At 54.2% G+C, this 57,032-nt stretch carries 56 protein-coding genes, 2 tRNA genes and 4 pseudogenes (2 of these 62 cut by a window edge); 19 read left to right on the forward strand and 43 right to left on the reverse strand.

The features are described 5' to 3' along the window. From QN399_RS15305 to ltrA, 6 genes and pseudogenes are all read right to left on the reverse strand, one after another. A protein-coding gene (locus QN399_RS15305; protein ID WP_330201144.1) for a TolC family protein crosses the window boundary here: on the reverse strand, positions 1-707 show its 5' portion. 550 nt of this gene lie to the left of the window's left edge; the window shows 707 of its 1,257 coding nt (coding positions 1-707); the start codon lies at positions 705-707; its stop codon lies beyond the left edge, outside the window. 100 nt (positions 708-807) lie between these two features. After that, the gene (locus QN399_RS15310; RefSeq protein WP_330201145.1) at positions 808-1,149 is read right to left on the reverse strand and encodes a hypothetical protein; all 342 of its coding nucleotides are present in this window, start codon (positions 1,147-1,149) and stop codon (positions 808-810) included. Between the two features lie 290 nt (positions 1,150-1,439). Then, a pseudogene (locus tag QN399_RS26840) lies at positions 1,440-1,589 on the reverse strand (DUF1289 domain-containing protein); the annotation flags it as partial. 42 nt (positions 1,590-1,631) lie between these two features. After that, the gene (gene dmeF, locus QN399_RS15315; RefSeq protein ID WP_330201146.1) at positions 1,632-2,912 is read right to left on the reverse strand and encodes a CDF family Co(II)/Ni(II) efflux transporter DmeF; all 1,281 of its coding nucleotides are present in this window, start codon (positions 2,910-2,912) and stop codon (positions 1,632-1,634) included. A gap of 7 nt (positions 2,913-2,919) precedes the next feature. Continuing rightward, on the reverse strand, positions 2,920-3,198 hold the full coding sequence (locus QN399_RS15320; RefSeq protein ID WP_330201147.1) for a metal/formaldehyde-sensitive transcriptional repressor: 279 nt from the start codon (positions 3,196-3,198) through the stop codon (positions 2,920-2,922). A 146-nt stretch (positions 3,199-3,344) separates the two neighbouring features. Next, positions 3,345-4,631 carry a group II intron reverse transcriptase/maturase gene (ltrA, locus tag QN399_RS15325; RefSeq protein WP_369125135.1) on the reverse strand — a complete coding sequence of 429 codons (1,287 nt, stop codon included), beginning with the start codon at positions 4,629-4,631 and terminating at the stop codon, positions 3,345-3,347. 668 nt (positions 4,632-5,299) lie between these two features. Here ltrA and QN399_RS15330 point away from each other — a divergent pair. From QN399_RS15330 to QN399_RS15345, 4 genes are all read left to right on the forward strand, one after another. Then, entirely contained in the window at positions 5,300-5,632 is a 333-nt protein-coding gene (locus QN399_RS15330) for a transposase (protein WP_330201148.1), read from the forward strand. Further along, positions 5,629-5,964, forward strand: a complete 336-nt coding sequence (tnpB, locus tag QN399_RS15335) for an IS66 family insertion sequence element accessory protein TnpB (RefSeq protein WP_330201149.1) — start codon at positions 5,629-5,631, stop codon at positions 5,962-5,964. Before QN399_RS15330 ends, tnpB begins: the two co-directional genes overlap by 4 nt. 81 nt (positions 5,965-6,045) lie before the next feature. Then, a complete protein-coding gene (locus tag QN399_RS15340) occupies positions 6,046-7,593 on the forward strand; it encodes an IS66 family transposase (RefSeq protein WP_330201150.1) in 1,548 nt (515 codons plus the stop codon). Positions 7,594-7,655: 62 nt separating this feature from the next. Further along, positions 7,656-8,408, forward strand: a complete 753-nt coding sequence (locus tag QN399_RS15345) for an alpha/beta hydrolase (RefSeq protein ID WP_330201151.1) — start codon at positions 7,656-7,658, stop codon at positions 8,406-8,408. A 397-nt stretch (positions 8,409-8,805) separates the two neighbouring features. Here the strand turns inward: QN399_RS15345 and copD are convergent, their stop codons facing one another. From copD to QN399_RS15375, 6 genes are all read right to left on the reverse strand, one after another. After that, positions 8,806-9,750 carry a copper homeostasis membrane protein CopD gene (gene copD / locus QN399_RS15350; protein WP_330201152.1) on the reverse strand — a complete coding sequence of 315 codons (945 nt, stop codon included), beginning with the start codon at positions 9,748-9,750 and terminating at the stop codon, positions 8,806-8,808. 3 nt (positions 9,751-9,753) lie between these two features. Continuing rightward, positions 9,754-10,137: a copper homeostasis periplasmic binding protein CopC gene (gene copC / locus QN399_RS15355; RefSeq protein WP_322181255.1), complete on the reverse strand. Its 384-nt coding sequence runs from the start codon at positions 10,135-10,137 to the stop codon at positions 9,754-9,756. A 473-nt stretch (positions 10,138-10,610) separates the two neighbouring features. Continuing rightward, positions 10,611-12,095 carry a multicopper oxidase family protein gene (locus tag QN399_RS15360; RefSeq protein ID WP_322181253.1) on the reverse strand — a complete coding sequence of 495 codons (1,485 nt, stop codon included), beginning with the start codon at positions 12,093-12,095 and terminating at the stop codon, positions 10,611-10,613. A gap of 11 nt (positions 12,096-12,106) precedes the next feature. Next, a complete protein-coding gene (locus tag QN399_RS15365; protein WP_330201153.1) occupies positions 12,107-12,517 on the reverse strand; it encodes a hypothetical protein in 411 nt (136 codons plus the stop codon). 313 nt (positions 12,518-12,830) lie between these two features. Next, entirely contained in the window at positions 12,831-14,219 is a 1,389-nt protein-coding gene (locus QN399_RS15370) for a heavy metal sensor histidine kinase (protein WP_322181249.1), read from the reverse strand. After that, complete coding sequence (locus tag QN399_RS15375; RefSeq protein WP_322182820.1) at positions 14,216-14,905, reverse strand: heavy metal response regulator transcription factor; 690 nt, start codon at positions 14,903-14,905, stop codon at positions 14,216-14,218. The genes QN399_RS15370 and QN399_RS15375 overlap by 4 nt, the downstream gene beginning before the upstream one ends. 352 nt (positions 14,906-15,257) lie before the next feature. Between QN399_RS15375 and QN399_RS15380 the strand changes: the two genes are divergently transcribed. The 3 genes and pseudogenes from QN399_RS15380 to QN399_RS15390 all read left to right on the forward strand — a co-directional run. Then, on the forward strand, positions 15,258-15,515 hold the full coding sequence (locus QN399_RS15380; RefSeq protein ID WP_330201154.1) for a DUF2933 domain-containing protein: 258 nt from the start codon (positions 15,258-15,260) through the stop codon (positions 15,513-15,515). 2 nt (positions 15,516-15,517) lie between these two features. Beyond that, positions 15,518-17,872 (forward strand): heavy metal translocating P-type ATPase, encoded by a 2,355-nt coding sequence (locus QN399_RS15385; RefSeq protein ID WP_330201155.1) that lies wholly within the window; start codon positions 15,518-15,520, stop codon positions 17,870-17,872. Positions 17,873-17,983: 111 nt separating this feature from the next. After that, positions 17,984-18,130: pseudogene (locus tag QN399_RS15390) on the forward strand (heavy-metal-associated domain-containing protein); the annotation flags it as partial. 840 nt (positions 18,131-18,970) lie between these two features. Here the strand turns inward: QN399_RS15390 and QN399_RS15395 are convergent. Continuing rightward, entirely contained in the window at positions 18,971-19,372 is a 402-nt protein-coding gene (locus tag QN399_RS15395; protein WP_330201156.1) for a DUF305 domain-containing protein, read from the reverse strand. A gap of 827 nt (positions 19,373-20,199) precedes the next feature. Here QN399_RS15395 and QN399_RS15400 point away from each other — a divergent pair. Then, positions 20,200-20,359 (forward strand): annotated as a pseudogene (locus QN399_RS15400) (IS5/IS1182 family transposase); the annotation flags it as partial. A 207-nt stretch (positions 20,360-20,566) separates the two neighbouring features. Here QN399_RS15400 and flgB read toward each other — a convergent pair. After that, positions 20,567-20,980: pseudogene (flgB, locus tag QN399_RS15405) on the reverse strand (flagellar basal body rod protein FlgB). A 386-nt stretch (positions 20,981-21,366) separates the two neighbouring features. Here flgB and QN399_RS15410 point away from each other — a divergent pair. The 5 genes from QN399_RS15410 (at position 21,367) to QN399_RS15430 (ending at position 25,432) form a co-directional block, all read left to right on the forward strand. Further along, positions 21,367-21,573 (forward strand): co-regulatory protein PtrA N-terminal domain-containing protein, encoded by a 207-nt coding sequence (locus tag QN399_RS15410; RefSeq protein ID WP_330201157.1) that lies wholly within the window; start codon positions 21,367-21,369, stop codon positions 21,571-21,573. Between the two features lie 218 nt (positions 21,574-21,791). Further along, the gene (locus QN399_RS15415; RefSeq protein ID WP_330201158.1) at positions 21,792-23,573 is read left to right on the forward strand and encodes a copper resistance system multicopper oxidase; all 1,782 of its coding nucleotides are present in this window, start codon (positions 21,792-21,794) and stop codon (positions 23,571-23,573) included. Between the two features lie 12 nt (positions 23,574-23,585). Beyond that, complete coding sequence (locus tag QN399_RS15420) at positions 23,586-23,816, forward strand: hypothetical protein (protein ID WP_330201159.1); 231 nt, start codon at positions 23,586-23,588, stop codon at positions 23,814-23,816. Beyond that, positions 23,788-24,798 carry a copper resistance protein B gene (locus QN399_RS15425; protein ID WP_330201160.1) on the forward strand — a complete coding sequence of 337 codons (1,011 nt, stop codon included), beginning with the start codon at positions 23,788-23,790 and terminating at the stop codon, positions 24,796-24,798. Before QN399_RS15420 ends, QN399_RS15425 begins: the two co-directional genes overlap by 29 nt. Before the next feature lie 166 nt (positions 24,799-24,964). Next, entirely contained in the window at positions 24,965-25,432 is a 468-nt protein-coding gene (locus QN399_RS15430; protein WP_330201161.1) for a DUF411 domain-containing protein, read from the forward strand. 383 nt (positions 25,433-25,815) lie between these two features. On the opposite strand, the gene QN399_RS15435 is transcribed toward QN399_RS15430, so the two are convergent. From QN399_RS15435 to QN399_RS15445, 3 genes are all read right to left on the reverse strand, one after another. Next, positions 25,816-26,781 (reverse strand): inovirus-type Gp2 protein, encoded by a 966-nt coding sequence (locus QN399_RS15435; RefSeq protein ID WP_330201162.1) that lies wholly within the window; start codon positions 26,779-26,781, stop codon positions 25,816-25,818. A 502-nt stretch (positions 26,782-27,283) separates the two neighbouring features. Next, complete coding sequence (locus QN399_RS15440; RefSeq protein WP_330201163.1) at positions 27,284-27,499, reverse strand: AlpA family transcriptional regulator; 216 nt, start codon at positions 27,497-27,499, stop codon at positions 27,284-27,286. A gap of 76 nt (positions 27,500-27,575) precedes the next feature. Next, complete coding sequence (locus QN399_RS15445; RefSeq protein ID WP_330201164.1) at positions 27,576-28,970, reverse strand: hypothetical protein; 1,395 nt, start codon at positions 28,968-28,970, stop codon at positions 27,576-27,578. Between the two features lie 136 nt (positions 28,971-29,106). Between QN399_RS15445 and QN399_RS15450 the strand changes: the two genes are divergently transcribed. Further along, positions 29,107-30,183, forward strand: a complete 1,077-nt coding sequence (locus QN399_RS15450) for a hypothetical protein (RefSeq protein ID WP_330201165.1) — start codon at positions 29,107-29,109, stop codon at positions 30,181-30,183. A 228-nt stretch (positions 30,184-30,411) separates the two neighbouring features. Here the strand turns inward: QN399_RS15450 and QN399_RS15455 are convergent. The 5 genes from QN399_RS15455 to dapA form a co-directional block, all read right to left on the reverse strand. Beyond that, positions 30,412-30,501: transfer RNA gene (locus QN399_RS15455), tRNA-Ser, on the reverse strand. Between the two features lie 93 nt (positions 30,502-30,594). After that, the gene (gene purC, locus QN399_RS15460) at positions 30,595-31,305 is read right to left on the reverse strand and encodes a phosphoribosylaminoimidazolesuccinocarboxamide synthase (RefSeq protein WP_219064249.1); all 711 of its coding nucleotides are present in this window, start codon (positions 31,303-31,305) and stop codon (positions 30,595-30,597) included. A 49-nt stretch (positions 31,306-31,354) separates the two neighbouring features. Continuing rightward, on the reverse strand, positions 31,355-32,113 hold the full coding sequence (locus QN399_RS15465) for an MBL fold metallo-hydrolase (RefSeq protein WP_322180339.1): 759 nt from the start codon (positions 32,111-32,113) through the stop codon (positions 31,355-31,357). Continuing rightward, positions 32,114-33,229, reverse strand: coding sequence for an outer membrane protein assembly factor BamC (bamC, locus tag QN399_RS15470; protein ID WP_322180341.1), 1,116 nt, complete (start codon positions 33,227-33,229; stop codon positions 32,114-32,116). 17 nt (positions 33,230-33,246) lie between these two features. After that, entirely contained in the window at positions 33,247-34,125 is an 879-nt protein-coding gene (gene dapA / locus QN399_RS15475; RefSeq protein ID WP_322180343.1) for a 4-hydroxy-tetrahydrodipicolinate synthase, read from the reverse strand. Between the two features lie 326 nt (positions 34,126-34,451). Between dapA and QN399_RS15480 the strand changes: the two genes are divergently transcribed. Both QN399_RS15480 and QN399_RS15485 read left to right on the forward strand, forming a co-directional pair. Further along, entirely contained in the window at positions 34,452-35,015 is a 564-nt protein-coding gene (locus QN399_RS15480; protein WP_322180345.1) for a glycine cleavage system protein R, read from the forward strand. Between the two features lie 10 nt (positions 35,016-35,025). After that, the gene (locus QN399_RS15485; protein ID WP_322180347.1) at positions 35,026-35,499 is read left to right on the forward strand and encodes a peroxiredoxin; all 474 of its coding nucleotides are present in this window, start codon (positions 35,026-35,028) and stop codon (positions 35,497-35,499) included. Between the two features lie 67 nt (positions 35,500-35,566). Here QN399_RS15485 and QN399_RS15490 read toward each other — a convergent pair whose 3' ends face one another. Then, the gene (locus QN399_RS15490) at positions 35,567-36,637 is read right to left on the reverse strand and encodes an AI-2E family transporter (RefSeq protein ID WP_322180349.1); all 1,071 of its coding nucleotides are present in this window, start codon (positions 36,635-36,637) and stop codon (positions 35,567-35,569) included. A gap of 66 nt (positions 36,638-36,703) precedes the next feature. Then, positions 36,704-36,955, reverse strand: a complete 252-nt coding sequence (locus QN399_RS15495) for a sulfurtransferase TusA family protein (protein ID WP_322180351.1) — start codon at positions 36,953-36,955, stop codon at positions 36,704-36,706. A 153-nt stretch (positions 36,956-37,108) separates the two neighbouring features. Between QN399_RS15495 and QN399_RS15500 the strand changes: the two genes are divergently transcribed. Next, positions 37,109-38,542, forward strand: coding sequence for a M48 family metalloprotease (locus QN399_RS15500; protein WP_322180353.1), 1,434 nt, complete (start codon positions 37,109-37,111; stop codon positions 38,540-38,542). 80 nt (positions 38,543-38,622) lie between these two features. Here the strand turns inward: QN399_RS15500 and nadA are convergent, their stop codons facing one another. From nadA to QN399_RS15585, 17 genes are all read right to left on the reverse strand, one after another. Beyond that, complete coding sequence (gene nadA / locus QN399_RS15505) at positions 38,623-39,681, reverse strand: quinolinate synthase NadA (protein WP_322180355.1); 1,059 nt, start codon at positions 39,679-39,681, stop codon at positions 38,623-38,625. A 126-nt stretch (positions 39,682-39,807) separates the two neighbouring features. After that, positions 39,808-39,883: transfer RNA gene (locus QN399_RS15510), tRNA-Lys, on the reverse strand. Positions 39,884-39,941: 58 nt separating this feature from the next. Next, a complete protein-coding gene (gene queC, locus QN399_RS15515) occupies positions 39,942-40,616 on the reverse strand; it encodes a 7-cyano-7-deazaguanine synthase QueC (RefSeq protein WP_322217727.1) in 675 nt (224 codons plus the stop codon). Positions 40,617-40,632: 16 nt separating this feature from the next. Next, positions 40,633-41,280 carry a 7-carboxy-7-deazaguanine synthase QueE gene (queE, locus tag QN399_RS15520; RefSeq protein WP_322180359.1) on the reverse strand — a complete coding sequence of 216 codons (648 nt, stop codon included), beginning with the start codon at positions 41,278-41,280 and terminating at the stop codon, positions 40,633-40,635. Between the two features lie 190 nt (positions 41,281-41,470). Further along, entirely contained in the window at positions 41,471-42,298 is an 828-nt protein-coding gene (gene ybgF / locus QN399_RS15525) for a tol-pal system protein YbgF (protein WP_322215332.1), read from the reverse strand. Positions 42,299-42,304: 6 nt separating this feature from the next. Further along, positions 42,305-42,805, reverse strand: a complete 501-nt coding sequence (pal, locus tag QN399_RS15530; protein WP_322180361.1) for a peptidoglycan-associated lipoprotein Pal — start codon at positions 42,803-42,805, stop codon at positions 42,305-42,307. A gap of 52 nt (positions 42,806-42,857) precedes the next feature. Beyond that, positions 42,858-44,108 (reverse strand): Tol-Pal system beta propeller repeat protein TolB, encoded by a 1,251-nt coding sequence (gene tolB / locus QN399_RS15535; RefSeq protein WP_322180362.1) that lies wholly within the window; start codon positions 44,106-44,108, stop codon positions 42,858-42,860. Between the two features lie 47 nt (positions 44,109-44,155). Next, positions 44,156-45,247, reverse strand: coding sequence for a cell envelope integrity protein TolA (gene tolA / locus QN399_RS15540; protein WP_322180363.1), 1,092 nt, complete (start codon positions 45,245-45,247; stop codon positions 44,156-44,158). Next, positions 45,247-45,702, reverse strand: a complete 456-nt coding sequence (tolR, locus tag QN399_RS15545; protein ID WP_219064274.1) for a protein TolR — start codon at positions 45,700-45,702, stop codon at positions 45,247-45,249. Before tolR ends, tolA begins: the two co-directional genes overlap by 1 nt. A gap of 23 nt (positions 45,703-45,725) precedes the next feature. Then, on the reverse strand, positions 45,726-46,421 hold the full coding sequence (tolQ, locus tag QN399_RS15550) for a protein TolQ (RefSeq protein WP_219064264.1): 696 nt from the start codon (positions 46,419-46,421) through the stop codon (positions 45,726-45,728). Beyond that, positions 46,411-46,878 (reverse strand): tol-pal system-associated acyl-CoA thioesterase, encoded by a 468-nt coding sequence (gene ybgC / locus QN399_RS15555; RefSeq protein ID WP_322180381.1) that lies wholly within the window; start codon positions 46,876-46,878, stop codon positions 46,411-46,413. Before ybgC ends, tolQ begins: the two co-directional genes overlap by 11 nt. Positions 46,879-47,018: 140 nt before the next feature. Then, positions 47,019-48,074, reverse strand: coding sequence for a Holliday junction branch migration DNA helicase RuvB (ruvB, locus tag QN399_RS15560; RefSeq protein ID WP_322180382.1), 1,056 nt, complete (start codon positions 48,072-48,074; stop codon positions 47,019-47,021). Continuing rightward, positions 48,075-48,683, reverse strand: a complete 609-nt coding sequence (ruvA, locus tag QN399_RS15565; protein WP_322180383.1) for a Holliday junction branch migration protein RuvA — start codon at positions 48,681-48,683, stop codon at positions 48,075-48,077. 115 nt (positions 48,684-48,798) lie between these two features. Next, positions 48,799-49,323 carry a crossover junction endodeoxyribonuclease RuvC gene (ruvC, locus tag QN399_RS15570; protein ID WP_219064268.1) on the reverse strand — a complete coding sequence of 175 codons (525 nt, stop codon included), beginning with the start codon at positions 49,321-49,323 and terminating at the stop codon, positions 48,799-48,801. Positions 49,324-49,451: 128 nt separating this feature from the next. Then, positions 49,452-50,198, reverse strand: a complete 747-nt coding sequence (locus QN399_RS15575; protein WP_322180385.1) for a YebC/PmpR family DNA-binding transcriptional regulator — start codon at positions 50,196-50,198, stop codon at positions 49,452-49,454. Between the two features lie 123 nt (positions 50,199-50,321). Beyond that, positions 50,322-52,097, reverse strand: coding sequence for an aspartate--tRNA ligase (gene aspS / locus QN399_RS15580; RefSeq protein ID WP_322180387.1), 1,776 nt, complete (start codon positions 52,095-52,097; stop codon positions 50,322-50,324). 238 nt (positions 52,098-52,335) lie between these two features. Further along, a complete protein-coding gene (locus tag QN399_RS15585) occupies positions 52,336-52,683 on the reverse strand; it encodes a ribbon-helix-helix domain-containing protein (protein ID WP_330201166.1) in 348 nt (115 codons plus the stop codon). Between the two features lie 1,259 nt (positions 52,684-53,942). Here QN399_RS15585 and QN399_RS15590 point away from each other — a divergent pair. Then, complete coding sequence (locus QN399_RS15590; RefSeq protein ID WP_219061295.1) at positions 53,943-54,548, forward strand: cold-shock protein; 606 nt, start codon at positions 53,943-53,945, stop codon at positions 54,546-54,548. Positions 54,549-54,622: 74 nt separating this feature from the next. Here the strand turns inward: QN399_RS15590 and QN399_RS15595 are convergent, their stop codons facing one another. Together QN399_RS15595 and QN399_RS15600 are read right to left on the reverse strand one after the other, a co-directional pair. Further along, entirely contained in the window at positions 54,623-54,829 is a 207-nt protein-coding gene (locus QN399_RS15595; protein ID WP_219061294.1) for a SlyX family protein, read from the reverse strand. Next, positions 54,826-55,257 (reverse strand): HIT domain-containing protein, encoded by a 432-nt coding sequence (locus QN399_RS15600; protein WP_322182771.1) that lies wholly within the window; start codon positions 55,255-55,257, stop codon positions 54,826-54,828. The genes QN399_RS15595 and QN399_RS15600 overlap by 4 nt, the downstream gene beginning before the upstream one ends. A 992-nt stretch (positions 55,258-56,249) precedes the next feature. On the opposite strand from QN399_RS15600, the gene QN399_RS15605 reads away from it, so the two are divergent. Continuing rightward, a protein-coding gene (locus tag QN399_RS15605; RefSeq protein ID WP_330201167.1) for an OprD family porin crosses the window boundary here: on the forward strand, positions 56,250-57,032 show its 5' portion. It continues 543 nt past the right edge of the window; the window shows 783 of its 1,326 coding nt (coding positions 1-783); it begins with the start codon at positions 56,250-56,252; the stop codon falls past the right edge of the window.

Genomic DNA, 57,032 nt, shown 5'->3' on the forward strand with positions numbered 1-57,032 from the left:
TAGGTGTCGACGGGCCATTCAGGCAAGCGGCCCACAGGCTTATCGTTGGCTGCGGAGCCAATCCAACGTTTGAGGGCCGCTCGGGCCTGTGTGCGCTGGCGAATCAGATCGTCCTGCTGCTCTGCCAGTTGAGCCGCTTCTTGCTTGGGCGTCACCGCATCGGCAGGTTGAGCGCGGCCACCGGCAATCTGGGCTCGGACGGTGTCGGACAGCAGGCGGTTTTCTTTGTACAAGTCCTGGAACAACGCATCTTTGCGCTCAACTGAATAGCTGCTGATCCAGGCCAACGCCGTGGACTGGCGTACCTTCAGGCGTTCGATCTGACGCTCTGCTGCCGCTCGATCAACGGCGGCATCGGCGACCTCAATGCGCGCTCTGCGTTTGTCGCTGTTGGGCATTTCCTGCCGGATCCCGACCATTTGCATGGTCATGAAGTCTTGGTCGAGGCTCCAGCGATCCGCACCGCCAATGGGATAGTTCTGCACGCCCAGCAGTAGTTTGGGGTCAGGCAATTCACCGGCTGGAATAGCTGCGCTGCTGACGGCCTGAATTTTGGCGTCTTGAGCGGTCAGTGACGGCGCATTGTTTTCGGCCAGCCGCAGCGCTTCGTCGAGTGTCAATGCGGCAGCGAGGCTCGGCAATGCCAGTACGCTTGCCGCCAGGCCGGCCACAAAGGACCAACCTGTGCAATAGCACGTGGAGTTCATGTTTACGATTCCTGTGATCATCCACTGCCCGCGTCAAAAGACATGCGCGCAGCTAGTCCATCCCGCTAACGCGGAATGAGGCTCAAATGTGGGACAGGAATCAAACGCGAGGGGGGCGCCATACCCCGGACGGGGTCTGTACGGGCTGGGAATCGCTGAAGAAGGAAAGCACTATGGGGCTGAATAAGGCAACAGGAGGCTTGAAGATCGAGACTTGCAGCATGCCGCCAGTTTTGCATTCCTGGCCCGGCTTACAAGGTTTGCCGTGCTCTATAGGGCTTTTCATATCGGTGCAGCAGTCCATGCCCATGTCATCCATCATCGCCATGCCCATCGACTTCATTGGGCAGGGTTCTGTCGGTGCCTGAACCCCCGCCATCCCGCTGAGGGGAAGCGCCAAGCTGATCATGAAGATGATGCAAAACCGCAGGTAGCATTTCATGGGCTGCAGTGTAGTCGCTGAAAATGGCACTTACAATTGGTCTCATGTCATCATCAGCGTGCCGAAAGGCGCCTACCCAGGCGATATCACCGAACCTAAATTAAGTCAGGATTACCTGCACAAAATAAAGGCGTATGACGAGCTTTTTCCATGTCAGTGATGACTTCGCGATTGGGTCAATTCCGGTCTTTCGTGAGCGGCGACTGCTGATCGTCAGAACGAAAGCGTGAGAACACATCGCCCCTCATTTACCGCGATTATCGACCAGTAGCAGCTGCAAACCAGCGCTGCTATCTTGAAATCGCTTCTCGCTGCAATTTCGCTAACCGCTTTGAACGCGCGTTGAATACCTGATGGCGGCGGTGATCCGTCATTTTTTTCCAGCCACGGATTTCCTCTAAAGTACGCAAGCAGCCTACGCAAAGAGTGATCTTGCCATCGAACTTACAGACTTAGGTGCAAGGGGATTTTAGAGCCATTGCTCAGACCGCCGCTTCTGGAAGCACTTCAACAGTGATATGGGATAACCCTTTGAAGTGGGCAAGATGCTGATGGTAAAACTGCGAGGTACGTTTCGGGTCGTGTGTCACAAGCGAAACTACTGCTCCGAGATGCCCAGGGCCTAGCCGCCAAACATGCAAATCCACCAGTTTGTCACCGGACTCGTCGATCACCGTCCTGATCTTACCTTCAATCCGACCATCTGCACTGGCATCCACCAAGATCGCACCGGTCTGACGTATCAGGCCGTAGGACCAGTTGGCGATCACGAGTGCTCCGACAATACCGGCCAACGGGTCCATCCAAAGCCAACCAAATGCCTGGGCCAACAGCAGGCCGATGATGGCCATAACTGACACGGCCGCGTCTGCCATAACGTGAATGTAAGCAGCTCGCATATTGTGGTCACGGGTATCCACCTCATGACTGTCGTGAGCGTGTTCCGTGAACTCGACGGTTTGTTCTCCAGATGGCAGGACAACGGCTACCTTGAAACCATGTGGCTCCGGAATGTCGCTGGTGGATTCCAGAAAGCCGGCTTTCTGCTGAAAGTTATAGACTTGCCGAGATCCGTCCGACCGTATCGTCGTAACCGTGACATCGCTTGGCGAGAGCGAGGGGGTTGAGCCTTCGCTGGAGAAGCGAAATACCGGTGGAACACCTTCTTCGAAAATCGACAGCTCGAACACCCCATCAGAAGTGACAATACGCTGCATCTCTTCATGATGGTCGTCATGTTCATCGCCTTCGGCATGCCCATGACTGTGTCCATGGCTGTGCCCGTGGTCAGGTCCATGACCTGCACCGCTCAGCAGCCAGGCACTGGCAATATTCACAGCCAAGCCAACGACGGCAATCGGAATGGCTTCGCTGAAATGGATGGGTACCGGGGACAGGAAACGGGAAACGGCTTCGTAGCCTATCAGTAAGGCGATCATCGCGAGGATAATGGCGCTGGTGAAGCCCGCTAGGTCACCGAGCTTGCCCGTACCAAACACGAACCGCCGATCATTGCCGTGTTTGCGCGCATAGGTGTAGGCCAGTGCAGCGATCAACATAGCACCGGCGTGTGTGGACATATGCAGGCCGTCTGCGACCAGTGCCAGCGAACCGTACAGGTTCCCACCGATGATCTCGGCCAACATCATGGCCGTGCACAGTGCAATCACAGCCCATGTCTTGCGCTCATTTTTTTCATGGCCAACGCCTAGAAAGACGTGGTCATGACCGACATTGAACGGTGCTTCGTATAGGTTGTTCATATTGAGTTCACTTGAAATAGCTGTGGACGATTTCGATCAGTTGCTCTTTGGCATCATTCGGCTCTTTGCCATCGGCAAAGTCCGCGTCAACCAAATGGGTGCGGATATGGTCCTCCAGCACCACGGTCAAGAGACCATTCATGGCGCCCCGGCAGCTGGTGATTTGCTGGAGTACCTCAATGCAATCACGTTCTTCGAGCAACGCACGTTCGATTGCTTCGAGCTGCCCACGAATGCGACTTACACGACTCAATAGCTTTTTCTTGTCCTGGATGGTGTGACTCATGAGTGCATCTCGGATTAAAATATACTGTAGGGGGGTATAGGTTACATGGTCATGATGTACGCCCGCCATAGAGATCTGATCCCCGGCGGGTCGCGGTAGGGACGGCAGTTACCTGCCGCCCCCCGCACAGATCCGTACGTGCGGAACTACCGCATACGGCTCCTGCCTTGGGTACGTGACGCGAAGCGATCCTCAGGGTAAGGATGTGCATTTCTGGGTCTAGGTATATAGAGATCGGCGAGGCGTCCGTAGCGTGACCACTGAAGCCGGTTACGCTGGCTGCGTCGCTTGAGAGCTTGCCGCCATAGACGGCATACCGCCAAACGAAAACCGCCAAGACGAATTAGGTTTCCCGGCACCGCGTGGTAATTGAAATACCCACTGACCACTCGGTTTAGCCATTGCCCTTGAACCCGGATGGGCTCATGACGTCGACGTTTCAGCTCGTCCCGAATGACCAGCAGCGCTGCACGCATTCGCTTCTTGACCGTCAGACGCAGTATTTGAAAGCCACCGCTCCTGTTGGTAGTACAACAGTGTGTGAAGCCCAGGAAGTCAAACGTCTCCGGTTTACCCAAGCCTCGGTCTCTACGATTTCTCGCAGCAAAACGACCAAACTCAATCAGCCGTGTCTTCGAAGCATTGAGCGATAAACCGAACCTAGCCAGTCGTTCTCGTAATTGCTCCAAGAATTTCTGGGCCTGCGATTTCAACCTGAAACCCACCACACTATCGTCCGCATAACGCACAACAATCACATCCCCACGGGCGTGGCGCTGGCGCCACTGCCTTGCCCACAGATCCAGTACGTAGTGAAGATAGATATTCGCCAGTAACGGCGATATCACTGCGCCTTGGGGAGTCCCCTTGGCCGCAGCCACCCTACGGCCTTCCTCCATTATTCCCGCCTGAAGCCATTTGCAGATAAGTCCGAGCAGGCGCCGATCTGCAATCCGGTGTCCCAGAAACATCAGCATCCATTCATGGTCGATCTCATCAAAGAACGACGTGATATCCGCATCCAATATCCAGTTCACCTTCTGGCCCTTGAGCGCGACCGTTAATGCATCCAGCGCATCGTGCTGGCTACGTCCCGGCCGAAACCCATACGAGAATCCTAGAAAGTCTTCTTCATAGATCGCATTCAGAACAGTGACAACTGCTTGTTGTACGATCTTATCCTCCAGAGAGGCAATGCCCAGCGGACGCAGCCTACCGTCGGCTTTGGGGATATAGACCCGTCGCGACGGCGTTGCCCGATAGGCACCACTATGAAGCCGTGCGTGCAAATCACTTACCCGCTGGAGAAGACCTTCCTCGTACTCTCGCCACGACATGCCGTCCACGCCCACCGCTGCATCCCGGCGCAGGGCATAAAAGCTCTGCGCCAGTAATTGCGGTGTAACGTGGTGCAGCAATGCCGTGAACTGCATGCCCTTATTCCTTCGAGCGGCTTCACGTACACCTTCAAGTCCCATCGACGCGCAACTGATCCGGCTCTGTGTCCGGGGCGCGGGGGACATGTCGGTGTTTCCCTTGGCTACGTCCCTTTCCTCCACCATCTCCGCAGGGCTTGGCCCCTTGTTCGACGGCCTCTCAGGTACTACGGACGTATCCGACTTCTCAGCAACGTAGACAGCAGGGTTACGGCTTCTGGCCTTTCCTGCTCCGCCCGGTGCTTGCGCACCGGGCATTGCCGAGATCTCCCAGTTTCTGTGCGAAGGACTTCCCGACGTGCACAGGGTCTCCGACCGCGCGGGATCAGAGCATGACAGGCGTGTAACGCCATGCTCCGTATTGCCTTCTGCTTCGCATAACAGCATCGGCATCCCGGATTCCTGATTACGCGGCTCAATGGCTGGCCCATCGGTTTCCCCTGTCAACGCTTCACCCTGCACCTCACGGTGCAACATGCATGACTCGGGGTCTGGTTGATTCGCCATTTCTTACCAGTATCGAACTTTCATCGACTATCCTCCGCCAGCTTTAACTGGCGCACTATGCGTCCGGCCAATACACCTTCCTGATCCCGAAGCCAAAGGCGATGGTGTGCACTTAAATTTAAGCGGACACCAGTTCTAGCCTTTTAAGCGGGTATCTCATGCAGCCAAAACGTCGTTCTTATTCCAAGTCCTTCAAAGTCCAGGTCATCCAAGAGTGCGCCCAGCCCGGTGCTTCGATTGCTAGCGTCGCACTGAGCCACAGCATCAACGCGAACATCGTCCATAAGTGGATTCGGCTGCAATCGCAGGCAAGTGTTGCCGTGCAACCAGCTTTCATTCCTCTGGCTCTACAGTCGTCCGCGTCACGATCAGATTCCACCCCAGCCACTATTTGCCTCGAAATTCCACACCCGCGTGGCACCGTAAAAGTGAACTGGCCAACCGACAACGCCGCGGCCTGTGCGACTTTTCTTCGAGACCTGTTGCGATGATCCGCATCGATTCCATCTGGCTCGCCACCGAGCCCATGAATATGCGCGCTGGCACCGAAACCGCGCTGGCTCGAGTGGTGGCGGTGTTCGGTGCGGCGGAGCCGCACTGTGCTTATCTGTTCGCGAATCGCCGCGCCAATCGCATGAAAGTGCTTGTGCATGACGGGTTGGGTATCTGGCTGGCGCCCCGCCGTCTGCACCAGGGCAAGTTCGTCTGGCCGGGTTCTCGACACGGTACTCAGGTGGATTTGGGTGCGGAACAGCTACAAGCTTTGGTGCTGGGCTTGCCTTGGCAAAGAGTCGGGCCAAGTGGTGCAATTTCCATCCTATAACGCCTGCCACAGCCAGTTGGGCCGTGCAATTGTCCGATGGATCTATCGTCGGTATTAGCCTGTTCTGGCAAAATCGGCGGCATGACTTCGCTCCCCAATCTCGACCAACTAAACCCTGAACAACTGCGTGCTTTGGCGGTGCAGTTGATGCAGCGTGTCGAGAGTCTTGACCAGACAGTCGAGACCATGGGTAAAAAGATTCACCGTGACCAAACGGTGATCGAGAAGCTGACCCACGAGATTGCACAGCTCAAGCGCTTCAAGTTTGCCAAACGCAGCGAGCAGCTAAATCCGCAGCAGGCCAGCTTGCTGGACGATCTGATCGATACCGATATCGCGGCGATTGAGGCTGAGCTTCAGGCACCGCAAACACCTTCAGTTGCTACCGAGACAAAGCAAAAACCTAAGCGCACGGCGTTGCCGCCGGAGTTTCCGCGCGCCCTGATCCATCACGAACCCGACAATAGCCACTGCCAGTGCGGCTGCGCCCTCAAGCGTATTGGTGAAGATGTCAGCGAAAAGCTCGACTACACGCCGGGCGTGTTCACGGTCGAACGCCACATCCGAGGTAAGTGGGTCTGTGATGACTGCGAAACGCTGATCCAGGCACCGGTTCCGGCGCACGTTATCGACAAGGGCATCCCGACCGCAGGGCTGCTGGCCCATGTCATGATTGCGAAGTTCGCCGACCATCTACCGCTCTATCGTCAGGAATCGATTTTTGGTCGAGCTGGCCTGGCCATCGCTCGCTCAACCTTGGCGCAATGGGTTGGCAACTGTGGTGTGCAGTTGCAGCCGTTGGTGGATGCCTTGCGTGATGCCGTTCTTGCACACGGCGTGATCCACGCCGACGAAACGCCGGTACAGATGCTCACGCCCGGCGCAAAGAAAACCCATCGCTCCTATGTCTGGGCCTACGCCACCAGCCAGTTTTCGGACTTGGCGGCGGTCGTTTACGACTTCAGCCCCAGCCGCGCTGGAGAACACGCCCGCAACTTCCTGGAAGGCTGGAAAGGCAAGTTGGTCTGCGACGATTTTGGCGGCTACAAGGCCAGTTTTGAACTCGGCGTGACCGAGATCGGCTGCATGGCCCATGCACGGCGCAAGTTTTTCGAGCTGCACGCCACGCACAAGAGCCAACTTGCAGAACAAGCCTTGCGATACATCCAGTTGCTGTATGAAATCGAGCGTGAAGTCCGCGACCTAGAGCCGGATTTACGCCGCCTGATACGGCAAGAAAAAGCCGTGCCGGTGATGGATGCCCTACATGCCTGGATGATCGCCCAGCGTCTGCTCGTGCACGATGGCTCGGCTATCGCCAGGGCTTTAGATTACAGCCTAAAACGTTGGGCGGCGCTATCGCGCTACCTCGATGACGGGGCCGTACCCATAGACAATAACTGGGCCGAGAACCAAATCAGGCCGTGGGCTCTGGGTCGCAAAAACTGGCTATTTGCAGGCTCACTGCGCAGCGGAAAACGCGCGGCGGCGATCATGAGTTTGATCCAATCTGCACGGTTAAATGGGCATGATCCATATGCCTATCTGAAGGACGTTCTCACGCGCCTGCCTACACAGCGTGCGAGTGAGATTACGAAGTTGCTGCCGCATATGTGGCGATCGGCATAGCCGAGCAAGATGCATTCGTGGCTTACTCGAATAGGAACTCAAGATCCTAATTGGAGAAATGGATGCTTCATTCAACCCGTATAGTTTTTATTCACGGCCTAATCGGCCCACTCAATGAAACCATCCTGATGGGTGGGGCAAAATCTACGCAAATCCTTGCTCCAGATATGCTCGGCTACGGCTCCTTGGCAGGAGTCGATCCGGAAATGATTAGCCTGAATGCCCAAGTCGAGTATCTGCATCAGGAAATCAATGCAGTCTCTTCGACGCATGACCGCTGGTACCTCGTAGGGCATTCCGTCGGTGGTGCAATTGCTGCGCTTTTTACCGCCGCTTATCCAAATCGAGTGGCAGCCGTAATAAGTATTGAAGGAAATTTCACATTAGATGACGCCTTTTGGTCGCAAAAACTGGCAAAAATGCCACTGAAAGAGGTCGAAACCAAACTGGCAAACGATCGATCAGAGCCGGAAAAATGGCTGGATGGCGCTGGAGTAAAACCTACCGAGGCCACTTTGTTAGCGGCGACAACCGCTCTTTCGTTTCAGCCGGCGAGCACGCTTCAGCAAATGGCAACCTCTGTCGTTGATATCACGGGCGACCCGGCCTACTTGGATGGAATCAAAGGTTGGGTCGATAACATTCCGCTCCATCTTATTGCAGGCGAACGATCAGCCAATGGATGGCACATTCCTGACTGGGTCAAAGAGAAAGCCGCGTCATACCGAGTAATGGAAAATTGTGGCCATCTGATGATGCTTGAGGATGCCCACCAATTTTCGTCTGCAATAACCTCCATCATCGAAAAAAACTAAAGCCACCCTAGATCGCCAGTAGCCTAAAGGCTGCTGTCGATGTGTTGCTAAGGTTTCTGGCCGTCACTGTAAAATCGCGAGATTTTCCTTCGTCTAGATGACTTCGCAAGACGCTTACCCCCGGCGGGCGCAAAAAACCACTGAAGTGGCTTTGGTGGGGTTGATTTAATGGCGCACCCGTGGACCGAGTGCATAGGGCGATGCTAACAGGAGGGTAAATCCAGTCTTGATCGAGAAGGTTGCCAGACATCTCCCGAGCGCTTTGAGCAGTTGCTTCGTTCCGCAACGATACAACGAATATTTCCCCTGGAGGGAGATGGGGCATACGCTAATTTATCGACTTTGACCGCGCAATGAACAGGCAATGTCATCCTCGGAGTCTGGTATAAGAGTCTGACTACCCAGCCGCAGCTGACATGTCCATCTCGGGGCTCAAGGTTCCTAGCCAGGCCACAAGGCACACAATGACTGTCGCGATGGAGAACTCCAGGGTCATGCTGCGTCGCAATGCATTGACGGCAATTGCGTAGTGTCCTTTCTTAATTGATCGCTCTAATAATGGACTCAAATGGAAGCGATTAAGGGATGCCAATACAATCATTCCTGCAAACAATAGGATTTTTAAAAATAGAAGTACGCCATAGGTACTGAGCATCACTTGGTCTAAGTTAGGTCCGACGATGAAAAGATAGTTTACTATTCCGGACAGACCTATAGTTACTACGATCAGCGCCCCAGCTGACTCGAACCCGGTCAGGGCTCTTGCCAGAATCCGCACCTCCTGTTCGCCTTTAAGCATCCTCGCTCGCAGCAGTAAAGCGAATCCAGCGAGAGCACCTAACCAGCCACCTGCTGCCAAAAGGTGAAAAATATCGCTGGTGAAATGCATATAACGACGACTGCCCTCATCCATGGCGCCGTGTCCTGTCCACGCGAGAGTAGCAAGGGCGACAGCACTCAATATCGACACCGCCCATAAACTTGGCGTCGGGAAGCGTTTGTTCAGGGTGGCGGCTATGCACGCCAGTACAAGGGCTATTATCCGGACCATCCACGTCAGCCCAACATCTGTCCCCATCAGTACCATTTGAAAAATGTGATGATGAAGCTCCATAAAATCTGAAACACCACTCATCATCTTTGCAAGTAATAACATAGCGAAAAGTGATAGGGCTAAGGCGGTAATTGCCGTACCTAAAAGCAGCGACTCAAAGTTTAGAACAGAACCGGACACTCTCTCTTTGCCCCTTAGGCTATACAGGCCAAAAGTTGCCAGGCCGAATAGCAGCATCAGGTCCATATAAAGAGCGAAGCGAAGGACTATGTTGATTGAGTCGCTCATGGATCATTTCACTTTGAAAGAAAAATTGCCTGTCATGGGGTGAGTGTCTGAAGAGACCGCTCGCCACTCGACTTTATAAGAACCCGTGGTGAGCGGAGAGGCGGGTGTGATGACCATCGTTTTCGGATCATCGCTGCCTGAAATACTCGCCTTCACACCCATGGGTGAATTAGGCATGCCCGGCATGTCTGTCATTATCAGTTTCGCTCCCGAAAACTGAGTAGTGAGGTTTTCCGAGAAGTGCAGCTCGATCTTGGAAGGAGCTACGGAGGCCGAGCCGTCCGCAGGGTTTGAGGAGGTTAACTTTGGATGCGATTGGGCTACAGCGCTCAAGAGCAATCCGGCAGTAAGTGCAGCCGCTAAAGTTGTAGTTTTAAAAAATGACATGCAAGACTCCTCACAGCATAAGCTGTCGGTTCGAAGTTTGGTGGGGGCGATCTAGCTTTCTACTTATCGATTCCGGTTAAAACGGCATGCGAATACCCAGCGTCTGCTGCGTTATGTAAGGACTGACTCAGGCAATAGATTAAATATTCTCGTGTGCTAGAGCTGGGACACGATGCCACATGACAGCGGGCCGGTCGATTACAATTCAGTAAGCTTTGTGCCTGCTCTTGGGTTCAGCACTGAGGATGGCTTTAGTCACTTTCACTCGCGCGATCGCTTACCCGTTGGATCAGAGAGTGTGTTTCCCATGTGTAAACGCTACCTAACCTACAGTCAGGCCCCGTCGGCTCCTCAATTTGATGGGGGAACGCGCTAACCGACGAGGAACGTCGCGCCCTCTCCCGGCCCGAGCAATTTTTCAGTTTGTTCGAGTCAGGAGAGCATGCGGCCTAGGGCGATATTGTCGCTCTTGATCAAACCACCTTGAGCTGCCCCATCATGCCCATCGCTTCGTGTTCGAGGATGTGGCAGTGAAACATGCGCAGGCCGGGCCAACGCTGTACCGTTTTAATGCGTACGATTTCACTTGAGCGCAGATTGACCGTGTCTTGCCAGGCACGGAAAGATACCGGTGTGACTACGCCGTCAAACTCCCGCTCAACCACTTGGAACTGAGTACCGTGCAGGTGAAAGGGATGGTCCATGTCAGAATGATTGACGATTTCCCATAGCTCGACCTCGTTGACTCGGCTCACCAGATCGATACGTTGCATGTCGTATTCCTGGTCGTTGACCAGAAACTGCACGCCATGGCGACCATTGGCCATGCTCATTTTTTCGCTGAACACCACCTGTTTGCGTACTGCGGCCGCACCAAGGTCGGGCACTGAGCCGAGCTTAAGCGGCAGGGCTGCCTGCTCTGTGGCTGTGACCGTCGTAAAATCAACCGTCAGCAGAGGCATGATGTGATCAGGCGTCACATCGCCCATTTTGCCGCGCGCGTAGATATTGGCGCTCAATTCCACGCGGTCGCGACGGCGGCCTGCGTCGATTATCAGTTCGATCCGCTGACCCGGTGCCAACAGGTATTCGGTCAACCCAGACTGTGGCTCTTCCAGCAGACCACCGTCGGTGCCGACCAGAGTCAGCGTGCTACCGGGCAGAGCGAGTTGCAGGTAGCGGGCACTACAGGCGTTCCAAATGCGCCAGCGCTCACGACCTCCAGAGGCGAATGGCAAGACGGGTTGGTGCTGGGCATTGACCAAGGCGAACTGACCTTCGCGACCGTTCATCCAGTCGTTGGCTTCGTTCGGGGCGATGGCAGCGTAACGGTCTAGTTTGAGATCGGAGACCACCAGCAATCGCTCTGGCAACCCGGCCAAGGGGTCATGCCGCGACCTTACCACCAGTGGGCCTGCCAAGCCTCGGAACGCTTGTTCCGCTGTGTTTTGGTGAGGATGCGGGTGATACCAGTAGGTGCCGGCGCTGCCCTCGGGCAAATTGAAACTGTAAGTACGGCGTCCGCCTGGTGGTACCGGGTCATGCGGATTGCCGTCTTGCTCTGGCGGTATCGGCAAGCCGTGCCAGTGGATAGTAGACGGCTGTTTGAGATTGTTGACGAAGGTGATTGCGACCGTGTCGCCCTCAAACAGCTCGATCAGGGGGCCAGGCAGGCCACCATTATATGCCCAGAATTCGGTTGCGGCCTGTCCAGGGATAAAGGGAACCGCTAGTGGCGCAGCGGTCAGGGTCGCCTGAAAGTGGCCTGGCACGCTGCTGGCGTTGGCCAGTTTGGGGATTTCGCGCAGTGAGCCGCCAGCCGGTAGCATATCTGATGCCAGCAAAGGCAATCCAGGAGGTGTCGATGAGGAGGTCATGGTGTCTGCCGACCACGCTTGTAACCAAGGGCCAGCCAGCCCTGTCAACGCCAACCCTCCAAGGAAGGTGCGCCGTTGCATCAAGTGCACCTTCATTTGGACATCTGCATGTTCATCATGCTCGACTGCTGATCCATCATCTTCATCATCATGTCCATCATTCCCGTGCCGCCATTTTCTGAGCCAGACATGCCCATTTCTTTACAGCCCTTGCCTGCGTGCATGTCACGCATCATCTCCATGGAGCCCTTCATAGTCTGCATGCTCTCCTGCATAGCGGCCCGGCGTTCGGTTGGCGTCTTGGCGGCGGAGACCTTGTCGCGGGCGGCTTGCATCTTTTGCATATGCTCAGTCATGGCTTGATTGCTGGCAGGCTGGGCCTGAGTGCTTGTCTCGGCGGCGGGTGGCGTGGCGTCATCCGGATGATGAGCTTCCGTGGCATTGGCGAATAAGGCAGTGCTCGTGAGTAGAGCGGCTAAAACCAACTTCAGTGGTGCTTGCATGACAAATCTCCAGACGAAGGGGAAAAGCTCGCACGGTTGAACCGCGCCGAATCAGTATGTAGTCGAGCAGTATGCAAACAGGGCGTCTGGCAACCAACTACCAACGGTAAACCGCAACGGCATCTGCAAGAGAGGAGGTCACTACCCACGGAACATACTCCGGTTAATTGACCACCCTGCCATGTGTAATAGTAGCGCTCGCCTAATGGGGGTTGTTGACATAGGTCAAACATAACCGCACTCCCGTTACTACTATTGGTATTGCAAGAGTGGGCTCTTGGACTCGGCGTTGATTCGAGGAACATTTCCAAGCTTAGGCGCGTTTCATGCTGGCACTAGGGAGTTCAATATGAAAGTCAGTTGTTCCATTGGATGAAGTGCACCAGATTCTGCCCTCATGAGCTTCAATGATCGACCGGGTAATCGACAGCCCCAGTCCTGCGTTGCTAGGGCTCCCTTCGCGCCTCGCAGGGTCTGCGCGGTAAAAGCGATCAAAAAGTTTCTCAAGGTGTTCGGGCGCAATGGTCTTCCCAGGGTTTTGCACCGTCACCACCGTCGACGTATTTGTCTGACGGATATCCACACGGATGGTTTTCCCCTCTGGCGTGTACCGTAGCGCATTCGAAAGTAAGTTCGAGATGGCTCTGCGCAGCATCAATACGTCACCGCTGACACTTCCGACACCTGAAACGCAAAGCTCAATGCCTCGCTCGTCAGCCAGCAGGCGGTAGTATTCGAGCAGTTTCCCCACCACCTCCCGCAGCTCTATCTGGCTGTTCTCTGGTTTGATCAACTTATTGTCGGACTTGGCCAGGAAAAGCATGTCATCGATCATGCGAGACATGCGCTTCAAATCCTCAAGATTTGAGAACAGATTGTCTTCGTAGTCCTCAATGTTCCTTTTTCGTGAGAGCACTACCTCAGTGTGGGTCATCAGGTTACTGACAGGCGTTCGCAGCTCATGAGCAATGTCTGCGGAAAAATTCGAAAGCCGGACAAATGCATCGTCCAGACGGGACAACATTGCGTTGAACGATGACACCATCTGCTGGAGTTCTTTTGGCACGGGCGCCAACGGGATGCGTTCTTTCAGTGAGCCGGCAGACATCGAGGCCGCGACCATCGTCACCTGCCGAATAGGGCGCATACCGCTGCGTGCAACCATCCACCCCAGCCCGGCACTGACTAGCGCGCTGATCACCAACCCTATCCAAAACCATCGCTGAAGGGTCTCGAAGAAATACATATGCTGCGTCACATCAAAGATCAAGATCACGGTCAGCGGCTTATCCTGCCCGGGAACAATTGCCGGGGCCATGACGCCTCGGTAAATCTGCTCATGGTCCTGCCACTCCAACATCGCGTTGCTTTCGAGCGTGCGGAGCTGCTCTGGCACCCTGACCGGCCTTGGGCTAGCGAAAAACAGCTTTCCATCGCTATTCAGAATGATAGCGGTCAAATCACGGTGTGCCCCCAGCAAAGCCTCTAGCTGTGGTTTTAACTCACTGAATTGATCGACGCTGTGCAGCTCTCCCAAGATCCTTTGGGTTGAGCTGAGTTTTTCGTTCAGGGTTTGCTGATCCAGCATCTTGAAATGACGCTGGCTGAGGTGATTAAAACTAACGCCGGCAACGGTAAGCACGACGGTCACCGAAAGCATGAACATCAAGCTCAGACGTGTTGTAAGGGATAGGCGGTTCATTCCTGATCCGAGTCTGGTGAGTCCAGCATGTAACCCATGCCTCGAACGGTCTGGATCAGTTTGACCTCGAAGTCGTCATCAATCTTCGCCCTGAGCCTTCTTACCGCCACTTCTATCACGTTAGTATCGCTGTCGAAGTTCATGTCCCAGACTTGAGAGGCAATGAGCGACTTTGATAGCACTTCGCCTCTGCGGCGCAGCAGTAGCTCCAGCAGCGCGAACTCTTTAGCCGTCAGGTCTATGCGTTTTCCTCCCCGAATTGCCCTGCGTTTGAGTAGGTCGACCTCAAGATCGGCCACTTTCATATGGGTTTGCGCGGGAGCGCTATTACCGCGACGCAGCAAGGTTCTGACGCGAGCCAGCAATTCAGAAAAAGCGAAAGGTTTGATCAGATAATCGTCTGCCCCCAGCTCTAGTCCCTTGACCCTATCTTCAATGCTGTCTCGCGCCGTCAGGAAAAGCACCGGCACCTCTTTACCCGACCTACGCACCTTTTGAAGGAGTTCCCACCCATCCATGCCTGGCATCATCACGTCCAGAATCAGCAGGTCGTATGCCTCGCTTAAGGCGTGTTGAAGGGCCTCACTGCCGTCGGTGAATCGATCAACAGTGAACCCGGTCTCGGTCAGGCCCTGCTGTAAATAGATACCTAATGTCGGTTCGTCTTCAGCAACCAAAAGTTTCATGGGGTGAATCTCAATATGACCATTAGGCTGAGTGTGCAGCAAATAAGTCTCTCTGATCCGAAACTGACATAAATGTAATCTTGGCGTCAGGTAAATGTTAACCCGCATGAATACTTACCTGTTTTCACTCGACACGTTCGTCACCGAACAGCAATTTGATCAGGCAAGTGTTACAACAGAGTCGAGACCTTCATACAAGTACCGGCCCTACTGAGCCAGTATTGGACTCAATGGTTGCTCCGCTGAAGTGAGTACGCATGACTTGATCGAGATCACAGTTTTAAAGTGAGCGTGGGCTACTCTCAAGTATCAGACTTATGGCAACTTTTGCCAAAAAAATGGGAGATAAATCATGAACCCTCATCAGTATTCGGTTGAAAATGCCCCGCTACCCTTCTGGAGGAGCAAAACAGGTGTCGTACTCATCATGCTGGTTGCGATTGGCGCCTTCTATCTGATTAGGGAACACTTCAGTCATCTTTCACCTTATCTGACTTACCTGCCCTATCTGATCCTGTTCGCCTGCCCGCTGATGCATATTTTCGGACACGGAGGGCACGGTCAACATGTCGATCCGTCAGAAACCAACAAGGATGAGAAAGGAAAATAGCCATGCCTAGTGCCATAAGTCACCAAGACCAAACCCTTCCTGCGAAGGTCCTGGATGAAGGTCTACGCGATCCGGTGTGTGGCATGGCTGTTACCCCGCCGATCAAGTTCAGCGAGACTTATCAGGGGCAGACCTATCAGTTTTGCAGCCTGAAGTGCCAGGAGAAGTTTAGAGCAGAACCCCCGCGCTATGCCGCTGCCCTGTCGGATACCGATCACTCTAGCCACACCGTTCCAGCAGCTGAAACACAGGAAGTTACCGAGTTCACCTGCCCTATGCACCCGGAAATACGCCAGCCTGGGCCTGGCAGTTGTCCTAAATGTGGTATGACATTAGAACCGGTCATGCCCGCGCTCGATGAAGAGGAAAACCCCAAACTCCGGGATTTCACCCGCCGCTTTTGGTGGTCGCTGCCATTAACCGTGATAGTGACCGTGCTCGCCATGGCTGGACACTCGTTACAACTCTTCCATGGCTCGATCCAAAACTGGATCGAGCTCGCTCTAGCGACGCCAGTGACCTTATGGGCAGGTTGGCCCTTTTTTGTAAGGGGCATCGCCTCCATTAGGAATCGCAGTCCAAACATGTGGACTCTGATTGGTTTGGGTACCGCCGCAGCCTATCTTTACAGCGTCGTGGCAACGCTCTTTCCCCAAAGCTTTCCCGCCACCTTCATGCAAGATGGGCGCATCGGCGTCTACTTCGAAGCCGCGGCGGTCATCATCTCGCTCACCTTGCTTGGGCAGATTCTTGAGCTCAAAGCCCGATCCCAAACCTCCGCCGCCATTAAGTCCCTTCTCGGCCTATCTCCCAAGACTGCACGAAGAATCAACGCCGATGGTCAGGAGGAAGACATTCCTCTCACCCATGTTCACCTAGGAGACCACCTGCGTGTCAGACCAGGTGAAAAGGTACCCGTTGATGGCTCAGTACTGGAGGGTGAAAGTGCGGTGGATGAATCCATGCTTACTGGCGAGCCAGTGCCGGTAATGAAAAGAGCTGGAGATAGCTTGATCGGCGCCACGCTCAATACCCATGGGAGCTTGGTAATGGAGGCGCAGAAGGTCGGCGCAGAGACCATGCTTTCACAGATCGTACAGATGGTCGCTCGGGCTCAGCGCTCCAAAGCACCAATGCAACGAATGGCCGACTCGATTGCCGGCTACTTTGTGATGGGTGTGATCACGATTGCGGTGCTAACACTCATAGGCTGGGGGCTCTTCGGCCCTGAACCCAGCTGGGTCTTTGGTCTGATCAACGCTGTCGCAGTGCTGATCATCGCTTGCCCCTGTGCGCTGGGTCTCGCAACGCCTATGTCGATCATGGTTTCGACGGGTAAGGCAGCTAGCATGGGTGTGCTGTTCAGGGATGCCAGTGCCATCGAAAACCTTTGCAAGATCGACACACTGATTGTCGATAAAACAGGCACCCTGACAGAAGGGCGGCCGGTATTTCACAGTGTGGAGGCCACACCCAGTTTCAACCCCCACGATGTTCTTCAACTGGCCGCCAGTCTTGATCAAGGCAGCGAACATCCGTTGGCTCATGCAATTGTCGATCACGCCCGAACCGAGAACATCGAGCTCACCAAACCTGAATCCTTTGAGTCCGGTTCAGGTATTGGGGTCAGCGGTCTAGTTGATGGCAAGAAGATCCAGCTGGGCAACACTGCGTTGATGGAAGCCGCCGGCGTTAGCACTAAGGCCATACAAGACCGTGCAGAGTTGTTACGCCTTGAAGGCATCAGCATCATCTATCTCGCAGTTGACGGAGTATTGGCAGGGTTACTGGCGGTGTCAGACCCGATAAAACCGACCTCCAAAGAAGCAGTCACCAAGCTCAAAGCTGATAACGTAAAAATCATCATGGCCACCGGTGATGGGCTCACCACCGCTCGGGCTGTCGCCAGGGAGATGGGGATTGAAGAGGTCCATGGTGAAGTGAAACCTCAGGACAAGGAACGCCTGGTTGCAGACCTCCAGCAGCAGGGCCGGAAGATTGCCGTGGCTGGCGACGGAATCAACGACGCGCCAGCCCTGGCGCGAGCAGATGTCGGCATCGCAATGGGAACAGGGACTGACGTTGCGATGAATAGCGCGCAGCTCACACTTGTAAAAGGCGACCTAATGGGCATTCTACGAGCACGGGCTCTTTCGGTTGCAACAGTAAAAAACATGCGGCAAAACCTGGGCTTCGCCTTTCTTTACAACTCGATGGGTATTCCCCTCGCCGCAGGCCTGCTCTATCCCCTGACAGGGCACCTCCTATCGCCAATGATCGCCGCCATAGCCATGAGCGTCAGTTCTGCGTCTGTAGTTTTCAATGCATTGAGACTGAGAAATACCCGAATAGATTGAACTTCAGCGATGCTCGCAACCCGAAACAGAGAACTCTTGACCTTACCGCCGTGTCAACGTTGATGCTGTAGTTGCGATGAAAAGAGACCGCTCAGCACGAGAGGAATAAACATGTTTGTCTTAGATGTATCAGGCATTGGTTGCGGCAGCTGTGTCAGCAAAATTACCAAAGCGATTCAATCACTGGACAACGAAGCTACGGTTTCCGTGGACAGGGCGGCCGGTAAGGTGAGCGTTGAAAGCAGCCAAAGCCCAGAGTAGGTTCGTAAAGCTGTCGAGGCGTTAGGTTTTCCTTCCCAGATCAGCGCCTGAGAGCGCTGATTCCTCGCTTTGATAGCGCTTTCACGGTGGTTCGTCGGATATAAACATTGTAGCGTTCGGCCTGCTTGCGCAGCCTTCAACAACTTGGCCCCCGAAACACCCTGAGGAACCCCCCGCTAGTTATGCGTGATCGGGATCAGCTCTGCACGGCTCTTGCCGGCGTTGACCAGTAGAACCTGTCGACGATAGCGTGCCAAATAGATAGCCGCTGTCAGCCCGGCAGGGTCTGCACCGACGATAAGGCAATCCACCACATGATATTGAGCCTGGTTGCTTGTCTTCTGGCTCTCCAGGTTTTGCCTATGCTGTCTGACGCCAGAGTCACCGCGCAGTGAACTGAGGGCTTTCGGTTCGCGCGGAACCAACGGCCATATCCAGTGCCGCATCGGGGCATGATTACTCGGCGAACCACGCGGCACTCATCCGAAGGTTGAAGAGTGGTGCTGGCAGGGTAATATCGACCATCATGCTGTCATCGAAATTAGCTCGGACAGAACCCTTTTGGCCAAGTTCTGATCACGCAATGTTTCTACCACCCCCATGCGATTGGGCTTCTCCAGGCACAGTGACAGAGCACCGTCTCGGGCTAAGATCCGTGCCTCTGCTTGCACCTTTGACCTAGCTCGAATGGCTCTGGAAATCCATGGTCCAAGCGGAGCTTGGTTTTCGTCCAGTACCCGTTCAAGGTGGTGTGCGCCGGCGAGAATCACCGGCCAAACCGGTACGGCTTTTTCTGTCAAAGATGCAGCGCACAGATCGACATCACTATCACCATAGTTATGGTGATGGTTTTTTATTTGCTTTAATCCACTGATCGAATACGACGATTTCCTTTTCCTGTGCGGCAATTATGTCCTTGGCCATACCGAGCATCTCTGGATTTTTTCCGTTCTTGAATTCGGCTTGCGCCATCTTGACTGCCATCTGGTGATGCATCCGCATGTTGGCCGCGAAGTCATAATCCACATCGCCGGTCTTGGACGTGCCACCCATTTTTTTCATGCCATCCATCTTCGAGTGATCCATCTGCTCAGAAGGCATCGGCATCATTTCGCTTTTCGCGGGTTCTGCGGCATTAGTCCACGTCGGCGCTGTTGCCATGACCGCGACAGCCATCGCTAACGCCCTCACCGACAAAGTGAATCGGCCAGAGCTATTGTGCTTAATATGCTTTGACATTGTGAATCTCCTGTTAGAGGGCGGAAGATTGGCATATACATACCATTGCCCCCGCGCACGGAAATCGCTATTTCTGTACCTACATAGGGCTCGACTAACCTTGGCCACCAGCCATTTTTCGGCAGCTCTCTGCGCATTCGCGACAGGCTTTGACGCAATCGTCCATATCACCGACCTGTTCGCAGCTCTTGACACAGGCCTCACAGATCTCGGCGCAAATCGCGCATACGTGGTGGTGGAAAGTGGAATCACTCAATAAAAAATTGGCCGCCGTTTGACAGATTTCGGCACAATTGATCATCAGCCTAAAATGTTCGGCCTCAACGTGTTTACCCCCTACCTCAAGGCAATGGTTCATCGCTGTATTCAGGCAAACTCTGTGGCAGTGGCTACACGCCTCAACGCAAGGCAGCAGGTGTTGAGGCGGCGTGTGAGAGGGCATCGGGGTGTTAGTCATAGCTATGTTCTCCATTGTATCCAAGGAAAGACAACGCAAGCAGTGGTGTTAGGGCCATCTATATTCGACAGTTTCGATTAAAAAACTGATCATTTCGGACAGATGGTGAATGAGGATATTGCAGATAAATACCAAGCGTAAAGGGAGCAAGATATTGCTTCATGGCTGTCAGGTAAGTGCGTACTCACGGGCGCATATTTCACCCTAGACCACGCTTGGCGGACAGTCGACAGAAATTAATATTACATTCCTGTCAGCTTCTAGTCGGTTAGCATTTCGTTGCGAATAGCCTAAATTCTGAAAAAGTCTTCCATCTCTGGTGGAGTACCCGCCTCACACGAACTGAACGGTTGAGCCCTGATAAAAACAGATGGCCTTCGCCAATGCAGAGTACGCCGGTAAACCCAAGCAGACCCAAGACCGCTTCCTGATTCAGATGGATCAGGTCTTGCCGTGGAAGGGTTTAGCCGCACTATCCGAAGAATGAAGGCGGCCGTTCAGCGTATACGTTGATGATCAGGTTGCAGGTAATATCAGTAATCGTACGGCCAATACGCCTTCCTGATACCAACGCTTATGAGCGTTAAAATAGTGTCCGCTTAAATTGCGCAGCCCCCTTAGCGTTAGCGTTAGCGTTAGGATCATTTAGACACAAATCTGAGATTCAAAGATAAGCCACTTCGAGTCTGAGAATTGCACTGTACATAGCTGTCAGCAAGCCCTTGCCCCTTTGCTTATTAGTCACCTCGCAAAACTTTAAGCAAACCTTTAAATACTCCATTCAACCTAGTAAAAGCGGCATCGAAATGAATTTCATTTTCTGCGTACTTTGCGACCTCGACCTGTTGATCGACTGTATTTTGATCAATGGAAGGTTGATCCGGTGTGCTGTGAAGCAAAGTATCTCCGTAAATATCACCTGCTGATTCTTTTCCGGAAATATGCTTTAGGTTTGTTGTTTTCAAAGAAAACGGAGTCGCAATAGCTACTTTTTTCTGGTCTACAAGTACAGCAGAAAAGTCTGAATCTTAGGCCTTAAAGTTCGGCGTATCGGCGTTAGCGATATTATTGCTCAGCACCTCAGCTCTTTGGCTACGATAAATTAACGCTTTTTCTGCGGAGCCAAGCGCGTTCTCAAAATTAATACTCACACCCAATCACCCTCAGTAGCGCTACTATTCTCACGGATATCGAACACTCAAATGTGAACGCACTGCGTTCACGTCGACTTATTCAATTCCATTGCAGGTGCCAAAAAAGCGTCAAGTCCTCGTAAAAGTGACCGGAAGCTTAAGAAATCGCATAGCTAAAACTTTTAATCGGTAAATAGCGGTATGTGACGCTGGATGATCGAGACCTTACTGATTAAGTAGTGTGTTCCTCAAGAGAAATATCGCAACCTGACACAACTGTAATATTTGCCTAAGCTAACTGACAGGGGATGAGTTTTATAGTCCTGTTGAGCCTTAAGCTCACCCCTAAGAATCATCACGTGATGTGGATTTGGGGTTACCAACACTGATCACAGGAAATCCAAATGTCCCCTATCAAAGCTTTGTTCGTTATCGCAGCCCTGACCGTCTCTTCTTTGGCTATGGCTGAAGGCGGTGGTGACCGGACTTTCGCACGCATGGAGGCGGCTAGGCATAAGTCAATGGAATCGTACCAAGTAGCCCAAAAGCATAGCGCCCAGCCTCCCATCGCAGAAGGTAAAGCCGAAGCGATGAACCACAACAATGGCTGAATAGCCTGCCGCGCTCCCAAGCTGACAGAAATGTAATCACTGTGGTGGTTTAAATGTGGCAATTTCTGAGCTCGCTTGCCGTAAGAATTCGTCTTTAGTCACGGCGGGCGAAGCTCACCTGGGCTCATTAAAACCCCGAGAGAGTGCCTTCAACCTGGATGGGCAACGCATTGGTTGTTTCGCACGGCTTCCCTTTTGACTGATTGGACTTAAACGGTATGCATTCCAAAACCTCTAGGCGGACTTTCGTTAAAGGCCTGGCCGCTGGTGGCATTCTCGGCGGCCTTGGTCTATGGCGCACTCCCGTATGGGCAGTCACCAGTCCTGGTCTGCCGAGCGTTCTCACCGGTAACGAATTTGATCTATTTATTGGTGAAAGCCCTGTAAACATAACTGGCTCGCCACGCACAGCAATGACCATCAATGGCTCATTGCCCGGACCTTTGCTGCGCTGGCGCGAAGGAGAGACGGTCACACTGCGGGTGAAAAACCGCCTAAACCAAGACACCTCAATCCATTGGCACGGGATCATCCTGCCGGCCAATATGGACGGTGTGCCCGGCTTGAGTTTCCATGGCATCGCACCGGATGGCATGTACGAGTACAAATTCAAGGTTCATCAGAACGGTACGTACTGGTACCACAGCCACTCTGGCCTACAGGAACAGGCAGGCGTTTACGGCCCAATCGTTATCGACTCGAAAGAGCCTGAACCTTTTCAATACAACCGCGACTATGTGGTGATGTTGACTGACTGGACCGATGAAGATCCTAGCCGCGTCATGGCCAAGCTCAAGAAGCAATCGGACTACTACAACCACCACAAACGTACCGTTGGCGACTTCATCGACGATGTCAGCAAGCAAGGCTGGTCTGCTGCCGTGGCCGACCGGAAGATGTGGGCTGAAATGAAAATGAACCCCACCGATCTCGCAGACGTCAGTGGGGACACTTATACCTATCTCATGAATGGCCAGGCGCCTAATGGTAACTGGACCGGTATTTTCAAACCGGGCGAGAAACTGCGCCTGCGTTTTATCAACGGCTCAGCCATGAGCTATTTCGACGTCCGTATTCCTGGTTTGAAAATGACCGTTGTGGCCGCTGACGGACAACATGTCAAACCGGTCAGCGTCGACGAATTCCGCATCGCCGTGGCAGAAACGTATGACGTGATCGTTGAGCCTGCCAGCGAAGAGGCTTACACCATATTTGCCCAGTCGATGGATAGAACCGGTTATGCACGCGGAACCCTGGCAGTTCGCGAAGGATTAAAGGCACAGGTGCCTGCGATCGATCCCCGACCTCTTTTGACCATGGATGACATGGGAATGGGCGGTATGGCCGGTATGGACCACAGCAAGATGGCAGGCATGGACAAAGGCGACATGTCCAACATGGCCGGTATGGACCACAGCAAGATGGCAGGGATGGGCAGTGGTGATATGTCAGGGATGGCTGGCATGGGCGGAGAAATGCAGACTCACCCAGCCTCCGAAACCAACAACCCGTTGGTTGACATGCAAGCCATGAACCCAACGCCAAAGCTAAACGATCCTGGCATCGGTTTGCGGGACAATGGTCGTCGAGTGCTCACCTACTCTGATCTGAAAAGCACTTTCCAAGACCCTGACGGCCGCGAGCCCAACCGCACCATCGAGCTTCATCTGACCGGTCACATGGAGAAGTTTTCGTGGTCCTTCAACGGTATCAAATTCTCTGACGCCGAGCCGCTTCACCTGAAGTACGGCGAACGTCTACGCATCACTTTGGTGAACGACACCATGATGACCCACCCCATCCACCTTCACGGCATGTGGAGTGACCTTGAGGATGAGAACGGCAAGTTCATGGTGCGCAAGCACACGATCGATATGCCGCCAGGTACCAAGCGCAGCTATAGAGTCACCGCTGATGCCTTAGGTCGCTGGGCCTATCACTGCCACCTGCTTTTCCATATGGAAATGGGCATGTTCCGTGAAGTACGGGTTGATGAGTAAAGGAGACGATCTGTGAGCACATACCTAAAACGTAAATCGCTGGTGGGTTGCCTCTTTGCCGTTGGCCTGCTGGGCGGACTCTCGTCCACGGTGCTGGCAGGGGAAGACACTAGCGATCATTTACCTGCTACTCCTGCGAAAGCAACGGACAAGCCTGCAACTATGACAAACGGGTCAATGGACCACGGCAAGATGAGCCATGAGTCGATGGATCATGATCAAAAAACCAAAAAGGCAGATTGAGATCATGAGGAGTAAGTTTTTAGGCCCAACGCTGATGGCACTGGCAGTATCTACCAGTCCTGCTTTCTTTGTGATGGCCCAAGCCGTGGAAGAGATGAATCCTTCGATGGCAATGCCATCAAGTGCTGGCTCAAAGCCTTCGACTGCGCAAAAGACCAAGTCTGCCAAAGCGAAAGATGGCGCGATGGATCACTCCAAGATGGACCACGGTTCAATGGCAGCTATGGACGATGGTGAGATGGACGGTATGGATGGAGGGGCGACTACCGCCAGTCGAACTCCAGTCCCCGTACTTACCGACGCTGACCGTGCAGCTGCCTTCCCAGATGTGGCGGGTCATGGTGTCCACGACAAAAAACTCAACTCATTTATGCTGCTGGATAAGTTTGAGTACCAAGACGCTGACAACGGTAGTGCGTTGGCCTGGGATGCAAAAGGATGGATCGGCGGTGACGTTGATCGTCTGTGGTTGCGCTCGGAAGGTGAACGCACCAATGGCGTAACGAAAAACGCTGAACTCCAAGCACTTTGGGGGCACGCCATCGGTCCATGGTGGGATGTCGTTACCGGCGTACGACAAGACTTCAAGCCTGGGTCGCCACAAACGTGGGGAGCGCTCGGTATTCAGGGCATGGCCCTCTATAACTTTGAAGCCGAAGCGACTGCTTACATCGGTGAGAACGGTCAAACCGCTGCTCGACTTGAGGGTGATTACGACATTCTGCTGACCAATCGCCTGATCTTGCAGCCAACAGCCGAAGTAAATTTATACGGAAAAAATGATCCCCAGCGGGGCATTGGCTCTGGATTGGCAAACACCGAAGTAGGGCTCCGATTACGTTACGAGATTGATCGCCAATTTGCCCCCTACATCGGGGTTACCTGGAACCGCTCCTACGGCAAGACGGCCGACCTGGCCAGCGATGAAGGAGAAAAGACCAACGAGGCTCGATTTGTAGCCGGTATTCGGATGTGGTTCTGAGTGGTGAGAGCAACGCCATTACGAACTTTGAACGATCGGGGAGTCGGCTCTCCCGACTCAAGCGTAAGACCTTCAACCAAATCTAAGTAGTGGTATTGAACGCTCGGGTGAGAGTTCTGCTGCTTCGCCGGATATCCCAACGCTGCCAAGGCAAAAGGAAATATTCATGACAGGTAGCTTCCGATTCTCAAGGCGATTTCTGCGTATCGCAACGTTTGCAGCGCTTTTCATTGCTTCAACCGCTCAAGCGGCACAAGCCCTGACAATCGATGTTCATCGAGATGCAAACTGCGGATGCTGCAAGAAATGGATTCAGTACCTTGAAGCAAACGGCTTCACCGTCATTGATCATGTAGAAACCAACATGAGCGCTGTCAAACAAGATCCCGGTGTCGCTCCACGACTCTCGTCCTGCCACACCGCGATGATCAAGGGCAAGTTTGTTGAGGGCCACGTGCCTGCCGAGCAGATGATTGCAATGACTAAACGTGACGACCTTGTCGGGACCGCTGCTCCTGGCATGCCGGCAGGCTCTCCAGGAATGGAGGTCGAAGGAAACCATGGTGCCTACCAGGTAATAGGCCTTACCAACGCGGGCATAGATCAGGTCCTTGCGGTATATCCTGAAAACTAACCAAAAAATTCTTGACCGTATAACGAATAAAAGCCGCAACGCAAACAAAAAACTCAAGTGAAATATGGCCAAAACCGAAAACAATGCCGGCGACAGGCCGTATCCATAAAGCTGTAGCCCTCTCTTCCAGCAAAACAACACGGCCCAGCACGAGATTGGCAATCTCCAGTTCTTCACCAAATACCACCGCAGGCTCATGCACGCCTCAGATCTGCGGACGATCCAACAAACTAATGCTGCCAGGACAGCGGCGATATCTGCGCCGATAAAGCCTGTCTGCCAGCCCATCAAGCTAGTGGGGAGCATGGTTGAACTATTGGTAATATCGAAAGGCTCTGCAATAAAGAGCCTTTCGAATGCCAGCCTATCTTCGCAGGCGAGAACTACAGCGTCGGCTTGCGAAGCTGCCCCTTACGTAGGCACCGAGCCCCTTCAGGTTTCAGACGAAGGTGCTGGGTGTCCTCATCCTTAGCCAAGTAATGCATTGCCTTGTGCACCTTGCTGCGAATGCCCGGATCATTGCGATCGACACGACCAATGCCTAGATTATCCCCATAACGCTCCTTGTTTGCGTTGCAGTTGAAGTAGTAGCCCTGACCACGGGTAATGTCCTCCCACAGCCGACCGAGCTGACGGGCCTTGTGGACATCGCAGTCGACCTTTGCCCCATCGAAGAATAATGCGGTGTGAATGTGATAGCCCCGATCCTCCCCCTGCTCAACGCTACAGATATGCCAAATGAGATCATCGAAGATCTCATTGCGCTCAATCTCTCTGCGCAACCGATCCAGATCCGCAAACACATCTTCCACACGCTGCCGATACTGGAACGCAGACGAGTAATGAAGATCCACACGCACCACTATTGTTGAGGGAACACTGTCCAGCACCCGGTCCACTGTCTCAGTGATCGTGCTCTGTTGGTCTCTAGCCTGGAAACGCCGATTCACTGCTGCGCGCCGGTACTGCTTAGAGCTCGTCAGATGACGGATACGATCAGTCAGTGCATTGAGCATCTCTTCAGTTCTTAGATAGCGGGTCTCGTCGTCACTGAGGCATGTGAGCCCTACAGGACTACGTTCCAGCCCAATGTACTGACATGCATCGCGAAACACCTGAAGGTGCTCACTGAAGTCGTAAGATGGGTCTTCGTCGAACAGTGACACCATTCTCTGTATGTGCTCGAAGTAGCGGGAGACACAGGTTGCCTGTAGGCGTTCCTGGCCAAGTGCTGATTTGATGAACTTGAATGCCGGACTGCGTGTTCTCTGAATAGCCTTTACAAGACGTTCAATCTGAATGGCGATATCAGACTGGGAGAGAAGGTGACGGTTGATGCGAGTAGTCATGATGGGGTACCTGGTTGATTAAGACATACCAGATACAAAGAGAGTATTTTTTAATCTGTTACCCGCTGATTGACTCATCCATAGGTGGTTGGTAGCGGTTAGGCATGTATGGAGTTGCCTACTGAGGGGTATGAGTGTTGCTTAATCTGGCGTCTAGGTATCCCTTGATCTAATGCCCTTATACAGCCTATACCTAGGGTCATGAGCATCGGTTAATCATTGGATCTATGGGGAGCATATCTAAGGCTCATGTATACTTAATCCAAGACTTCTATAAAACCTATATGAAACCTATATTAATACAGCCTTCCAAAACGGGATGAATAAAACCCCGACCGCACTGGGTAACGGACAGCAACATCATCGAGCCAGCCGAAGATTTTATGGTTTTTAACATAGGGGAGTTAGCTGACTTATTACCTACTAAAAGCCAACCCTCATAATCACCCTGACCGAGTCATCCGGTCAGGGTGATTATTGTAAAAGGCCGGACCTCTTCACCTTACATGACCGGTTGCACGCTCCTCGCTTCGGCAGTATCACGCGCCTTGATACGTGCATCAATCCAAGCCACCACCTCACTCTCCACCCACGCGACTGCTCGCTCTCCCAGTGACACCGGTTTCGGGAACCTATCCTCGGAGATGTATTTGTACAGCGTCGAGTTCTTAAAGCCTGTAGCCGCGAGTACATCTTTCTTACGGATCAATTTCTTCATGGCCGCAGCCCTCTGATTGGTTCAGAGGATGGGGAGAGTCAATTAAAAAAAACTGACGCGACTCGAGCTACTAGCTCTATTGTCTAACGATACAAACATCCCCTCTAACGGAACCAACAGTCAGTTGCCCCGCTGGGGGAGTTAACAACCCGAAGCAATATCGATCTTCAAGCGGGATGTCCTGTTCCGTTGAGAAAAACATAGGAGATGGCATTCTTAGATCAACGACACTACATCCAGTTTCCTTAATCTCAGTGCGAGAAGCCGAAAGCACGGACACGAACGGAAAAATAGGGTGCATCCCATTTAAAACGACAGGGCTCGGTAAAATCATGTGATCCATTGAGTGAAAACCTGAACCAGCGACTGACTGCATTGCCTCTTTAATCCTTCGAGCCTTCCGCAATGCAGCTGAATACAGTGATTTCATTAGCTGCGTCGACTCACTGATATTAGGGAAAGTATCAGCTTCACTTTTAGTAGCCGATTGAGGCGGCTGAAAATCCTCTCGAATCTGCTTGATCAAACCAGAATGAGGCTTATGCGGTTTGTCGTTGAGAGAACACCAGTTCGCAGACAATAAGCAGGATGCATACTCATCAATTCTGACTTGAAAAACACGCGAAACTGCTAGCCGATGTTTATCATGAAAAAAGGCTAAGAACCTATCATCCAAATACTCCTTCTTTCTGAACCGAGCGGCAGCCTCCCCCTCGATCTCTTCACCCTCCCATGGGTAAGGGAACACTATTGAAGTCACCATTTGCTGAGGATCGGCCAAATCGGGGTGGCCTAGATTTAGGAAATAAAAACTCTTCGTCGGTCTGAAAAGCACTTTGCTAGTTGCACCAGGCACAAATGCCCGGATCAGTCCGCCTGACAAAAGCGTCTTCATCCGATTACTCAGGTGCTCACTGGTAAGTCCGGTCAGTTTCACTAAATCAGAATGCCCTAGAGTACGAACAACGCCAAGGCGGTCAGCCCGGCATAGCAGCACGGCCATAATCAGACGATTTACATTACTCAGGCGGCCAAGCTGTCTGGTCTTCCTGACGGCTCTTCCACGAACCTTAGCCCTTTCCAACTGGGTATCCTCACAATCCGACTGTGGTGGATAATCCACTGGGGGACTTTCCATAATAGCTCGCGACCGTTGCAATAGTTCGGCGACAACCTCCGAGTGACAGCTGTCAGGGTCACCTTTAACCCACTCTTTTGGCACCCGATAAAATCGGCCCGTGCGACCTTTTCTCCCAGTGAGTTCAGAACGGCAAATCAGAGCCCCCGCATCAACTAGCGCCTTCAAAGAAGCAGACATCACCGATTCCGATACGCCAAAGCCATTCGCCATTTCCTTAGTCGAAAGCCCCTCAGACTCGCGATCCCCAAAGCACAAAACGAAACGTGCTAAGCAATATCTCGCATCCGGCCCAAGCTCGCTGGATCGGGTGGTAAGGGTATCTAGAAGCATAAGTCTTCCGTATGAACGCCTGAATTCCGCAATATTACATTAGAAATTACACCCTGTATTTAGAAAGTAAATTATTCGTAGCCCTATGAATAATTGATTATGCTAAAATGACCAAAACATCCACTAGAGTCACTCAATGAGCAACCATCCCCATTACTTGGCTTGGATCGATGAAAGCGAAACTGGCCTCGCGGCTTGGATACGCAGATATCTGACAAAGAGAGGGGAAAGTCTTCCAGACCGTCTTCTTAAGGGCAGTGAACTGGTACAACTCAAAAAAGAGATCGAGAGGTGGGCGACAACCGGCCCAGACGCTGATACGACATGGAAGCGCTTACGGCAAATGAACGAGGCCTGGACTCAGCAAAAGATCAGAGACAAGCGAAAGAAGAACAAGCAGAAGGCCTGTAGCTTTGTCTTATCTTCTGCCGCACAGAAAAAGCTTCAGCAGCTAACCACCGCGAATGAGCATGGCACTGCTGCTGACTGCCTTGAATGGCTACTGCAGAACAGCGCCGCTCAGCTCAAGGCCGCCGGCGAGGAAAGAAAAGAGACAAAGGAACGACATAACGAGGAGTTACAGGGAACACAGAGCGAGATCGACGCTCTAGGCCATCTCTTAGGCCATGTACTGTATGAGTTCGCCATATTATCCAGCACGACACTGACTGATGGTAAGAAGACGCGTCAGACACTCATGGAGCCCCAAGAAGGTGAAATCGAAAACGCGTACGAAATAGTGCGCAAGAATGCTTTAGTGCGGGTCTCCGGACTAACGCACCTATCCCAAAAGCGTTTGACTGGACTCATTAAGCGACCAAGCAATGAACAAATTGCAATCAGCGTGGCCCTTATCGTGAAAGTCGATCCCACACAAACTTGCACGTCAAATATCGAACCTTCCAACTCTTCAGAGCTCAACCCCCTAAAAATAGAGAATTACGGAGCCAGAACTACTACCTGGGTACAGCCAGACGCCCCTCCAGAAGGGGAATGCGCCGCTGACTATGCGCCAAGCAGCATTACAGGCATGGCTAGCCCCAATGATGCGGTGAACCTTCCCGGAGAGCCAGAGACGATTGAACTGCACGGACTTCAGCATCAGAAAGATTTCTTTTCGAACATGCGCTTGCAACGCAAGAGGCTTTCGACTGTTGTGCTAAAGCTGCCTCCGGAACTTGGCTCTGCGTCCGAGTTCGAGGGACTCATTTAGCTGAATATCATTGAGGGCGATATTTGACGCCACATCAAATAATGTTCGATCAGCCTCTTCTTGCCATCAGTACTCACTCGCTCGATACTTTGGGCGACAGGCGGCTGACCACGGGGCCTGCTTATGCCGGCATGGCTATCACGAAAAACGCAGTGGGGGGACAAATGGGGGGACAAAAACCATCAGACAAAAAAAAGCCCCGAAGAACGGGACTTTTTTAGCTTAAAATGGCGGAGAGATAGGGATTCGAACCCTAGGTACTGTCGCCAGTACAACGGATTTCGAATCCGTCCCATTCGGCCACTCTGGCATCTCTCCAACGGCGCGCATGATAACAGCTCAGGTGCAGAAGGCGAACCCCCTGCGAGGGAAATTTTCGCGTGCTATCAGGCGCTTGCGTAACTTTTTACGTTAAAGCGGTACGCCGAGGCGTTTTGCGACTTCTTCGTAGGCTTCGATAACGTCACCGAGGCCCTGGCGGAAGCGGTCTTTGTCCATTTTCTTGCGGGTTTCTTTGTCCCACAGACGGCAACCGTCCGGGCTGAATTCATCGCCGAGGACGATCTGGCCGTGGAATACGCCGAATTCGAGTTTGAAGTCGACCAGCAGCAGACCCGCGTCGTCGAACAGCTTGCTCAGGACTTCATTGACCTTCAGGGACAGCTCTTTCATCCGAACCAGTTGTTCGGCGGTGCCCCAACCGAAAGCCACTACGTGGGATTCGTTGATGAACGGATCGCCCTTCGCGTCGTCCTTGAGGAACAGTTCGAAGGTGTAAGGGTTGAGCTTGGTACCCTCTTCGATGCCCAGGCGTTTGACCAGGCTACCGGCGGCGTAGTTACGCACGACGCATTCGACCGGGATCATCTCGAGTTTTTTGACCAGGCATTCGTTATCGCCCAGCAGCTTGTCGAATTGGGTTGGGATACCCGCCTCTTCGAGCTTTTGCATGATGAAGGCGTTGAACTTGTTGTTCACCATGCCTTTGCGATCGAGCTGTTCAATACGCTTGCCGTCGAACGCCGAGGTGTCGTTGCGAAACAGCAGGATCAAGCGGTCTGCGTCGTCGGTGGTGTACACCGATTTGGCTTTGCCGCGGTAGAGTTCTTCACGTTTTTCCATGATGGGCTCCGCTTGCTAAAGTAGTTGGGCCAGGCGCCCGTTTGGGACACTAGGCGATATATCGCCAGTCGAGCCCTGAATCTTGATCGGCCACTTGCAGCCAGTCCGGATCGCACCCAAGGGTGTCGACAAAACATTGCCGGGCCAGCTGCGGCAGGTTGTTCTTGCTGCTGAGATGGGCCAGCACCAGGTGCTGTAAATCCTGCCATCCCAATTCGCTCACCAGGTTGGCGGCCTGATGATTGTTCAAATGTCCCAGTTCGCCGCCGACCCGTTCTTTCAAAAAATACGGGTAACGACCTCTGGCCAGCATATCGCGGCAGTGGTTGGCTTCGATCATCAAAGCGTCCAGGCCGTGATAGCTCTGTAGCACCGAGGCGCAGTAAGAGCCAAGGTCGGTCAGCAGACCAAATCGACGCTGACCGTTACTGAACACAAACTGAGTCGGCTCAAGTGCGTCGTGGGCAACCGACACCACATTGATGTGCAACGCCCCCAGCTGCAAGCCCTGACCGCCTGACAGAAACCCTGCGGCTTCTACAGGTTTACGCATCCCGCGAAGGGTGCCAGTGCTGAGGTACACCGGTAAATTGTAGCGCCGCGACAGCAAACCCACGCCATGCACATGATCGGCATGTTCGTGGGTCACCAGAATGGCACTCAACTGATGGGGACTAACACCCAGACGAGCCAGACGTCGCTCGGTTTCTCGCAAGGAGAAACCGCAATCCACCAGCACATATGTGTCGTTACTCGCTACCAGCGTGCCGTTCCCTCGGCTGCCGCTGCCTAGAACAGCAAAGCGCACTTAACCGAGGTTATCTTGAATGACACCCAATATGCGGCGCGCTACATCGGCAGGCGCTACGGTACTGATGTTCTTCTCGACAGTAACCTGCACGTTGTCACCCACTTTGCTCAAGCGGACCTGATAACGCTCGGCACGGGCTTCGATTTCTTCCTTCGCCGGTTTGCTACCTAACAGGCGACCAAAGAAACCAGGCTCGTTTTCAGGCTTCTGTGCCTTCTCTGCCAGGTTGATGTAGTAAAGACCCAGACTACGGTTGATGTCTTCCACACGCCACTCGCCATGATCCAGCGCACGGCCGACACTCGACCATGCACGGTCCAGATCGGCACCGAGGTTGAGTACCGGGTTACCGCTGCCGTCTACGCTCAACGCCACGCGGTTCGGCGTATCAAAGTCACGTGCGGCCAGCAGGGAAATAGAGCCACCCTTCGCGGCGCTACGGCTCATGCTGGCAAGCATGTCATCGGTCAGAGCAGAATCGAGGCCCAGATTGGTGGTACGCGCCGGAAAATCTGTATTGGCAGTGCTGCCGGCAGGACGATCAACGCTTACGACGTAGATTTCACTGGTATTGCGCTGCACGCCTGGCTCGATACGAACACGTACACGCGTTTCCGAATCGGTGGACGCACCGCTGGCAGTCAGGCGCTTGGCCATCGTGGCGGAAAGTTCGTCGATACGCTGCCAGGTGGTGTTGAATTCACCCGTCTGCGGACGATCTTCGGCAATGCGGAAACCGTTGTCTTCGAAATACTGATGCGCTACCGGCCAGACTTCGGCAGGCGCACGCTGAGCCAGAATCCAGCGAGAGTCACCGCTTTTTTGCAGGCTGAAATCGCTGGAATCGGCAGCAACAGACAAAGCCTGCGGACGAGGGACTACATATTCGCCCTTGGCAGTGTCGTCAGCCACGTTACGCGGAATCGGCAGCAGTGGGTCCAGACGCTTGGCGGCGGCGAGATCAGGTGGCAATTGCATGGGCGCCGTTTGGGACGCCTCCAGATAATCACTGCCGCGATCACGGAAGTAACCATCTTGACCCCACAGCCAACCGCAACCGCTGGTGCTGGAGATAATCAAGGCAAGTGCAGAAAGTCCGGCCATTCGCTTCATTGCGTAATACTTCCTCATTAAACCAATACGCCGGACTGGCGCAGGGCCTGACGCAGCGGTTCGTGGCAAGGCTCGCTGAGCCAGGTGAGCGGCAGACGAATACCGTCTGGTATCAAGCCCATCTCATGCAGCGCCCATTTCACGGGAATAGGGTTGGACTCAATAAACAGGGTTTTATTGAGCGGCATCAGTTTTTCGTGAATCGCCCGCGCCGTGACTGCATCGCCACGCATGGCCGCCGCACACAAATCACTCATGGCACGCGGAGCCACGTTAGCGGTCACCGAGATATTGCCTTTACCGCCCAACAACATCAGTTCGACCGCCGTGGCGTCATCACCGGAGTACACCAGAAAGTCGCTACTGACGCGTGCAAGGATGTCTTTGGCGCGCTGCAGATCGCCTGTGGCTTCCTTGATGCCGATGATGTTCGGCACTGTGGACAAGCGCACGGCGGTGTCCGCCAGCATGTCGCACGCCGTACGGCCTGGGACGTTGTAAAGGATCTGCGGGATGTCGACCGCTTCGGCGATGAACTTGAAGTGCTGATACAGCCCTTCTTGCGTCGGTTTATTGTAATAAGGCGTTACCAGCAGGCACGCGTCGGCGCCAGCGTTTTTCGCATTATTGGTCAGCTCGACCGCTTCGCGAGTGGAGTTCGCGCCTGTACCCGCTATGACCGGGATACGCCCTGCAACCTGGGCTACCACGCGACGAATCACTTCGATGTGCTCGCTGACGTCGAGTGTGGCCGACTCACCAGTGGTGCCGACCGCCACAATGGCGTTGGTGCCCTCTTGCAGGTGGAAGTCCACCAGTTTGCTCAGGCTGTCCCAGTCGAGACGACCATTTGCATCCATGGGTGTGACCAGTGCCACCATACTGCCCGCAATCATGCAACCGCTCCTGCCGGAAAAAGAGAGCGGTAATGGTACTGGCGCCATCAGCCTTGTACAAGCGAAGTACCATGCTACGAGCATTCCCCTGAGCGATGCTTTTCGCTACCCTTCTGTCTTTGGTCGGTACTGGTCACCTGCGAAGCGCATTCAATCAGTCGATTTTGCCGCCAGAACCCATGCTCCAGCGTGGTCGCAACCCCCCATGGCTTTGCCATGAGGGCAAGCAGCGTCGGGGCTCGGGTCGAGGTTAGGGGCGAAGAGGCTGTCGAATCGGCCGTGCAAGCCAACGTATGTACTGACCGCTCATCGCTTAGGAATGTTGCATGTCGTCCATCCCCACAGTTCGCGAACAATTCCTTGTCATCAGTGCCCTTGGCGCAAACCCAATGGAGCTGACCAACGTGCTGTGCCGCGCCAGTCATGAAAACCGCTGCTCAGTGGTGAGTTCACGTCTGACTCGTCACGGCGAATGCAGCGCGCTGATTCTTCAGGTTTCAGGCAACTGGGATGCATTGGCTCGCCTGGAAACGACCCTGTCCAGCCTGTCGAAGAAACACGCCTTCACCGTCAGCGTCGTGCGTAGCGCCAGCCTCGAAACCCGTCCTGAGGCCCTGCCTTATGTGGCTTACGTCAGCTCGGTCTATCGCCCGGATATCATTAATGAGCTTTGCCAGTTTTTCATCGACCATAACGTCGAACTGGAAAATCTCATCTGCGATACGTATCAGGCGCCTCAGACAGGCGGCACCATGCTCAATGCGACCTTCACCGTCACATTGCCTGCCGGTATCCAGATCAGCTGGTTGCGTGATCAGTTCCTCGATTTCGCCGATGCATTGAATCTCGATGCGCTGATCGAACCTTGGCGCCCACAAGCTCCCATGTAAGGAAACACTAATGGCCGTCGCCCTAGACCAACCTGTCGCCGACTTTCAGGCGCAGGCCACCAGCGGACAGACCATCAGTCTGGCCGGGCTCAAGGGCCAGCAGGTGGTGATTTATTTTTACCCCAAAGACAGTACGCCGGGCTGCACCACAGAGGGTCAGGGGTTTCGTGATCAGCACGCCGCGTTCGAAGCGGCCAACACCGTGGTGTTCGGCGTCTCACGCGACAGCTTGAAATCTCATGAGAACTTCAAGCTCAAGCAGGCGTTCTCGTTCGAATTGATTTCGGACAAGGACGAAACCCTGTGCCGACTGTTCGATGTGATCAAACTGAAAAAACTCTACGGCAAAGAATACCTTGGTGTAGATCGCAGTACGTTTTTGATCGACAAAGACGGCGTACTACGCCAAGAGTGGCGCGGCGTGAAAGTACCTGGCCATGTAGCTGCGGTGCTTGAACAAGCCCAACGGTTGAATAACAGCTGATTGCCGCAGAAGACATTCGCTGCCAGCACACATTGAAGTAGCTTGCAGCGAAAGCGTCACCGCCCCCTTACAACAGCGGCGACACAGTAGGCTCTTTGCGCGGCCAGGCATCGATCACAGCCTTGAACAGGGTAGCCAGCGGAATCGCAAAGAACACGCCCCAGAAGCCCCACAGCCCGCCAAACAGCAACACGGCGCAGATGATCGCGACCGGGTGCAGATTGACCGCCTCGGAAAACAGCAGCGGCACCAGCACATTGCCATCAAGCGTCTGGATCACGCCGTAGGCCGTCATCAGGTAAATGAACTGATCACTCCAACCCCATTGGAACAAGGCGATTAACGCGACCGGTACTGTAACCACCACCGCACCGACATAGGGCACCACCACCGACACACCCACCAACATCGCCAACAAGGCCGCATAATTGAGCCCCAGCGCGACGAACGCTATGTACGTGACACCTCCGCAGACGAATATCTCGATCACCTTGCCGCGAATGTAATTGGCGATCTGCCTGTTCATTTCCTGAGCCACTCGGGTAATGAGGGCCCGTTCACGCGGCAGATAACCACGAAACCAGCTTCCGATCATGTTGCGATCTTTGAGGAAGAAGAACACCAGGATCGGCACCAATACCAGGTAGATCATGATGTTGACCAACAAAGGCAGGCTAGAAAGCGAGAATGTCAGCGCCCACTGACCGAACTTGCCGATTTCACCGCGCGCAACCTCGATAGCCTGGAGCACCTGTTCATCCGAGACCAGATGAGGATAACGCTCTGGCAGCAACAGCAGCAGCGATTGCCACTTGGCGAGCATGCCCGGCAACTCATTGAACAGGGTGATCAATTGATGCCAGAGCAACGGCACCAACACCAACAAAAACACCAGCAGCACGCCCATGAACAACGCGAATACCAGCCCGACAGCGAACAGTTCCGGCACGCGCAGACGCACCAGAAAGTTGACCACGCCCTGCATCAGAAATGCCAGCACCATCCCCGCCAACACCGGCGCAAGCATGCCGCCGAGCGTCAGAACGGCCGTGAACGCCACAAATAACAATACCGCCAACACCACAGCCTCCTCATCGGAGAAGTAGCGCTGCATCCAGTCGCGTAGCACTTTGAACATCAAGAATCCTTCAGGCAGTCATCATGGGTAACAATCAATCGCACAACGATTTGACTGCGGGAATCATCAGGCTTTACGTAACCAGTAGCGATAAACCCCGACTTCAACCTCCTCGCGGAGCAAGGTATGGCCTGCAAGCCGGGCAAAAGTTCGGAAATCGCGCTGAGAACCGGCATCAGTCGCGGTGACTTTAAGGATCGCGCCACTGGCCAGGCGATTAAGCTCCAGCTTGGCCTTGAGCAGCGGCAGCGGACAATTCAGCCCACTGGCGTCGAGTTCAGCGTCACAGGCCTCGGGCCGCTCTACAGCGTCAGACATTGTTTCTCTCCAGACAGGCACATCGGATCGCGTTATGGCCGTCAAATAACGACGACGGATGTTTCGTACACAATTGCAAGAATACCCCACTCTGGTCAGCAAGCCATTGAGCCAGCTACAGTAAGGGTTCTTTGATTGCCTAGAGCTCTGTGCATGAAATTTTTGCGCCCTACCTTGTTGACGCTCGCGTGCCTGCTCGCCTCGCCGAGTTTCGCCGACGACCTGCCGTCACTCGGCGACGCCAGCTCTGCCATCGTCTCTCCACAACAAGAACATCAACTGGGCCGCGCATGGCTGAGCCTGCTGCGCGGCCAGGTCCCGCAACTGTCCGACCCACAGCTTAAGGATTTCGTCGAGACAACGGTCTATCGACTCGCCGAAACCAGTCAACTGCAGGATCGACGCCTGGAATTCATCCTGATCAATAGTCGGGAGCTGAACGCATTTGCCGCGCCAGGCGGAATTGTCGGGGTCAACGGCGGATTATTCCTCAATGCCCAGTCCGAAGCCGAGTATGCTGCGGTACTGGCCCACGAACTGGCTCACTTGTCTCAACGGCACTTCGCTCGCGGCATCGAAGCACAACAACACATGCAGGTTCCTGTCCTTGCCGCCATGCTCGCAGGGATTGTTATCGCAGCCGCAGGCGCGGGTGACGCAGGCATCGCAACGATCATGGGCTCGCAGGCGGCAGCAATCCAGGAGCAGCAGCGCTTCTCGCGGCAAAACGAGCAAGAGGCCGACCGCATCGGCATCATCAATCTGCAAAAGGCCGGTTATGACCCTCGCGCGATGCCGAGCATGTTCGAACGACTGATGCGACAGTACCGCTTCGATGCCAAACCGCCCGAATTTCTGCTGACTCACCCGGTCACAGAATCGCGTATTGCCGACACCCGCAACCGTGCCGAACAGGAAAAAACCGGCGGCAAAGAAGACAGCCTTCGCTATCAACTGATGCGAGCGCGCGTTGCGCTTTTCTATGAAGAGACGCCAGGGATCGCTGCAAAACGTTTCCGCGCCCAGCTCGACGAAAATCCAAAATCCGAGGCCGCACGCTACGGCCTGGCGATTGCCCAGATCAAAGCAGGCCAACTCAACGAGGCGCGGGAAAATCTCAAGCCGCTATTGGCTAAAGACCCGAACGACATTACCTACAACCTGGCGCAGATTGATCTGGACGTCACAAATAATCGAATGGCCGACGCCAAACAGCGGGCTGACCGGATGCTGGCGCTGTACCAGGACAACTATCCGCTGAATCAGGTTCACGTTGATTTGCTGCTCAAGCAAAACCACCCTGCCGATGCCGGAAAAGCGCTTGAAGTGTTATTGAAGGCGCGCCCTGCTGACCCTGACATCTGGAACCTCGTTGCAGACACACGCGGCCTGTCCGGCGACATGGTTGGCTCGAGCCAGGCACGCGCAGAATTTTTCGCACTGACTGGCGATTACAAGCAGGCCCTGCAGCAACTGGAGTTCGCCAAGCGTCGCTCGAACAACAACTTCCAGCTAGCGTCGCGCATCGACGCCCGGCAAAAGGAGTTGATCGAACAGGAGCGGATGCTCAAGGAAATGATGAACTAGGTACGATTTTCTGCCCGATTCAAAAAGCCCGACTCAATGGTCGGGCTTTTTTTTGCACTCTGACTTGTCCTGACTCAGGATCAGGCATTACCAGACAGCTTCAAGCGTGCTGCATGCGTGAAGTCCAGCATGCGCTGCAGAGGCTTCAAGGCACGCGGAATCAATGCGGGGTCGACGAAAACCTCGTTAGAGCCTTCGCGGAGACACTGCAAGGTGCGCTCAAGGGTGTTCATCGCCATCCAGGGGCAATGCGCGCAACTGCGGCACGCAGCACCCTCACCGGCCGTTGGCGCTTCGACAAAAACTTTGTCGGGGCACAACTGCTGCATCTTGTAGAAAATGCCGCGATCAGTCGCAACGATAAACATTTTGTTCGGCAACGTTTGCGCGGCTTTGATCAACTGGCTTGTCGAACCGACGGCATCAGCCAAATCGATCACGGCCTCCGGCGATTCGGGGTGGACCAAAATCGCGGCCTCCGGATACAGCGCTTTCATGTCGGCCAGCTGCTTGGATTTGAACTCTTCGTGAACGATGCAAGCACCGTCCCATAGCAGCATGTCGGCACCGGTTTCCCGTTGAATATAACGCCCCAGATGCTTGTCTGGCGCCCAAATGATCTTTTCGCCGTTATCCATCAGGCTTTCGACAATTTCCAACGCACAACTCGAGGTCACTACCCAGTCTGCACGGGCTTTGACCGCAGCCGACGTATTGGCATACACCACCACAGTGCGCTCGGGGTGCTGATCGCAGAACGCCGAGAACTCATCGACCGGGCAACCCAGATCCAGGGAGCACGTAGCTTCCAGCGTCGGCATCAGCACACGCTTTTCCGGATTGAGGATTTTTGCCGTCTCGCCCATGAAGCGCACACCTGCGACCAGCACGGTTTTCGCCGAATGCTGGTTACTGAAACGCGCCATCTCCAGCGAGTCGGACACGCAGCCGCCGGTCTCTTCAGCCAGAGCCTGGATAACGGGGTCACAGTAGTAGTGGGCAACCAGCACCGCGTCTTGCGCTTTCAACTCGGCAGCAATCGCGGCACGGTAAAAAGCCTCTTCTTCAACGCTCAGTACTTTCGGCTGCTTGGCATCTAGATGGGCCTGGACCAGAAGCCGTTCTGAAATCTGCGTCATGTTCGCTGGACCTCAATGCGCTTGTGCGCGGATATCGAGTGTACACCTGAAAAAGACGCAAAAAAAAAGCCGGAAATCCTCATTTTCATGGGCCTTCCAGCTTTATAAATACGTCGACATAAAAAATGGTGGGTCGTGTGGGATTCGAACCTACGACCAATTGGTTAAAAGCCAACTGCTCTACCAACTGAGCTAACGACCCGACGTGGTGCGTATATTACTGATTTCTATGATTAATTCAACACCTATCTGAATTTAAATCAAAAATAACGCGTTGGGTCGGTTACACCAGCCGCTACAAAGCCCTCTGCGCGCAGGCGGCAGCTGTCACATTTGCCGCATGCACGGCCCTGATCATCGGCCTGATAGCAGGAAACAGTGAGCCCGTAATCGACGCCCAGACGCATGCCAGCCTTGACGATGTCGGCCTTGCTCAAGTTTTGCAGTGGCGCTCGAATAGTGAAGCCCTGCCCTTCCACGCCCGCCTTGGTTGCTAAATTGGCCAGGCGCTCAAATGCTTCGATAAACTCGGGACGGCAGTCTGGATAACCGGAATAATCCACTGCGTTGACGCCGATAAAGATATCCCGCGCGCCCAACACTTCAGCCCAACCGAGTGCCAGCGAAAGAAAAACCGTATTACGTGCTGGCACGTAAGTCACCGGGATACCTTCGCCAGGGGATTCAGGCACGGCGATGGAGCTGTCCGTCAACGCGGACCCCCCGATACCGTTCAGATCAAGACCGACAACCTTGTGCTCAACCACACCCAGATCGCGAGCGACGCGCGCTGCTGCATCCAGCTCGGCACGGTGACGCTGACCGTAGTCGAAACTCATGGTGTAGCAGGTGTAGCCATCAGCAAGCGCCACCGCTACCACGGTGGCCGAGTCCAGGCCACCGGACAATAGAATTACTGCTCTTTTCTCAGTCATCTGTAATTCACTCATATCAGCGTCCCGGCTCATCGTCCCAGAGGAGTTTATGCAGCTGCATTTGCAAGCGTACCGGCAGGTTGTCCGCCACGATCCAGTCAGCCAGGTCCCGCGCTTTCAACTCATGATGGCTCGGAGAGAACAATACCTCGCCGGCTCGCCGGTCCAGGCCGTACTGAATCAGCTTGGACACCGCCCAGTCGTAGTCTTCTCGGGAACAGAGCACAAACTTGACCTGATCGTTGGGCGTCAACAGCTCGATGTTCTCATAACGATTGCGCCCGACCTCTTTGGAGCCCGGTGTTTTCAGATCGACAACACGACTGACACGCGGATCGACCGCCGAGATATCCAGAGCGCCACTGGTTTCCAGTGACACTTCATAGCCGGCGTCACACAGACGCTTGAGCAGAGGGATTGCATTGGGCTGGGCCAAGGGTTCACCACCCGTCACGCATACATAGCGCGGACGGTAAGCGGCTACTTGTTCGAGGATCGCATCGAGGGTCTGAATGCTGCCGCCACTGAACGCGTAGGCGCTGTCGCAATACTGACAACGCAACGGGCAGCCAGTAAGACGCACAAAAACAGTGGGCAAGCCCGCAGTGCGCGTTTCACCCTGCAGCGAGTAAAAAACTTCGGTGATTCGTAATGTGTCTTGCATATGAGCCACGGGCGTAACAGCTAAACAGGCCGTCCGCCTCCGTTAGGCACTTCAAGGAACCTGCATGCGCATGATTCAGGGAAGCGAATGTATTGCCGGAATTTCGGGTGCGGAATTCTAACAAGAAAGCCGCGACAAGCGCGGCTTTCTTTAACAGAACAGGTGTCAGTGACCTCTGACGATACGCATATCACATGCGTTGCAGATCCCGCTGAGCCAACTGTGCAGCCGACGTACCCGGATATTGGGAGACAACCTGCTGCAAAATGCCTTTTACCTTATCGGTATGACCGAGACGACGCTCAACATCTGCAAGCTTATAGAGCGAGTCCGGGACTTTGGCATGCTTGGGGTACAGCTGACTGACCTTGGCGAAGGCTTGACCGGCACCTTGCAGATCACCTTTGGCCAAGTTCACTTCGCCCAACCAGTACTGGGCGTTGCCCGCATATTGGCTGTTCGGGTATTTGCGCAGGAAAGCCGCGAACGCCTGACTGGCTTTGTCGAAATCCTTGGCCTTGATCAGATCGAAGGCAGCGTCGTAATAGACCTTTTCCTTCGCCGGATCACCCGGTTCCGCATTTGCCGCAGGAGCCTGACTTGCAGGCGCCGCAGGCGTACCACCGGCATTTATATCGCCGCTGGCTTGAGAATTATTGGTAGCTGCTGCGGGCGCACCGCCAGCTCCAGCTCCAGCGCTAATGCGCTGATCGAGTTCCTGATAACGCTCCAGTGCTTCCTGCTTCATGCGCTGGATATCGTTTTGCTGAACCTCGACAGTACCGCGCAACCGCGCGATTTCGTCCTGCATTTGTTGCAACTGCATGAACAGCTGACCCTGTGCCGAGGCAGGGGCCGTAACCCCTCCCCCGGCATAGGCGCCGGACGTGCCATAACCCGCTGGCGGATAACTGCTGCTACCAGAGCCAGAATTGTCATCTACCACAGGAACCGCACCCCACGCAAAAAGCGGAAGGGTGAGAGTCAAAACGGCTAAAGCACGACGGCACGTTCGCATGTCAAATTACTTACGCAGTTCGACGCGACGGTTTTGAGCCCAGGACTGCTCGTCGTTGCCGGTAGCAACTGGACGCTCTTCGCCATAGGAAACCAATTCCAGCTGAGCTGGGGAAACACCTTGCAGTACCAGGTAACGCTGAACGGCTTTCGCACGACGCTCGCCCAGTGCCATGTTGTACTCACGAGTACCACGTTCGTCGGTGTTGCCTTCCAGAACGACGCGAGCGCCATTGGCTTTCAGGTCTTTAGCGTGAACATCCAGAGCGCGCATGGCTTCTGGCTTCAGGTCCGAGCTATCGTATTCGAAGTAGAAGGTGGTGATTGCGCGCAGAGCAGCTTCTTCGCTCAGGCTGCCATCAACAGCGCCAGTGTTAGCGCCGTAACCAGCGTTTGGATCTACAGCAGCGCCTGTACCGGCATTATCGCCGCCTTTGGACGAGCAACCTACAGCTACAGCCATGGCCAGAGCCAGCGCAGCAAATTTACCAAACTTCAGCATTTCCATCTTGAAACTCCTAATGAACCCCAGTGTGTTAAGTAAAACGTGTAGCGCCGCGTCAGTTCAGGTAAGGGGACCAGGAAGGTTCTCTGACTTCGCCTTGAGCGGTAGGAAGCGGGAGCCTTACGCGTCCATTAATGGACACGAGCATCAAGACTCCCCGGCCCTGCTGGCGGGTGGCGTAGATTACCATGGTGCCGTTGGGTGCGACAGTAGGCGACTCATCAAGGTTGCTATCTGTGAGGATTTTTACTGTACCGCGCTGCAAATCCTGCACTGCTACCTTGAAGTTTGTGAAGCCATCCTGACGATGAATCATTACCAACGTCTTTTCATCGGCCGACAGTTTAGGGTTGGCGTTGTAGTTACCTATAAAGGTCACACGCTCGGCACCGCCGCCGTTGATGCTGGTTTTGTATACCTGTGGCTTGCCACCACGGTCGGACGTGAAGTAGATCGTCGAACCATCCTTGCCGAAGAACGGTTCGGTGTCGATCGCCCCGTCATTGGTCACGCGACTCAATTGACGCGAGGCCAGGTTCATCACGTAAATTTCCGGGTTGCCGTCTTTGGAAAGCACGAACGCCAACTTGCTACCGTCCGGAGACCACGCAGGCGCGCCATTGAGGCCTTCGAAGTTGGTGATTTGTTCACGGCGACCCGTATCGATATGCTGGACGAAAATACGCGGACGCTTCTGTTCGAACGACACATAGGCGATACGCTTGCCATCTGGAGCGAAACGCGGCGACAGAATCGGTTCACGCGACTGCAACAGAGTCACTGCCCGCGCACCGTCATAATCCGAACGCTGCAGAGTGAAGCGCGTATTGTTTTCGGAGAAACGCTCGGCGGTGACGTACAGCATGCGCGTCGAGAAAGCACCCTTGATACCGGTGAGTTTCTCGAACGACTGGTCGGCGATGAAGTGCGCCATGTCGCGCAACTGATCGGTCGTGCCAGAGACGTTACCCGTCAACACTTGCTGCTCGGTCGCGACATTGAACAGTGCGTACTGGATCTGCAGACGACCGCCCGCAGGAACGATGCTGCCTACCATCAAGTACTGCGCACCGAGCGCCTTCCAATCGCGATAGATGACCTCGCTGGCCGAGGTCGGCAAGCTGATCATGTTCTGCTTTGGAATCGGTGAGTAATAGCCCGAGTTACGCAGGTCATTGCTGATGATTTCCGACATGTCCTCGGGCAAGACGTTACCGCCCTGCCAGCCAAAAGGCACAACGGCAATCGGAGTGGCACGGTCACTACCACTGGTGACCATGATGTTCTTTTCTTCTGCAGCGACCATTCCCGCTGCACAGCAAAGAACGACAAGCAGTCCTCGAAGGATGTTAATCACGGAGCTAGATCCTCTGGTGTGAATGTCATCTTGAATGAGCGATAGGGTTGGAAATCGGCTGGCTTCATACCCTGCATTTCGGTCAAACGACCAATGTTTTTAACAGCAGCCACGGCCGAACTGTCGTAAGACGCATCGCCACTGGACTTGGAAACACTGACCGATGTCACCGTACCATCCGGCAACATATTGATCTGCAGCACCACTTTCATGCCCTTGCGCGCCGACGGTGGGCGAGCCCAGCCTTCAGCAGCACGCGCACGAATCAGATCATCAAAGCTGCCCGCAGTTTCATCGCCCTGTTCATCTGCCAACGCCTGCTGCCGTTCCGTTTTATCGGAGAGCAATTCAGCCAAGGCTTGCGCCTTCTTGTCTTCAGCAGATTTACGCGCGGCTTCTGTTGCCTTTTTGGCAGCATCGGCAGTCGCTTTTTTCTTGGCGTCGTCGGTGGCTTTTTTCTTCGCGTCGTCAGCGGCTTTTTTCTTAGCGTCTTCCGCGACTTTCTTCTTCGCGTCATCGGCAGCCTGCTTCTTGGCTTCTTCAGCCGCGGCTTTCTTCGCGTCTTCTTCGGCCTTTTTCTTCGCGTCTTCTTCGGCTTTCTTCTTGGCTATATCAGCCAATTTTTTTTCTTCGACCTTTTTAGCATCAGCGGTCTTTTTGGCTTCGTCAGCTTTCTTGGCATCATCGGCTTTCTTGGCCTCATCAGCCTTCTGCTCTGCTTTCTGCGCGTCCTCAGCCTTTTTCTCTTCGGCTTTTTGAGCCGCCTCTTCTTTCTTTTGTTCCGCAGCTTTTACAGCTTCCTGTTTTAGCTGCTCGATTTTTTTCGTTTCCAGTTGCTCGACTTCAGTTTGCCGGGCAGCCGTTTTCTTCGCCTCACCGGCAATTTTCTGATTGGTCTGGGTCGTTGCCTGGCTTTTAGACTTCAACTGATACAGGGTCGCCTGAACGATAGGCCTGGCTTCCGGCAGATCCGGGGTCATGGCAAAGCTGACAAAGAGCATGCCAAATATCAGGATGTGCAGGGCCACAGCCCAGACGCTGGGCCAGAAGTAGCTTTCCGAGGCGGACGGCTCTCGCTGTTGGTGCATCAGGGCGCCTCGGTAATCAAGCCAACATTACCGACCCCTGCTTTCTGCAGCCCGCCCATTGCGCCCATTACAGAGCCATAATCAACGGTTTTGTCACCACGGATAAAGACCTGGGTCTGCTTGCCGCTTTCACGACCGGCGCTGATGATTTTGGTCACCGCGCTGGTCATCTGGGGCAACGTCATGGCTTTGTCCATCTGTTTATCGGTATCGACTTCACTGCCAAGGTTCCAGTAATAGGTCTTGTCAGCCTTGATCGAAATAGTCAGAACCTGAGTGTTGTTGTCCTGCGGCAAGGCCTCACTGGAGACTTTGGGCAGGTCGACTTTCACGCCCTGATTGAGCATCGGCGCGGTGACCATGAAAATGACCAGCAACACCAACATCACGTCGATGTAAGGCACCACGTTCATTTCGGCAACCGGCTTGCGGCGTTTGCGGCGAACTCGAGCGATTAAAGCCATTGGGAATTACCTGCTCACTCTTCGCTGGTGTGCACTTTACGGTGCAGGATCGCCTGGAACTCATCGGCGAACGTGTAGTAACGGCTGATCAACAGTTCACCGCGAGCGGCAAAACGGTTGTAGGCGATTACTGCCGGGATAGCGGCGAATAGACCAATAGCGGTTGCGACCAGGGCTTCGGAAATACCCGGTGCAACAGTCGCCAGGGTGGCTTGCTGGACGGTCGCCAGACCACGGAAGGAATTCATGATCCCCCATACTGTACCGAACAAACCGATGTAGGGGCTGGTGGAGCCGACAGTCGCAAGAAAGGGCAGGCCCTGCTCCAGCTTCTCTTCCTCACGGGAAATGGCCACGCGCATGGCTCGAGCCACGCCTTCCATGACCGCATCAGGATCGACACCTGGCTGCTGACGCAGACGGGAGAACTCCTTGAAACCGGCGCGAAAGATTTGCTCAACGCCTGAGTCAGGGTCTGGATTGCTCCCGGCCTGACGGTAGAGTTTGGACAGATCAATACCCGACCAGAAACGCTCTTCAAAGCTCTCCAGTGCACGACGAGCTGCGCGCAGCATATTGCCGCGCTGAAAAATCACGACCCACGAGGTGATTGAGGCACCCACCAGGATCAGCATGACCAACTGAACAACGATGCTGGCATTGCTGACCATACTCCACATGGAGGAATGGTCGACGACGTTAGCTTCCACGCTTTATCTCCTGCTCTAAATGTGTACCCGCGCCGCTCTGGCCGGCAAAGGCCGCACGCAAAGCTTCGGGAATGGCCCGGGGTTTCAAACTATCGGCGCGTACACACGCCACCAGAAACTGCCCCTCGCAGAGCAGTGTTTCATCCGCAGCCCGCCTGACCTGCTGCCGAAATCGCAGGCTGGCGCGGTTCAATTCAATGACGTCAGCGCTTATCAATAGCTCGTCGTCCAATCGCGCCGGCTTGTGATAGCGCGCCTCGCTGGAATGCACGACGAACAACAAGTTCTCCCCTGCAAGCTCCGACTGAGCAAAGCCCAACTCCCGCAGTCGCTCGGTTCGAGCCCGCTCCATGAACTTCAAATAGTTGACGTAGTAAACGATGCCGCCAGCATCGGTGTCCTCGTAATAAACGCGACAGCGATGTGCGAACGACTGAACCCCGTTTTGCGCGCGCATACTCTAGTGCTTACTCCTCAGGTTGCCAATCCGCCAGGCGACTGTTTTTCATTGTTTTTCAGCTAATTGCCGACCAGAACCGCACATCAGCCTGTCAGACCACCAAAACCCCGAATAAATCGGTGCCTTGATAGTTTTAATTATTCGCCCCCTTCGTCGACAAAATCGCTGGCGACTGGCATGTCCCCCATCCGTGACGGGATGTTCAAACCAAAGTGCAGGTAGGCGTGCCGGGTAACGACACGTCCACGAGGGGTACGCATGATATAGCCTTGCTGGATCAAATAGGGCTCGAGTACGTCTTCAATTGTGTGCCGTTCTTCACTGATCGCTGCAGCGAGGCTGTCGACACCCACCGGGCCGCCATCGAACTTCTCGATCATCGTCAGCAATAGACGTCGATCCTGGTGGTCGAAACCACGCTCATCGATATCCAGCAGGTTCAGCGCCAGATCGGCAATCGGCTTGGTGATATGACCGGTGGCACGCACTTCTGCGAAGTCACGCACACGACGCAGCAAGCGGTTGGCGATACGCGGCGTACCCCGAGCACGACGGGCAATCTCAAAGGCACCCTCGGGCTCGATAGGCAGCCCCAAAATACCGGCAGAGCGCATGACGATGGTCGCCAGATCAGCAGTGTTATAGAACTCCAGACGCTGAACAATGCCGAAGCGATCACGCAGCGGGTTGGTCAACATGCCCGCACGCGTGGTGGCCCCCACCAGCGTAAACGGTGGCAAATCGAGCTTGATCGAACGCGCAGCAGGACCTTCGCCGATCATGATGTCGAGCTGAAAATCTTCCATCGCCGGGTACAACACTTCTTCGACAATGGGCGAGAGCCGATGAATCTCGTCGATGAACAGCACATCGTTGGGCTCGAGATTGGTCAATATCGCCGCCAAATCACCGGGACGCTCAAGCACCGGCCCCGAGGTACTCTTGATGGAGACCGACATCTCCTGGGCAATAATATGCGCCAGAGTGGTCTTGCCCAGACCCGGCGGGCCGAAAATCAAGGTGTGATCCAACGCTTCGCTACGTCCACGCGCAGCCTGGATGAACAACTCCATTTGCTCGCGCACGGTGGGCTGGCCAATGTAATCGGCCAGGCTTAATGGACGGATTGCACGATCCAGCTGCTCATCACGATCACGGCCTGTGGAGGTTATCAAACGGTCAGCGTCGAGCACTTAAGCCATTCCTTTCAAAGCACGTCGAATCAGATCTTCACTGCTCAAATCTTTTTCCTTGATCGCAGATACCGCCTTGCTGGCTTCCTGAGGTTTGTAACCCAGGGAAATCAGCGCACTGACCGCATCGGCTTCGGCCGTCGCCACCAGTGGCTCGGCGTTAGGCCCGTTTGAAACTAGGGTAAAGGTGCCCGGCAAGGATTCCCACGCTTTGAAACGATCCTTGAGCTCGACCAGCAAACGCTCGGCGGTTTTCTTGCCGACGCCCGGAATCCGGGTCAAGGCCGAGGTGTCCTGAGCCTGAACGCAGCGAACCAGCTCATCCACTTCCAAGCCGGACATCAGCGCCAATGCCAGTTTCGGACCGACACCATTGAGGCGAATCAGCTCACGAAACAGTTCACGCTCGCGCTTTTCGAAGAAACCGTAAAGCAGGTGCGCGTCCTCACGAACCACCAGATGGGTGTGCAAGGTCACCGGTTCGCCAACATGGGGCAGCCGATACAGAGTCGTCATGGGCACTTCCAGCTCATAGCCGACGCCGTTGACATCCAGTACCAGGTGCGGCGGATGTTTTTCAGCCAAGAAGCCGCGTAACCGTCCAATCACGTATCAGATCCTTTCTCGTGGCCCGTCATAAGCATGACGTTGGCACAAATAATGGTCGCAATCATTACAGGAGTGAGAAGACCTGCAAGCTAAAAAGTTTGAGCCGATGATGCTATCAGAGACGCAGCCGCCCGCCGCGACTGCGTGCGGTATTCAAGCCGTGCGGTATCAGGCTCGAACGCGTATGTGCATGACACAGTGCGATAGCCAGGGCGTCGGAGGCGTCGATCTGAGGTTTCGTCGTCAGTTTGAGCAAATGCATGACCATCATCATTACCTGCTCTTTATTGGCGCCACCGGTCCCGGCCACCGCCTGCTTGACCTGGGTCGCGGTGTACTCGGCGATCTCCAGACTCTCTTCAGCACCGGCAACAATGGCCGCGCCACGCGCCTGACCCAGCTTGAGCGCGGAATCGGCGTTACGCGCCATAAACACTTTCTCGATACCCATGGTCACGGGACCGTACGTCTGAATGACCTCACGTACACCGCGATACACAATCTGCAAACGCTCGTGCAGCAGACCGCTGCCGGTGCGAATACAGCCCGAGGCCACGTACACACAGCCGCGACCGGTGTCCCGCACCACGCCATAGCCGGTGATTCGCGAACCGGGGTCGATACCAAGAATAAGAGTCATAACGCCTGCAGCTTAATAAGTGACGCACACAATTGAACGCAGCATAAAGGCAGAAGCCGGAGGCCGATAGCGCGTGAGTATCACGGCTTCGTACCTCCGGCCTCAAATCCAGAACTGACAGGCACCTATCAGCCGAGCTGTTCCATGACCTCGTCCGGAATTTCCGCATTGGAATAGACGTTTTGCACGTCATCCAGGTCCTCGAGCATGTCGATCAGCTTGAGTACCTTTTCAGCCGTTTCCAGATCGAGTACAGCGCTGGTCGTCGGCAACATGACGATTTCCGCGTCGAGTGCCTTGAAACCGGCAGCCTCCAGCGCATTCCGCACGGCATAGAACCCCGAGAAGGAAGTGAACACATCAATGGAGCCATCCTCATGGGTGACCACATCATCGGCATCCGCTTCCATCGCGGCTTCCATAAGCGCGTCTTCATCAACGCCAGGCGCGAATGAAATCTGCCCTTTACGATCAAACAGATAAGCCACCGAACCATCAGTGCCCAGGTTGCCGCCGCATTTTGTGAACGCGTGGCGAACAGCTGCGGCAGTGCGGTTGCGATTGTCAGTCATGGTTTCGACCATGACGGCCACACCACCCGGACCATAGCCTTCGTAACCGAGCTCTTCGACATCATCACCTTCGGCAGCGCCAGCACCTCGCGCCACGGCACGATCGATCGTGTCGCGCGTCATGTTCGCACCAAGCGCCTTGTCCAATGCCAGACGCAGACGCGGGTTCGACCCCGGATCACCCCCACCTTGACGGGCAGCGACAGTCAGTTCGCGAATCCACTTGGTGAAAATCTTGCCTTTCTTGGCATCCTGACGCTCTTTGCGGTGCTTGATGTTCGCCCACTTAGAATGACCTGCCATAACTCGCTCCGAATTCTTTTTGAAACACACTCACCTTTCGCCCAATGAACACGAGCAAAAAGCTTCAACAAAATCAGGACCCGACCCAGGGCGCATCATCAAGATGATGCGCCCTGCTCAGCGTCATTCAGCCTTGGGCTGCTCGCGCAAACGGATGTGCAGCTCGCGCAATGCCTTGGCATCAACCACGCCTGGGGCCTGGGTCATGACATCGGCAGCGCTCTGGGTTTTCGGGAACGCAATCACTTCACGGATCGATTGAGCGCCGGTCATCAACATCACCAGACGGTCCAGACCGAAAGCCAAACCACCGTGCGGTGGCGCGCCGAACTTCAGAGCGTCGAGCAGGAAGCCAAACTTCTCTTGCTGTTCGTCTGCTTCGATACCCAGCAGACGGAAGACCGCTTGCTGCATCTCCTTGCGGTGGATACGGATCGACCCCCCGCCCAACTCGGTACCGTTAAGGACCATGTCGTAAGCACGGGACAATGCCGTAGCCGGGTTGGCCTCAAGCTCTTCAGGGCTGCATTTGGGTGCAGTGAACGGGTGATGCAGCGCGCTGAAGCTGCCGTCATCGTTCTCTTCGAACATCGGGAAGTCGACAACCCACATCGGTGCCCACTCGCACGTGTGCAGCTTCAGGTCGTTACCGACCTTGATCCGCAATGCGCCCAAGGCTTCACTGACGATCTTGGATTTGTCTGCGCCGAAGAACACGATGTCGCCATCGACGGCACCCACACGGTCCAGAATCACCTTGAGGTTTTCCTCAGGGATGAACTTGACGATTGGAGACTGCAGGCCTTCGGCGCCCTTGGCGCGCTCGTTGACCTTGATGTAAGCCAGGCCTTTAGCGCCGTAGATGCTGACGAACTTGGTGTATTCGTCGATCTGACTGCGCGGCATGCTCGCGGCACCCGGTACACGCAGGGCTGCGACACGACCTTTAGGATCGTTGGCTGGACCGCTGAACACCTTGAACTCTACGGCGTTGAGCTGATCGGCAACATCGACCAGTTCCAGCGGGTTACGCAGGTCCGGCTTGTCGGAGCCATAACGACGCATGGCTTCTGCGAACGTCATGTGCGGAAAGTCGCCGAACTCCAGGTCCAGCACTTCCTTGAACAGCTGACGAATCATCTTCTCGGTGATACCGATGATGTCTGCTTCATTCAGGAAGCTGGTCTCGATGTCGATCTGGGTGAATTCCGGCTGGCGGTCAGCACGCAGGTCTTCATCGCGGAAGCACTTGGCGATCTGGTAGTAACGATCGAAGCCAGCGACCATCAGCAACTGCTTGAATAGCTGCGGGGATTGCGGCAAGGCAAAGAAACTGCCTGGGTGGGTACGACTCGGTACCAGATAGTCGCGAGCGCCTTCCGGTGTAGCACGGGTAAGGATCGGCGTCTCGACATCGAGAAAGCCGTTTTCATCCAGATAGCGACGGATGCTGGTGGTGATGCGCGAACGCAAGCGCAGCTTTTCCGCCATTTCCGGACGACGCAGATCGATGAAGCGATAACGCAGGCGCGTTTCTTCACCAACGTCGGAGAACTCGTTCAGCGGGAACGGCGGTGTTTCCGACTCGTTCAGCACTTCGAGCTCATAGCCCAGCACTTCGATACCGCCGGACGCCATGTTCGCATTAACTGCGCCAGCAGGACGTGCGCGCACCTTACCGGTGATCTTGACCACGTATTCGCTGCGCACGCGGTCGGCGGCAGCAAAGGTGTCAGCGCGATCAGGGTCGAACACCACCTGAGCCAAGCCTTCACGATCACGGATATCGAGGAAAATGACCCCGCCATGATCACGACGACGGTGGACCCATCCGCAAAGGGTAATTTCCTGACCTTCCAGGCTCTCGTTCAGCTGGCCGCAATAATGGCTGCGCATCATGATGGTGTTTTCACTTCTCGTAATTCGAAATTCGGTGGAGCTCTCGCCCTTCGCTTGCGCTCAATAGTGCAAGAACCTTGGCGTGCAGTTCAACCCGTCCGGCCTGCGCCACGTAGTAAGGCGGTGGATTATATAGGGTTAATGGACACTGTGCAGCCGCCCGACCTGATCACGTCAACATATGTGTCTTTCCACCTGACGAGAGCCCTGCCTGCAGCCCACGATCGCCCGGACAAGGTCACGCCATGACAGAGGAAAGCGCTGTCGCATCGTTTTTTTGCAAATGAGCGACGCACACCACGCGAATCAGCCCGCTGAAATTTTTCACACCGCCATGGCGTAGATGCACTTCTCGATCGACATAAGACAGGACTGCATTGACCGAGCAACTGTTGGAGCGGGCAATATCAGCCAAAATACCCCAATACACTTCCTCCAGGCGCAAACATGTCGCCAACCCATTTAAGCGAACCGACCTCGAATGAGGACGCGCAAGGTTCATATTAAAATCCTCAACAAAGGGATCGTCTTGTATTTTCCCGTAGCGGCCAGAATCTTGTTGCGTACGCCCACTGCCCCGAATCATTACAGCCTCCTTCACGCGCCGTCCATCTAATACACATAAGCTGGACATCAATAAATATAAGAACCACCTTTATGTAAAGCCAATTAGATATTTCTAGCCAGCAGAACAAACACACCAAGCCTGTAGGACATCACTGCATTTCAGTGAGGATTATCGAGCGCAGTTAACTCGCCAACCGACACCCTGCGCGACGCCTCCCCTTAACGATTCAGATCATTGATCTGCATAACCCCGAAAAACAGGATAAATAGCTATTCTCCCGCACACGACTTTCTCGAGCCGAAGGCAACGAAAGCAAGGGAGAGCAACGCACAGCGAGCTGTCGGCGTCGGGACCGCACGCTCGAAGCCTCAATTCTTCTTAGGCTCGACTGTAGACCGACAACGAAGAAGGAACGGGCACACCACGCAAGTGCATGTTAATAACGCCAGCAGCGCCAGTTACAAATCTCCATGACTTAATTGCAAGTAGCGAACGACGTATTCTTGCGAATTTCGCGTGTCGAACAGGCACTAATCCAACACGTCAGCGACCGATTCATTACTCACTTTATCGACCCGCTGGAAGAGGCTCAGCGCCGCTCATTGCACCGTCCTTTCAACACCACATACAGAAGACAAAACACCGCAAATCCGATGTATTAATAACCGTTATGGGCTTTAAAATAAATCACATACGCTTCTGACAGTGAACAAGAAAGACTGTCCTTAATCAATTGACGATCTTCTTCGCCACTGCCGATATCGTCGACCATGTTTTGCCCCTTTTATTTATAGGATGGTTCTACCAACCCGATGCAGGACTGCGCTACAAAGAGAATCCGCACAGCGCAGCCTCCCACCGGCCTGACGTCCTACAATCAAAAAAACTTTTTCTCGCGAGAGACCACAAACCCCGAAAAATTGTTGCTGGAAGGGTGGCGTCACAGGCAAACCGACGAACAGCAGTCTCGCTTTCTGGAGCGAACCGGCTGCCATCCAGCACGATCCTGATGGCGACCGCTCTAAACCAGGTATCGGCACGCAAACCACCGCCCCACATCAAACCACCTGAGCATCAGGACCCAAGCAGCGCTAAGCGGTTGATTTGAGTAGCCCTCGGCTTTGCTGTTAAATAGACGCGTGTCGCTACTGACGTGCCGCTTGGCTGTAGCACATAGGCTGACTCGCCGTTCGTGCATTACGCCTCCTATTATTCAGAAGCGTACCGGGCGCAATCAGCTATTTCCTCGTGATCCGTCTTAATGTGAGTTTATTAAAATGTTGAAAATCGTCCACTTGCTAACAGGCGCAGCAGCCCTGCTCCTTTCCTTCATCCCTAGCCTGCGTAGTGAAGCCCTGTCTTCTTACCTCCTGCAACCCGATGCGCTTTACCTGGCGCTTTTCGGCTTGCTCAACCTGTTACTTGCCCCCGTAATCCCTTACTGGAACAGAGGCCCTCGTCATCAACTGCAAAATCTGGTCAGCGGTCTTCTCGTGCTTGCCGTCATCCTTCAAACCTTGACCCTGCTTGTTCCACTGCAAACCATTGCTGGCCAACCGGCGATCATTGTCAGCCTGATCAGTGTCCTTATTGCAGTGCTGCTGCATTTGGCCGTCAGCTTCTATCAATCGTCACCTTCGCCTGCGGCACAAAGCCACGACATGACCAACCGCGATACCGGGACCGTCAAGTGGTTCAACACCTCCAAAGGGTTTGGCTTCATTTCCCGCGACTCCGGCGATGATATTTTCGTCCACTTCCGCGCTATTCGGGGCGAAGGCCATCGCGTACTGGTCGAAGGCCAGCGCGTCGAGTTCTCAGTGATGAATCGCGATAAAGGCCTGCAAGCCGAAGACGTAATTGCGGCACTACCACGCCGCTAAAATCTCTCCCGCCCCAAAAAAAGAAAACCCGCCTCTCTTTACGAGATCGCGGGTTTTTTATCGACCAGAAAAAATCAGTAATGCGGAGGGGGCGCCTCCTCCTCGAACGTATCGAACTGATTGCCGGCTTCTTCCTGACGCTTAAGCAGTGCAGCCATCTGCAACTGCAAGCGCTCGACCACACGCTGCTGAGTGACCAGGACATCATTGAGCGACTGAATCGTGTCGTCCTGGAAGGCCAATCGACTTTCCAACTCGTTAATACGCTGCTCAAGGCTCATGCGTGTTCCTCCTCGAAATGGAAATTGTCTGTCAATACCGACTGTAGACGATCGCGGAGGTCGGACAGTTGTTGGCTAGTATAAGGCTGTGCCGGATGCTTACCCCAAATAGGCGCGGGCCACGCTGCATCTTTCTGATAACGAACGATAACGTGCATATGTAGCTGGCTAACGATATTCCCCAATGCCGCGACATTCAGCTTGTCTGCATTGAATGCATCACTGAGTGCTTGCGAGAGCGCAGTAGTCTCCTGCCACAGTTGCAACTGATCCGCCGCGTTCAGCTGGAACAATTCACTGATGCCCGCACGACGCGGCACAAGAATGAACCATGGGTAATTCGAATCATTGGATAGCAGCAAACGACACAAGGGGAAATCGCCAAGGGGCACAGTATCTTGCGCAAGACGCGGATCTAAAACGAACACCGCAAAACTCCTGATCAACTGGTTGGTTTTTAACTCGACGCCCCGAACCGCGGAGTCATCCAGCAATACCTCGCAGGATACGCGGGAATGTGTAGTCATTCACTGTCCACCCTCAACCTGGACACACTGAGCCATCGACCAAAAACCCTGACAGACATCCGCAGGGCATGCGCAGCTGCCATCTGCACTGATTTGGCACACCGCGTCCCTCGCGGCAACGCCTGATACCGCTCCTTGAATGTAGATCAGTTTCCAACCAGACAGCCCAAAAAATGCTGCCTGGTCATTTTTCGGCAACAAAAGGACAGCGAAACTGCCGTGCCTAATGCCTTATAGTCGACTTCAAGGACCTGACATCAAGCACACTCGTAACACAGTGCACCAAAAAGACTCACTTTTCCTTTCAACCCAGTACCAGCCATCCTGAATCTACCCACCCCGCCAGACTGACCGGTAACGTTTTTTAGATTCCCAGCGGATTACCAAGCAATTCTCAGGTTTCTCGCCTCAAAAAGTATAGATAAATACCTATATAAATCAATCTGTTATCTGAAAAATAGGGCTAAAGAATGATGTTTTGTGAAAAAAATGTCATCGTTTTTGATCTTTGTGCACGGTTGTTGCTTTGTCACACACTAGAGTCCGCCGATGTGCTTACTACCCAGCAGACACATCCGGAGATGAATAAAACGGCAGAGCATTATCAAGGGAGTGTTTGAGCGGCTGTGCATAGACTGTTTTCACCTATGCTTAAGCCCTCAAAAATAACGCCGTAGTTGTGGGGTTTGATAGCAGGAGCTACACAATTGCGACATGGACAACCTACATTTGCGACACCACCGTAAAGATGCCGAAAGGATAGGTTTGTAACTATCGCCAACATGGTCAGCGTGATATAAATTCGCGCCGACACAAAAAGAAAGAGCCTCCCAGATAAAAAAACAGGTGGGAAGGCGGCAACTTTTCTTAAAAAACCAAAGGAGCAAATCACGATGAGAGTGATGAAGTGGAGCGCAATCGCACTGGCCGTAACTGCGGGCAGCACCCAATTGGCAACGGCTGCAGCCTTCGTCAGTGATCAGGCCGATACCAAGGGCTTTGTAGAAGACAGCACACTGAACGTGCTGCTTCGCAACTACTACTACAACCGTAACAAGACAAACGGTGCAGTAGATGATAAAGACTGGACCCAAGGCGTCCTCGGCAACTTCAGCTCGGGCTTCACTCAGGGCACTGTCGGCTTCGGTGTTGACGCCTTCGGCTACTTCGGCCTGAAACTTGACGGCTCTGACAAGTACTCTGGTTCCGGCAACCTGCAGACCAACGCAGCCGGCGAAAACTCGACCGACTTCGGCAAAGCCGGTGCTGCGCTTAAAGTCCGCATTTCCAAGACACAGTTGAAAGTCGGCGACATGCAGCCAACGACCAGCCCTGTCTTCGCGGTGGGTGGCTCTCGCCTTCTGCCACAGACCGCTAGCGGCTTCCAGTTGCAGAGCAGCGAAATAAAAGGTCTTGACCTTGAAGCGGGCCACTTCACTTCCGCGACCAGCCAGGACACGACCAAACGTAGCGGTGCGCTGGGTACTGCGTACACCAACATCACAGCAAAATCGGCAGATTTCGCAGGTGGCAAATACGCCATCACCGACAGCCTGAGCGCTTCGCTGTATGCAGCCAAGCTACAAGACATCTGGAACCAGTACTACGCTAACGTGAACTACGTTATGCCTATCGCTGACACGCAATCCTTGGCGTGGGATTTCAACATCTACCGC

Origin of the sequence: Pseudomonas sp. 10C3 (genome assembly GCF_036346185.1) — a bacterium.
Taxonomy (GTDB): Bacteria; Pseudomonadota; Gammaproteobacteria; order Pseudomonadales; family Pseudomonadaceae; genus Aquipseudomonas.

Bases quoted from the DNA above. Each gene is read 5' to 3' on its own strand.
- QN399_RS15310 (WP_330201145.1), bottom strand. From the start codon at position 1,149: ATGAAATGCTACCTGCGGTTTTGCATCATCTTCATGATCAGCTTGGCG.
- dmeF (WP_330201146.1), bottom strand. From the start codon at position 2,912: ATGAACAACCTATACGAAGCACCGTTCAATGTCGGTCATGACCACGTC.
- QN399_RS15320 (WP_330201147.1), bottom strand. From the start codon at position 3,198: ATGAGTCACACCATCCAGGACAAGAAAAAGCTATTGAGTCGTGTAAGT.
- ltrA (WP_369125135.1), bottom strand. From the start codon at position 4,631: ATGCAGTTCACGGCATTGCTGCACCACGTTACACCGCAATTACTGGCG.
- QN399_RS15330 (WP_330201148.1), top strand. From the start codon at position 5,300: ATGCAGCCAAAACGTCGTTCTTATTCCAAGTCCTTCAAAGTCCAGGTC.
- tnpB (WP_330201149.1), top strand. From the start codon at position 5,629: ATGATCCGCATCGATTCCATCTGGCTCGCCACCGAGCCCATGAATATG.
- QN399_RS15340 (WP_330201150.1), top strand. From the start codon at position 6,046: ATGACTTCGCTCCCCAATCTCGACCAACTAAACCCTGAACAACTGCGT.
- QN399_RS15345 (WP_330201151.1), top strand. From the start codon at position 7,656: ATGCTTCATTCAACCCGTATAGTTTTTATTCACGGCCTAATCGGCCCA.
- copD (WP_330201152.1), bottom strand. From the start codon at position 9,750: ATGAGCGACTCAATCAACATAGTCCTTCGCTTCGCTCTTTATATGGAC.
- copC (WP_322181255.1), bottom strand. From the start codon at position 10,137: ATGTCATTTTTTAAAACTACAACTTTAGCGGCTGCACTTACTGCCGGA.
- QN399_RS15360 (WP_322181253.1), bottom strand. From the start codon at position 12,095: ATGCAACGGCGCACCTTCCTTGGAGGGTTGGCGTTGACAGGGCTGGCT.
- QN399_RS15365 (WP_330201153.1), bottom strand. From the start codon at position 12,517: ATGCAAGCACCACTGAAGTTGGTTTTAGCCGCTCTACTCACGAGCACT.
- QN399_RS15370 (WP_322181249.1), bottom strand. From the start codon at position 14,219: ATGAACCGCCTATCCCTTACAACACGTCTGAGCTTGATGTTCATGCTT.
- QN399_RS15375 (WP_322182820.1), bottom strand. From the start codon at position 14,905: ATGAAACTTTTGGTTGCTGAAGACGAACCGACATTAGGTATCTATTTA.
- QN399_RS15380 (WP_330201154.1), top strand. From the start codon at position 15,258: ATGAACCCTCATCAGTATTCGGTTGAAAATGCCCCGCTACCCTTCTGG.
- QN399_RS15385 (WP_330201155.1), top strand. From the start codon at position 15,518: ATGCCTAGTGCCATAAGTCACCAAGACCAAACCCTTCCTGCGAAGGTC.
- QN399_RS15395 (WP_330201156.1), bottom strand. From the start codon at position 19,372: ATGTCAAAGCATATTAAGCACAATAGCTCTGGCCGATTCACTTTGTCG.
- QN399_RS15410 (WP_330201157.1), top strand. From the start codon at position 21,367: ATGTCCCCTATCAAAGCTTTGTTCGTTATCGCAGCCCTGACCGTCTCT.
- QN399_RS15415 (WP_330201158.1), top strand. From the start codon at position 21,792: ATGCATTCCAAAACCTCTAGGCGGACTTTCGTTAAAGGCCTGGCCGCT.
- QN399_RS15425 (WP_330201160.1), top strand. From the start codon at position 23,788: ATGATCAAAAAACCAAAAAGGCAGATTGAGATCATGAGGAGTAAGTTT.
- QN399_RS15430 (WP_330201161.1), top strand. From the start codon at position 24,965: ATGACAGGTAGCTTCCGATTCTCAAGGCGATTTCTGCGTATCGCAACG.
- QN399_RS15435 (WP_330201162.1), bottom strand. From the start codon at position 26,781: ATGACTACTCGCATCAACCGTCACCTTCTCTCCCAGTCTGATATCGCC.
- QN399_RS15440 (WP_330201163.1), bottom strand. From the start codon at position 27,499: ATGAAGAAATTGATCCGTAAGAAAGATGTACTCGCGGCTACAGGCTTT.
- QN399_RS15445 (WP_330201164.1), bottom strand. From the start codon at position 28,970: ATGCTTCTAGATACCCTTACCACCCGATCCAGCGAGCTTGGGCCGGAT.
- QN399_RS15450 (WP_330201165.1), top strand. From the start codon at position 29,107: ATGAGCAACCATCCCCATTACTTGGCTTGGATCGATGAAAGCGAAACT.
- purC (WP_219064249.1), bottom strand. From the start codon at position 31,305: ATGGAAAAACGTGAAGAACTCTACCGCGGCAAAGCCAAATCGGTGTAC.
- bamC (WP_322180341.1), bottom strand. From the start codon at position 33,229: ATGAAGCGAATGGCCGGACTTTCTGCACTTGCCTTGATTATCTCCAGC.
- dapA (WP_322180343.1), bottom strand. From the start codon at position 34,125: ATGATTGCGGGCAGTATGGTGGCACTGGTCACACCCATGGATGCAAAT.
- QN399_RS15480 (WP_322180345.1), top strand. From the start codon at position 34,452: ATGTCGTCCATCCCCACAGTTCGCGAACAATTCCTTGTCATCAGTGCC.
- QN399_RS15485 (WP_322180347.1), top strand. From the start codon at position 35,026: ATGGCCGTCGCCCTAGACCAACCTGTCGCCGACTTTCAGGCGCAGGCC.
- QN399_RS15490 (WP_322180349.1), bottom strand. From the start codon at position 36,637: ATGTTCAAAGTGCTACGCGACTGGATGCAGCGCTACTTCTCCGATGAG.
- QN399_RS15495 (WP_322180351.1), bottom strand. From the start codon at position 36,955: ATGTCTGACGCTGTAGAGCGGCCCGAGGCCTGTGACGCTGAACTCGAC.
- QN399_RS15500 (WP_322180353.1), top strand. From the start codon at position 37,109: ATGAAATTTTTGCGCCCTACCTTGTTGACGCTCGCGTGCCTGCTCGCC.
- nadA (WP_322180355.1), bottom strand. From the start codon at position 39,681: ATGACGCAGATTTCAGAACGGCTTCTGGTCCAGGCCCATCTAGATGCC.
- queC (WP_322217727.1), bottom strand. From the start codon at position 40,616: ATGACTGAGAAAAGAGCAGTAATTCTATTGTCCGGTGGCCTGGACTCG.
- queE (WP_322180359.1), bottom strand. From the start codon at position 41,280: ATGCAAGACACATTACGAATCACCGAAGTTTTTTACTCGCTGCAGGGT.
- ybgF (WP_322215332.1), bottom strand. From the start codon at position 42,298: ATGCGAACGTGCCGTCGTGCTTTAGCCGTTTTGACTCTCACCCTTCCG.
- pal (WP_322180361.1), bottom strand. From the start codon at position 42,805: ATGGAAATGCTGAAGTTTGGTAAATTTGCTGCGCTGGCTCTGGCCATG.
- tolB (WP_322180362.1), bottom strand. From the start codon at position 44,108: ATGGTCGCTGCAGAAGAAAAGAACATCATGGTCACCAGTGGTAGTGAC.
- tolA (WP_322180363.1), bottom strand. From the start codon at position 45,247: ATGCACCAACAGCGAGAGCCGTCCGCCTCGGAAAGCTACTTCTGGCCC.
- ybgC (WP_322180381.1), bottom strand. From the start codon at position 46,878: ATGCGCGCGCAAAACGGGGTTCAGTCGTTCGCACATCGCTGTCGCGTT.
- ruvC (WP_219064268.1), bottom strand. From the start codon at position 49,323: ATGACTCTTATTCTTGGTATCGACCCCGGTTCGCGAATCACCGGCTAT.
- QN399_RS15575 (WP_322180385.1), bottom strand. From the start codon at position 50,198: ATGGCAGGTCATTCTAAGTGGGCGAACATCAAGCACCGCAAAGAGCGT.
- aspS (WP_322180387.1), bottom strand. From the start codon at position 52,097: ATGATGCGCAGCCATTATTGCGGCCAGCTGAACGAGAGCCTGGAAGGT.
- QN399_RS15585 (WP_330201166.1), bottom strand. From the start codon at position 52,683: ATGATTCGGGGCAGTGGGCGTACGCAACAAGATTCTGGCCGCTACGGG.
- QN399_RS15590 (WP_219061295.1), top strand. From the start codon at position 53,943: ATGTTGAAAATCGTCCACTTGCTAACAGGCGCAGCAGCCCTGCTCCTT.
- QN399_RS15595 (WP_219061294.1), bottom strand. From the start codon at position 54,829: ATGAGCCTTGAGCAGCGTATTAACGAGTTGGAAAGTCGATTGGCCTTC.